This is a genomic window from Chloroflexota bacterium (genome assembly GCA_013152435.1).
Lineage (GTDB): Bacteria > Chloroflexota > Anaerolineae > DUEN01 > DUEN01 > DUEN01.
This window is the reverse complement of the sequence record JAADGJ010000039.1, coordinates 1-51,757: the sequence shown is the minus strand read 5'-3', so window position 1 is coordinate 51,757 and position 51,757 is coordinate 1. Positions and strand designations below refer to the sequence as shown.

Annotated in this window: 35 protein-coding genes and 1 rRNA gene; 29 read left to right on the top strand and 7 right to left on the bottom strand. The window is 64.7% G+C overall.

What is annotated here, in order from left to right:
• Window positions 1-6 precede the first annotated feature (6 nt).
• Together GXP39_05315 and GXP39_05310 are read left to right on the top strand one after the other, a co-directional pair.
• The gene (locus tag GXP39_05315) at window positions 7-819 is read left to right on the top strand and encodes a 2-oxo acid dehydrogenase subunit E2 (protein NOZ27458.1); all 813 of its coding nucleotides are present in this window, start codon (window positions 7-9) and stop codon (window positions 817-819) included.
• A gap of 826 nt (window positions 820-1,645) precedes the next feature.
• The gene (locus tag GXP39_05310; protein ID NOZ27457.1) at window positions 1,646-2,767 is read left to right on the top strand and encodes a CBS domain-containing protein; all 1,122 of its coding nucleotides are present in this window, start codon (window positions 1,646-1,648) and stop codon (window positions 2,765-2,767) included.
• Window positions 2,768-2,864: 97 nt separating this feature from the next.
• On the opposite strand, the gene GXP39_05305 is transcribed toward GXP39_05310, so the two are convergent.
• A complete protein-coding gene (locus tag GXP39_05305; GenBank protein ID NOZ27456.1) occupies window positions 2,865-5,027 on the bottom strand; it encodes a CBS domain-containing protein in 2,163 nt (720 codons plus the stop codon).
• Between the two features lie 724 nt (window positions 5,028-5,751).
• On the opposite strand from GXP39_05305, the gene secA reads away from it, so the two are divergent.
• The 19 genes from secA (at window position 5,752) to GXP39_05210 (ending at window position 33,793) form a co-directional block, all read left to right on the top strand.
• On the top strand, window positions 5,752-8,766 hold the full coding sequence (gene secA, locus GXP39_05300) for a preprotein translocase subunit SecA (protein NOZ27455.1): 3,015 nt from the start codon (window positions 5,752-5,754) through the stop codon (window positions 8,764-8,766).
• 458 nt (window positions 8,767-9,224) lie between these two features.
• Window positions 9,225-15,410, top strand: a complete 6,186-nt coding sequence (locus GXP39_05295) for a GAF domain-containing protein (protein NOZ27454.1) — start codon at window positions 9,225-9,227, stop codon at window positions 15,408-15,410.
• Window positions 15,411-15,518: 108 nt separating this feature from the next.
• Window positions 15,519-16,898, top strand: a complete 1,380-nt coding sequence (locus tag GXP39_05290) for a hypothetical protein (GenBank protein ID NOZ27453.1) — start codon at window positions 15,519-15,521, stop codon at window positions 16,896-16,898.
• A gap of 278 nt (window positions 16,899-17,176) precedes the next feature.
• The gene (locus GXP39_05285) at window positions 17,177-17,854 is read left to right on the top strand and encodes a hypothetical protein (protein NOZ27452.1); all 678 of its coding nucleotides are present in this window, start codon (window positions 17,177-17,179) and stop codon (window positions 17,852-17,854) included.
• Window positions 17,855-18,051: 197 nt separating this feature from the next.
• Window positions 18,052-19,296 (top strand): solute-binding protein, encoded by a 1,245-nt coding sequence (locus tag GXP39_05280; protein NOZ27451.1) that lies wholly within the window; start codon window positions 18,052-18,054, stop codon window positions 19,294-19,296.
• 4 nt (window positions 19,297-19,300) lie between these two features.
• On the top strand, window positions 19,301-21,046 hold the full coding sequence (locus GXP39_05275) for a VWA domain-containing protein (GenBank protein NOZ27450.1): 1,746 nt from the start codon (window positions 19,301-19,303) through the stop codon (window positions 21,044-21,046).
• Window positions 21,046-21,888, top strand: a complete 843-nt coding sequence (locus tag GXP39_05270) for a hypothetical protein (protein ID NOZ27449.1) — start codon at window positions 21,046-21,048, stop codon at window positions 21,886-21,888. Before GXP39_05275 ends, GXP39_05270 begins: the two co-directional genes overlap by 1 nt.
• 52 nt (window positions 21,889-21,940) lie before the next feature.
• A complete protein-coding gene (locus GXP39_05265) occupies window positions 21,941-23,092 on the top strand; it encodes a branched-chain amino acid ABC transporter substrate-binding protein (GenBank protein ID NOZ27448.1) in 1,152 nt (383 codons plus the stop codon).
• Window positions 23,093-23,108: 16 nt separating this feature from the next.
• Entirely contained in the window at window positions 23,109-23,498 is a 390-nt protein-coding gene (locus GXP39_05260) for a hypothetical protein (GenBank protein ID NOZ27447.1), read from the top strand.
• 13 nt (window positions 23,499-23,511) lie between these two features.
• Window positions 23,512-24,096 carry an O-methyltransferase gene (locus tag GXP39_05255; GenBank protein NOZ27446.1) on the top strand — a complete coding sequence of 195 codons (585 nt, stop codon included), beginning with the start codon at window positions 23,512-23,514 and terminating at the stop codon, window positions 24,094-24,096.
• A gap of 119 nt (window positions 24,097-24,215) precedes the next feature.
• Window positions 24,216-25,229: an ROK family protein gene (locus tag GXP39_05250; protein ID NOZ27445.1), complete on the top strand. Its 1,014-nt coding sequence runs from the start codon at window positions 24,216-24,218 to the stop codon at window positions 25,227-25,229.
• Window positions 25,230-25,607: 378 nt separating this feature from the next.
• Window positions 25,608-27,722, top strand: a complete 2,115-nt coding sequence (locus GXP39_05245) for an AAA family ATPase (protein NOZ27444.1) — start codon at window positions 25,608-25,610, stop codon at window positions 27,720-27,722.
• Between the two features lie 123 nt (window positions 27,723-27,845).
• Complete coding sequence (locus tag GXP39_05240; GenBank protein NOZ27443.1) at window positions 27,846-28,652, top strand: HAD family hydrolase; 807 nt, start codon at window positions 27,846-27,848, stop codon at window positions 28,650-28,652.
• Complete coding sequence (locus tag GXP39_05235) at window positions 28,624-29,106, top strand: NUDIX hydrolase (protein NOZ27442.1); 483 nt, start codon at window positions 28,624-28,626, stop codon at window positions 29,104-29,106. The genes GXP39_05240 and GXP39_05235 overlap by 29 nt, the downstream gene beginning before the upstream one ends.
• A gap of 290 nt (window positions 29,107-29,396) precedes the next feature.
• Window positions 29,397-30,809 carry an undecaprenyl-phosphate glucose phosphotransferase gene (locus GXP39_05230; GenBank protein ID NOZ27441.1) on the top strand — a complete coding sequence of 471 codons (1,413 nt, stop codon included), beginning with the start codon at window positions 29,397-29,399 and terminating at the stop codon, window positions 30,807-30,809.
• A gap of 12 nt (window positions 30,810-30,821) precedes the next feature.
• Window positions 30,822-31,544, top strand: coding sequence for a hypothetical protein (locus GXP39_05225; GenBank protein NOZ27440.1), 723 nt, complete (start codon window positions 30,822-30,824; stop codon window positions 31,542-31,544).
• A 107-nt stretch (window positions 31,545-31,651) separates the two neighbouring features.
• On the top strand, window positions 31,652-32,512 hold the full coding sequence (locus GXP39_05220; protein ID NOZ27439.1) for a DegV family protein: 861 nt from the start codon (window positions 31,652-31,654) through the stop codon (window positions 32,510-32,512).
• Window positions 32,513-32,749: 237 nt separating this feature from the next.
• On the top strand, window positions 32,750-33,301 hold the full coding sequence (locus GXP39_05215) for a sigma-70 family RNA polymerase sigma factor (GenBank protein NOZ27438.1): 552 nt from the start codon (window positions 32,750-32,752) through the stop codon (window positions 33,299-33,301).
• A gap of 93 nt (window positions 33,302-33,394) precedes the next feature.
• A complete protein-coding gene (locus tag GXP39_05210; protein NOZ27437.1) occupies window positions 33,395-33,793 on the top strand; it encodes a hypothetical protein in 399 nt (132 codons plus the stop codon).
• Window positions 33,794-33,884: 91 nt separating this feature from the next.
• Here the strand turns inward: GXP39_05210 and GXP39_05205 are convergent, their stop codons facing one another.
• Both GXP39_05205 and GXP39_05200 read right to left on the bottom strand, forming a co-directional pair.
• Window positions 33,885-35,387, bottom strand: a complete 1,503-nt coding sequence (locus tag GXP39_05205; GenBank protein NOZ27436.1) for a leucyl aminopeptidase — start codon at window positions 35,385-35,387, stop codon at window positions 33,885-33,887.
• A 26-nt stretch (window positions 35,388-35,413) separates the two neighbouring features.
• On the bottom strand, window positions 35,414-36,043 hold the full coding sequence (locus tag GXP39_05200) for a uracil-DNA glycosylase (protein ID NOZ27435.1): 630 nt from the start codon (window positions 36,041-36,043) through the stop codon (window positions 35,414-35,416).
• A gap of 116 nt (window positions 36,044-36,159) precedes the next feature.
• Between GXP39_05200 and GXP39_05195 the strand changes: the two genes are divergently transcribed.
• Window positions 36,160-37,122, top strand: coding sequence for a ribokinase (locus GXP39_05195; GenBank protein ID NOZ27434.1), 963 nt, complete (start codon window positions 36,160-36,162; stop codon window positions 37,120-37,122).
• Between the two features lie 72 nt (window positions 37,123-37,194).
• On the opposite strand, the gene htpG is transcribed toward GXP39_05195, so the two are convergent.
• Complete coding sequence (gene htpG / locus GXP39_05190; GenBank protein ID NOZ27433.1) at window positions 37,195-39,099, bottom strand: molecular chaperone HtpG; 1,905 nt, start codon at window positions 39,097-39,099, stop codon at window positions 37,195-37,197.
• A 410-nt stretch (window positions 39,100-39,509) separates the two neighbouring features.
• Between htpG and GXP39_05185 the strand changes: the two genes are divergently transcribed.
• Entirely contained in the window at window positions 39,510-39,989 is a 480-nt protein-coding gene (locus tag GXP39_05185) for an NUDIX domain-containing protein (protein ID NOZ27432.1), read from the top strand.
• 24 nt (window positions 39,990-40,013) lie between these two features.
• On the opposite strand, the gene GXP39_05180 is transcribed toward GXP39_05185, so the two are convergent.
• The 3 genes from GXP39_05180 to GXP39_05170 all read right to left on the bottom strand — a co-directional run bounded on the left by GXP39_05180 (window position 40,014) and on the right by GXP39_05170 (window position 45,284).
• Complete coding sequence (locus tag GXP39_05180) at window positions 40,014-42,713, bottom strand: hypothetical protein (GenBank protein ID NOZ27431.1); 2,700 nt, start codon at window positions 42,711-42,713, stop codon at window positions 40,014-40,016.
• Window positions 42,713-43,477, bottom strand: a complete 765-nt coding sequence (locus GXP39_05175; GenBank protein ID NOZ27430.1) for a PEP-CTERM sorting domain-containing protein — start codon at window positions 43,475-43,477, stop codon at window positions 42,713-42,715. Before GXP39_05175 ends, GXP39_05180 begins: the two co-directional genes overlap by 1 nt.
• 67 nt (window positions 43,478-43,544) lie before the next feature.
• Window positions 43,545-45,284, bottom strand: a complete 1,740-nt coding sequence (locus tag GXP39_05170; GenBank protein ID NOZ27429.1) for an ABC transporter ATP-binding protein — start codon at window positions 45,282-45,284, stop codon at window positions 43,545-43,547.
• A 372-nt stretch (window positions 45,285-45,656) separates the two neighbouring features.
• On the opposite strand from GXP39_05170, the gene GXP39_05165 reads away from it, so the two are divergent.
• The 6 genes from GXP39_05165 to GXP39_05140 form a co-directional block, all read left to right on the top strand.
• Window positions 45,657-46,793, top strand: a complete 1,137-nt coding sequence (locus GXP39_05165; GenBank protein ID NOZ27428.1) for a Gfo/Idh/MocA family oxidoreductase — start codon at window positions 45,657-45,659, stop codon at window positions 46,791-46,793.
• Between the two features lie 336 nt (window positions 46,794-47,129).
• Window positions 47,130-47,498 (top strand): hypothetical protein, encoded by a 369-nt coding sequence (locus GXP39_05160; GenBank protein NOZ27427.1) that lies wholly within the window; start codon window positions 47,130-47,132, stop codon window positions 47,496-47,498.
• Between the two features lie 760 nt (window positions 47,499-48,258).
• A complete protein-coding gene (dnaX, locus tag GXP39_05155) occupies window positions 48,259-49,902 on the top strand; it encodes a DNA polymerase III subunit gamma/tau (protein NOZ27426.1) in 1,644 nt (547 codons plus the stop codon).
• 64 nt (window positions 49,903-49,966) lie between these two features.
• Window positions 49,967-50,314, top strand: coding sequence for a YbaB/EbfC family nucleoid-associated protein (locus tag GXP39_05150; protein ID NOZ27425.1), 348 nt, complete (start codon window positions 49,967-49,969; stop codon window positions 50,312-50,314).
• A gap of 8 nt (window positions 50,315-50,322) precedes the next feature.
• Entirely contained in the window at window positions 50,323-50,922 is a 600-nt protein-coding gene (gene recR / locus GXP39_05145) for a recombination protein RecR (GenBank protein NOZ27424.1), read from the top strand.
• Between the two features lie 562 nt (window positions 50,923-51,484).
• A 16S ribosomal RNA gene (locus tag GXP39_05140) occupies window positions 51,485-51,757 on the top strand; the annotation flags it as partial.

The following is a 51,757-nucleotide window of genomic DNA, read 5'->3' as shown; positions in this document are numbered from 1 at the left end:
GCCGATCTGGGGGTGGATCTCAGCCGGGTCACCGGCACGGGGCCGGGCGGGCGGATCACCCGGGAGGATGTGGAGCGTGCCGCTCGGGAGGCCGCAGCGGCGGCCCCGGCTCCCGCGGCGCCCGCGGCCGTCACGCCAGAAGAGGTGCGTCAGGTGGTGCCCTTGCGTGGCATTCGCGCTCGCATCGCCGAACGCATGCAGCAATCCTATCAGACGGCCGTCCACGTCACCGAGTTCACGGAGGTGGACGCGACGGAATTTGTGGAGATACGGACCCGATTGAAGGAGGACGGCATCCCGGTCTCCTACAACGATCTGATGATGTACATCGTCGCCCGGGCGTTGCGCGAGCATCCCGCTCTCAACGCCACCCTGGTCGGCGATGAGATCCACTACTTGGAGCCCATCCACATCGCGGTGGCCGTCGATACGGAGAACGGGCTGCTGGTGCCGGTGATCCGGGATGTCGACAAGAAGAGCCTGTCTCAGATCGCTCAGGAGTCCGCCGAGAAGATCAAGGCGGCCCAGGAGGGGCGGAGCTCGCCCGAGGACCTGACCGGGGGCACGTTCACCATCACCAATTTGGGGATGTTCGAGATCGATGGGTTCACCCCCATCATCAATCCGCCTCAATGTGCCGTTCTCGGCATCGGCCGGATCGTTGAGAAGCCGGTGGTGCGGGAGGGCCAGATCGTCGTGCGAAAGATGATGATCCTGAGCCTGTCGTTCGATCATCGGATCGTGGATGGCGCGCCGGCTGCCCGATTCCTGCAACATGTCAAGCGCCTGATCGAGCGCCCGCATCTCCTGCTGGCCTGATTGGAGGTTGCTCGGGGGCGAGGGGGCTCTGGTTGCCCCGGGCGGGCACCGTAACGCTTGCATGCTCCATCGCGATGTTCTGGGGGCGACCGACAGGTCGCCCTCTTGCTTTCTCATCTGGGTTTGCCGACCGGTGAGCTTGGCGGATGCTCCGGTTTGGAGGGCCAGAGCTTTTCAAAGCTCGAACACCTGCCCCTGAAATCCTACCGTAGGGGCGCCCCTTGTGGGCGCCTGAGGCAGCCACAAGGGCTGCCTCTACAAGATCTAAAGTAGCGCCCGAGCCTTTGGAGTGTGTCTGAAAAACACACCACGAAGCCACGAAGACACCAAGAAGGATATGAAAAGAAGGATATCGAGGCTGCTTCTTACGCTGGTAAGCTCCCCATAGTGCACTTCCGCTTTCTCTATCTTGGGGTCTTAGTGCCTTAGTGGTTCCCATCGCCTTAGAGGCGTATTGGGTAGGAGCGCAACGCCGTTGCGCTCCTACAACGCCCTTTCCCAGGTGAAGCGAGGCTGGTTTGAGGTGCCCGGGGAGAGTCTCCGTCAGATTTTTGAAAAGCCCCGTTTGGAGAGCCAGGGTACTTGACATCCCCTCGTGCCTTCGCGAAGATGGGGTGGCGAGTCGATTCGGCGCGGAAACGTGGGATGTGGGAAAGGGCACTTCGGCCTGATTCCCCGCCGAAGTCGGGAATGGCAGACCGAAAGCGGGAAGAGAATCTTGAGCGGAGGGCCCTCCCTCCGCATCGCCCTGGGAACCGGGGCGAAGACCTCCCCCTGATGACCACGGTTGAGGTCTGAGCTGTCGTGTCCGTTATTGAGGGAGGAAATGCGAAATTCGATCAAGTTGTTTCGGGTGTTCGGCATCGAGGTCGGCCTGGACTATTCCTGGTTCCTGATCTTCGCCTTGCTCACATGGACCCTGGCCTCTGAGGTGTTTCCGAAGACGAACTGGCCCTCCGTCTTCGTGTGGATGCTGGCCGTCCTGACCAGCCTGCTCTTTTTCGCCTCGGTCCTGGCCCACGAGTTCGGCCACAGCGTCGTGGCCCTGCTGACCGGCGTGCCGGTGCGGCGTATCACGCTCTTCATCTTCGGAGGGCTGGCCCAGATCGCTCGGGAGCCCCGGCGGGCTCTTGACGAGTTCCTGATCGCCGCCGCGGGCCCTCTGGTCTCCCTGATCCTGGCCATGGGCTTCGGCATGATCTGGCTCTTCGGGCTGCTGCTGGACATACGCTCGCTCACGGTGCTGGGCGGGTGGCTGGGCGGCATCAACCTCTCCCTGGCGCTGTTCAACATCATCCCCGGATTCCCCTTGGATGGCGGGCGTATGCTGCGCGCGGTGCTCTGGGGGGCCACCGGCAGCCTGGACCGGGCCACCCGCATCACCGCCCGGCTGGGCCAGGGCATCGCCTACATCTTCATCTTCCTGGGCGTTCTGTGGGTCTTCCGCGGCAACTGGATGGGCGGTTTGTGGATCGCCTTCATCGGCTGGTTCCTGATGAGCGCGGCGACCCAAAGCGTCCAGCAGGTGGCGCTGCGAGAGCTATTGGAGGGGTTCACCGCGCGAGACGTCATGACGACGGATTGCCAGACGGTCCCTCCGCAGCTCACCCTGGATGTGCTGGTGGATCAGCTCATGATGCCGACGGGGCGACGCTGTTTCCCCGTCGTCGAGGGGGATAACCTGGTTGGGTTGGTCACCCTGCATCGCATCAAGGAGGTCGGGCGGGGAAAGTGGGAGGAGACCCATGTGCGTGACGTGATGATCCCGCGGGATGAGATGCTCGCGGCCCGCCCGGACGAGCCCTTGGGCGCGCTCTTTGAGCGCATGACCAGCGATGGCGTGAACCAGCTGCCGGTCATCGACGAGGAGGGACATCTGATCGGCCTGGTGGCTCGCGATAGCGTGATCTCCTTCCTGCGCACGCGCGCGGAGCTGGCCACGGGGTGATATCGGAGCGATTGGCGATCCGAGAGCGCGAAGACGGGGCCATACGCGTGCCTGCCAGGCGTGCGTATGGCCCCGTTCGCGTGGCGAAGCCGGATGCTCAGTGGTCTTCACATGGCTTGTGGCCCGTGCCGTCGCTGGAGATCACGGATTTAAACTCGTCGATGCACTTCAGATCCACCAATGCCGTCACCTGGTCACCTGGCTGGAGGACCGTATCCCCGTGCGGTATGATCAGCCCGCGGCCGCGACGCACACTGACGATCACGCAATCGTGGGGCAACGGGAGCTCTCGGATCTGCCGGCCGGCCGCCAGGCTCTCGGGCGTCACCTCGGCCTCCACGAATTCCGTCCCCGTGACCTTCCCCAGGCGCAGGCGATCCATGCGGTGTTGCAGTTCCAGCCGGCGGGTGATGGCGATGTTATACGCTCGCACGATGTCGCTGCGCCGGACCATGCCGAGCAGGCGCCGCGGGTCGTCCCGATCCACCACGGGAAGCCGCCCGATGTCTCGCACCCCCATCCGCTTCAGGACGACCCATACCGGCTCGTCCGGGTAGGCGACCACCACGTCCGTCGTGCAGATGTCCCGAACCCGCAGGTCGTCCTGCACCGCGCGCGCGGTGGCGCGTTCCAGATCCTGTAACGTGACCACGCCGTACAGCTTCCCCTCCTCGTCCAACACCGGGAAGCCGTGATGGTGGGTGCGGGCGAAGGCCTCGGCCAGCTCGCTGATGGTCATATCCGCCGAGACCGTGTCCGGATTGGTGGTCATGACCTCGGCGACGGTGATCCCCTGCATGATGTCGATATCCCGGCCGCGCACCCAGTGGATGCCGCGCCGCACCAGCTTCAGCGTGTAGATGGACTCCCGATGCCAGTGCTCCGCCAGCAGGGTGGAGATCCCGGTGCTGAACATGAGCGGCAGGATCAGCCGGTAGTCATTGGTCATCTCGAAGACGATCAGGATCGCCGTCAGGGGTGCCCGGGCCGCCCCGGCGAAGACGGCGGCCATGCCCACGACCGCGTAGGCTCCGCTTCCCGCCACCCATTGGGGCACCAGTTGCTCGGCGACGAGCCCGAAACCGCCTCCCAGCATCGCGCCCATGAAGAGGGCTGGCGCGAAGACGCCGCCCGAGTTCCCCGATCCCAGGGTGAGCGAGGTGGCCAGCACCTTCAGGAAGATCAGCACGATCAGCAGGGTGAGGGACCACCTGCCGTCTAGCGCTCCCTCGATGATCGGGAATCCGGCGCCGAAGACGTGCGGGAAGAAGGGGATGTTCTCGAGCCCGACGAAGGCCTCTTGCCGCGGCACCAGCCCCAACGCCAGCAGCCGGGGATAGATGAATCCCAGGATGCCGAGCAAAAGCCCGCCCACGGCCGGCTTCGCCCATTCGGGGAAGCGCCATTCATCGAACGCCTCCTCGAACCCGTACAGCATCTTGATGAACAGGATCCCGATCGCCGCCGCCAGGATGCCCAGAAGGGTGTAGAGGATCAGCTCCCAGGGGGAGTTCAGTCCGTATCGGGGCACCTGGAACGCGGCGACCTCGCCCAGGAAGGCCCGGCTCAGCACGCTGGCGGCGACGGCGGAGACCACGACGTTGGCGAAGGGCCCCAGGCTCACCTCGCCCAGGATGACCTCCACGGAGAAGAGCACGCCGGCGATGGGGGCGTTGAAGGTGGCGGCGATCCCGGCGGCCGCGCCGCAAGCCACCAGGTTGCGGATGCGCTCGTCCGACAGGCGGAAGAGCTGGCCCAGCGTAGATCCCAGCGCGGCCCCGATCTGAACGATGGGCCCCTCACGCCCGGCCGAGCCGCCGGAGCCGATACATACGGAGGAGGCCAGCGCCTTGGCCGCCACCACGCGAGGGCGAATGCGCCCCCCGTAGAGGGCGATGGCCATCATGACCTCCGGCACCCCGTGTCCTTTGGCCTCGGGGGCGAAGAAGGCGATGATGGGGCCGGCCAGGAGCCCGCCGATCATCGGGATTAAGATCAGCCAGTAGGGCCCCAATGCGGAGATCGCATGGGGGAGGCTCTCGAAGAAGAGGCTCTGGAAGAAAGCGATCATGCGAATGAAGATCACCGCGCCCATGGCCGTCCCCAGCCCCACCAGCATGGCCGTCGTGATCAGCACCAGATCCTCCGGCGGTTGGTGCCGATCCAGCCAGGAGGAGGCGAACTGGGCCAGGCGGGCCAGGCGCCCGGCCAGGGAGGGTGATGCGACCTTTGAGGCCTGAAGTTCGCTTGTCTGAGACATCTTGCTCTCCTGCGAACACGAGATTTGATTTCGGCCTGCTCTACAGAAGAAGCGCAAGTGACGAGCGGGATCCGCCGCGGCGAGATCTTCCAGACTTGCGCTCGCTTTTGTGGTTCATCCCGCGCATCTTTGCGGATGCAAGAAGGCGTAGGCGCCAGAGGGCGGAGCGTCTGACGCCAACCAGCAGGAAGGCCCTTGGAGAGGAAGGGCCTTCTGCAAGCGAATATGGTGATTTGCCTTACATTGCGATGTGGACATTCTAGCACCGGGTCGGCGGGAAAGCAAACGCAGGCGCAGAGCATGTGTCCAAGCCGTGGGGCTTTTTCGGGAGGAGCGCGGCGGGGAGCTTTGAGGGGCGCAGTACCTGCATCTTACGTCGAGTTTCGCCAGCGGTATCAGATGTGGTATAATGGCAAGCGATAAAGTTTTGGAGGGGACATAACCGTCCGTTCCAATTCGAGTGTTTGGGGTAGTGGGGAAATCTCGCGTCAAGCGAACAAGGCCGGCTGGACGTACAGCGGGCCAGGAGCGGTGCGATTCGCACTTGCCGCTTTCTCAGCCGATCCGAACTTGAAACCTATAGTGACGCCAAGAGGCAAGCACCGCACCCTGGGCTCGGCCTTCCTTACGAGCCGAGCCGTGATCTTATGGGTGCGGTGTCTCCGTCCTGGACCTCACGATCCCTGATCTTGTCGTGCATTTGCACAATGCGAGGAAGAAGAACATGTTTCGCACTTTGCTGCGTAAGGTCGTTGGAGACCCAAACGAACGCGAACTGAAGAAATATCAGCCGATCGTAGAGCAGATCAATGCTCTGGAATCGGAGATGGAGCGCCTGCCGGACGAGGCGTTCCCCGAATTGACGGAGCAATTCCGGGCGCAGATCCGCGAGCGGACGGCCGAGTTGCGCGCCCGGGTGGACGAGGCGCGGCTGGCGATGGAGACCGCGCGCGGTGGTGAGGCCTGGCAGCGCGCTCGGGAGGATTTTAAGAGGGAGGATGCCAGGCTGCGGGAGGCCGAGGAGAAGGTGCTGAACGAGATCCTGCCTCGCGCCTTCGCAGCGGTGCGCGAGGCGAGCCGTCGCACCATCGGCCTGCGCCACTTTGACGTCCAGTTGCTGGGCGGTATCGTCCTCCACCAGGGCAAGATCGCCGAGATGAAGACCGGCGAGGGCAAGACCCTGGTGGCGACGCTCCCTCTGTACCTCAACGCCCTGGTGGGGCGCGGGGCCCATCTGGTCACGCCGAACGACTATCTGTCCAAGGTCGGCGTGCAGTGGATGGGGCCGATCTACCACTTGCTTGGCCTGAGCGTGGGCGTGATCCAGTCCGCCGCCGCCGATCCGGAAAAGGGATCCTTCCTGTTCGATCCCGCGTATCCGGCCCAGGATGATCGCTATCAGTTCCTGCGCCCGTGCAGTCGGCGGGAGGCCTACGAGGCGGACATCACGTACGGCACCAACAACGAGTTCGGCTTTGACTACCTGCGCGACAACATGGTCATCGACCTGAGCCAGTGCGTCCAGCGCGAGCTCCACTACGCCATCGTGGACGAGGTGGACAACATCCTCATCGACGAGGCTCGCACGCCTCTGATCATCTCCGGCACGGCTCAGGAGTCCTCCGACTACTATCGGAAGTTCGCCGAATTGGTGCGACGACTACGCCCGGAGGAGGACTACACCGTCGACGAGAAATTGCGGGTAGTCACCCTGACGGAGTCCGGCATCTCCAAGATCGAGCAGTGGCTGGGCATCGACAATCTCTACGCCCCGGAGCATCTGGAGCTGACGCCCTACCTGGATAACGCGCTCCGGGCCCATGTGCTGTACAAGCGGGACCGGGATTACATCGTCCGCGATGGTGAAGTCATCATCGTGGACGAGTTCACCGGCCGGCTGATGCACGGCCGGCGGTATTCGGAGGGGCTGCATCAGGCCATCGAGGCCAAGGAGGGCGTGCGGGTGCGGCAGGAGTCCCTCACCCTGGCCACCATCACGTTCCAGAACTTCTTCCGCATGTACAACAAACTGGCGGGTATGACCGGTACGGCGGCCACGGAGGCGGAGGAGTTCGCCAAGATCTACGATCTCGACGTGGTGGTGATCCCGACCCACAGGCCCATGATCCGCATCGATCACCCGGATGTGGTCTACAAGACCCAGGAGGCCAAGTACAAGGCCGTGATCCAGGAGATCGAGGAGTGCTACAAGCGGGGGCAGCCCGTCCTGGTGGGCACGGTGGCCATCGAGACCTCGGAGATGCTGTCCAGGATGCTGAAGCGGCGAGGGATCCCCCACGAGGTCCTCAACGCCAAGCATCACGAGCGTGAGGCGGCCATCATCGCCCAGGCCGGTCGCTCCGGGGCGGTGACCATCGCGACCAACATGGCCGGCCGTGGTGTGGATATCCTGCTGGGCGGCAACCCGGAGAATCTGGCCCGGGAGCGGCTCCGCCGTGAGGGTGTGGACCTGACCACCATCCCGCAGGCGCAATGGAATGAGGCCGTGGAGATGCTTCGTCGCGGGGAGGATCCCACGAAGGTCTTCCCCGAGCGTTGGGCCGAGGTGTTGGCCGAGGCGACGCGCGAGTGCGCCGCCGACCGGGAGAAGGTGGTCGCCCTGGGCGGGCTGCACGTGATCGGCACGGAGCGCCACGAGGCGCGCCGGATCGACAACCAGCTGCGTGGGCGTTCCGGCCGACAGGGCGATCCCGGCTCGTCTCGCTTCTACGTGTCCCTGGAAGACGACCTGATGCGTCGGTTCGGCGGGCAGAGCATCGCCGGCCTCATGGAGCGTCTGGGCGTCGAGGACGATGTGCCCATCGAGCACAACATGATCTCCAAGGCCATCGAGAACGCCCAGATCAAGGTCGAGGGGTACAACTTCGACCTGCGTAAGCACGTGCTGGAGTATGACGACGTCGTCAATACGCAGCGTGAGATCATCTACGCGCAGCGGCGGCGCATCCTCTCCGAGCCGACGATGAAGCCCACCATCATGGGCATGATCGAGGACGAGATCCGGGCCCTGGTCAGCACGTATACCTCCGATCAGGTTCTGCCGGAGGAGTGGGATTTGAACGGGCTGCACAGGGCCGTGAACCGCATCTTCCCCCTGCCCGCGACGGAGACGGCCGCGCGATGGCGGGAGCTGACGCCACAGCAGCTCGAGGAGCGGCTGCTCGAGCTGGCGAGGGAGCGTTATGAGGAGAAGGAGCGCTCCCTGGGCCCGGAGACCATGCGCCAGATCGAGCGCCTGGTGATGTTACGGGCCGTCGATAACCGGTGGGTCCGGCATCTGACTGATCTGGACACGCTCCGGGAGGGTATCGGCCTACGAGCCTATGGACAAGTCGACCCTTTGGTGGCATTTAAGAAAGAGGCACATGAGATGTACCAGGGCCTCCTGGCGGCGATCCAGGAGGACATCGTCCATCAGATCTTTCACGTGGAGCCGGTGCGGGAGATGGCTCCTGCCCCCGTCTTCCGGGGTCGCATGGTGGCGCATCGGGGGAACGGAGCCGCGTCGGCTCCCCAGCCCATACGACGCACGCACACCCTGGGCCGAAATGATCCCTGCTGGTGCGGTAGCGGGAAGAAATACAAGCATTGTCATATGCGGCAGGACCAAGCCAGCGGGGATGGCAGGCCTCCCTCCCAAGGGGAGCCGAAGAGGGTACAGAAGGCCGCCTCAGGGCGCAAGTCGCGCGGATCACGTAAACGTAAGCGCAGGCGCTGAATGGGAATACCTCCTGATCACACCAACATCGAGACGCGGGGGGAGACGGCCGGGGAAGTCAAGACGAGATGGGCGGACAGGCAGGGTGTCCGCTCATCTACTATTCCCGTCCGGTCGGTGGACGTGACGCTGTGGTGAGAGTGTGTGTGAACGATTTCAGGGAGTGGCTTCGCGATCTGTTAAGGCGGGCTGTGCATCTATGGATACATCAAATCCGGGCCCTGGGGATGAGATTGGATAGGAGATCCGATCCGGATATGGCATGCGTCATCTGCCCCAGCGCACAGGGTGGTGCGTACTGTGGCCCGGTCGCGGAGATCATGGAGATCTATGCTAGGAGGTAATGCGCTGTGACAGCGGCCTCGACTCATTATCTCCCCCGGGAAAGCGATTCCAAGTCCCCATCCGCGCTCTCGTCGGTTGGTTTGCCTCCTCCGCCCCCGTGGGAGGACGTGGGCATGGCGATCCTGGAGCGGGTCCTGGAGGCCTTGAACGCCTCATCGGGCGCGGTCTACACATTGGAGGAGCGCCATGACCTGCTCCGGCTGATCGCTCAGCGCAATATGCCGGATCGTTTCACGCGCTGCCACGCGACCATCCCTCTCAATCGCTCGGTGTTGGGAGGGATCGTATCCCAGGGCCGGATAGGATGTGTCGTGGCGGGGCCGGACGGCTTGAAGGAGGTCGCTTTCTCCCCCACAATGGATCAAGATCAGGTGATCCTGGTCTGCCCATTGGCGGTGAATCAGGAGCTGGTGGGGGCTTTGCTGATCGCCAGCCGTGAGCCGGGGGAGCTTACCTCGGACGTGGTTCAGGACGTGCTGGCGGCCATACGCGGACAGGCGGCGATCGCCCTGAACCATCAGCGTCTCCTACAGTGGATCCATCAGCGCAACCAGGAGTTGGATCTCGTCCTGCAGGCCAGCCAGGCGCTGATGGCCTCCGCCACCGTGGAGGAGGCGCTGGCGAGCCTGGCCAGGGAGCTGACCGAACGGCTTCCCGTGACCGCCTGTCGCGTGCTCCTGCTGGACACCCACGGAAAAACCCTGGTTACCCGGGCCTCCTATACGCTGCGTGCCGTCGCGTGGAAGCCAGGGCTGTGGCAGCCGATCGCTCTGGACGATGCCCCGATCTGCCGGTCTGTGATCCAGGAGGCGCATCCCATCATCGTGGTGCGGGCATCTCGGCTGCCCAAGGCGGAAGGGGAGTTCCCGATCACTCATGCATCGGAACCTGAGATGTCGATCACCTTCTTCCCCGACGCCCAATCCGGTGCCCTGGTTCCGCTGATCGTGGAGGATCGCGTCGTCGGGATCATCGCCCTGGGCGAGGGGCGTTCCTGGGACCGCTCCGCGCTGTCGGAGGAGAAAGTCCGGGTCTGCCAGACGCTGGCGCGTCAGGTCGGCCTCATCATCGGACGCGCTCGAGAGGCGGAACGCGCCCACCGTCGCGCCAGCCGCCTCTCCACGTTGCACCGCCTGGGGACGGCGATCCGCTCCTCCCTCTCGTTGCCGGAGCTCTACGATCTGGTCGTCTCGGAGCTTGCCGGCGAGTTCCGTTATCCCCTGGTGGCCTTGTATACGTTGGAGGGAGAGACCCTGCATCTGCAGGCGCAGTATGGGCATAGCGAGGAGGACCTGAAGACGCTCGTGAGGGTGCCCCTGGGGCAGGGGATCGTGGGAACGGTAGCCCGCACCGGAAAGCCCATCCTGTTGCCGAACGTCCACCAGGCCCCGGAGTATGTCCCCACCTCTCTGCCCACTGACGCCGAGCTCTGTGTCCCGATACGTCTGGGGGATCGGATCCTGGGTGTGCTGGATGTGGAGAACTTCGGCGTGGGCTCGCTTACCCGGAGCGATCTGGAACTGCTCGGCACGTTGGCGGCGCAGGTCGCCGTGGCCATCGAGAACGCCCGGCTGTTCGAGGCCGAGCAGAAGCGCCGGCGCCAGGCGGAGGCTCTACGGGAGCTGAGCACCGCGATCACCAGTTCGCTGGACCTGCGCGAGGTCGCTCGGAAGGCCCTTCTGGGGTTGAAGGAGACGGTCCCCTATGACAGCGCGGCCATCTCGTTGATTGAGAGGGATGGGTTCCGCATCCTGTTCGCCACCGGCCGCGTGACGACCCAGGCTCTGAAAGAGATCTGGTCCCCCTTCGATAAGCGGCGCGCGGGCTACCATGTCACGCAAGCCAAGCGCCCCTTGCGCATCGCGGACGTGAGGACGAGCGAGTTGTGGGCTCCTGACGTCGGCTTCGAGTACATCCGAAGCTGGATGGGCGTGCCGTTGATGGTGGAGGATCGCGTCCTGGGCGTCCTCACGCTGGACAGCGCGAAGCGGGCGTTCTACACGGAGGAGGACGAAAAGGTCGCTCTGGCCTTCGCCCAGCAGATCTCCCTCGCGCTGGAAAACGCCCGGCTGTACGATCAGACCCGGCGGTGGGCGACTCAGATGGAGACCCTCCGCGAGCTGGGCATGCATGTGGCCGCTTCCTTGGATCTGAAGGCCGTGTTGCAGCGCATCGTGGATAGCGTGCTGATGCTCACCGATGCGACCGATTCCCACCTGTATCTTTACGACGCGGCCTCCGATCAGTTCTTCTTCGGCACCGCGAGCTGGGCGGATGGCATCCCCCGGCCGGTTACATACAAGCCGCGAAAGGATGGCATCACCGCACGCGCCATACGACAACGTCGCCCCATCGTCATCAGTGACGCCCCTTCCCATCCCCTGTTCAACACGCCGGAAGCCAAGCGGTGGGGGATACAGGCGATCGCGGCCTTTCCCCTGTTGCGCGCCGGGGAGCCCATCGGGGCGTTGACCCTGGCCTATCTTCACCCTCACACGTTCAGCGAGGAGGAGCTGACGCTGCTGGCGATGCTGGCGGACCAGGCCGCCGTGGCTGTGGATAACGCCCGGTTGTACGAGGATGTGGCCCGCCGGCTGCGGCGGGAGCAGCGTCTGAGCGAGCTCAGCGAGAGCCTGGTGGCCGAGCTGGATCTGCCCCGGGTTCTGCGTCTGGCCATCGAGATCGCTGAGGAGCTGGTGGGCGGCCAGGCGGGAGGGATCGCCCTCCTGGACGAGGCGCGGCAGATGATCACGTATCCGTATCTGCACAACCTGCCGGAGGAGCTATCCCAGATCACCATTCCGATCCACGAGGGTCTCATAGGCGAGGTCATTCAAACCCGGAAACCCCTCGCTATCCCCGATTACGCGGCCTACCCTCGCTCCGTGCCCGAGTTCGTCGCCGCCGGCATCAAAGCCGTGCTGGCGGTGCCGCTGATGGTGGGCGACCGCGTCATGGGGGCCCTGTCCGTCGTCGACCTGGAGAAAAATCGCACCTACAGCGAGGAGGACATCGCCATCCTCTCCAGCGTGGGACGCCAGGCGGCCATCGCGATCCAGAATGCCCGACTCTTCCAGGCGACGTTGCAGCATATCGCGGAGGTGGAAGAGCTACGGGATTTCAACGAGAACATCATTCAGACGATGGCCGAGGGGCTCCTGCTCACCTCTCCTGATGGGCGTATCGTCTTCGCGAACCGGAGACTGGAGGAGATGCTGGGGTACGCCCCCGGCAGCTTCGTCGGATGGTCGTATGAAAAGCTGTTGCCACCGGACTGGCGGGATCAAAACCCGCAATTGGACGAGAACTGCCCTCACGAGACGCAGCAGTATGAGATCTCGCTGCTCCGGGCCGATGGCACCCAACTGCCCGTGCTGGCCAGCACGACGCCCCTTCTGGAGGAGGACCAGTTACAGGGGTTCCTGACGGCGTTCACGGACATCAGCCAGCGGAAGCGATCGGAAGATTTGTTGCACACGCTCAGCAGCGCGGCTGTGGCGGTGCAGGCCGCTCTGACGCTGGAGGAGATCTTTGAGACCGTCGCCCGGGAGATGAAGAGGTTGGGCTTCTACGCCCTCATCGGCACCGTGACCCCTGACCGGTCGTCTTGGCAGGTTCGCCACACCTCCCTGCCGGAGTACGTCATACAGGCCCTGGATCGGGTGTTGGGGCAACCCTTCCTGAAGTTCTCCTTCGTGCCGAAGCGGGACGAGAAATATCCCGTGCATTTGGATGGGGAGACCCCTCTCTTTATAGACGACCTGGTGGACTTTCTCTGGCGGGTTCTGGAGCTGGATCCGGCGACGCTGCGGGCGCATCTTCCCAGCGATTTCGCTTCCTGGCGCATGATCCTGGTGCCGCTCAGGATCGAGAATCGAACGGAAGGGAGTCTGATCGTCTTTGGGGAGTTGCAACCCTCTGACATGCCGGCGATCACTCTATTCGCGAACCAGATCGCCGTCGCCCTGGAGAAGGCGCAGCGGCTGGAGGCCGAGCGGCGAGCTCGGGAGCTGGCGGAGGCGCTGCGCGATATGGCCGGCGCGCTGAACGCGGTGCAGGACCTGGACACCGTGCTCGCGCTCGTCCTGACCCATCTGCAGCGGGTGGTGGCCTATGACTCGGCCTGTGTGATGCTACAGGAGCGAGGCCCCGCGGGTCACGAGGTGTTGAAGGTCAGGGCGGCGCACGGGTTCCCCGAGGAGACGAACGTGCTCGGGTTCCGCATCGAGGCAGGGGATTATCTGACGCGTTTCGATCCCACCTCTCCGCTTCCACACGTGATCTCGGATACGCGAGACGAGCCCATGTGGGTAAAGCTCCCCGGCACGGAGCATGTGCGGTCCTGGATGGGGGCTCCTCTGCTGGTGGGGGGGCGGGAGGCGCCAAAGTTAATCGGCATCCTGGCGGTGGACAGCGAACAGCCGCACGCCTTCTCGCAGAGGGATGCGGAGGTGGTGCAGGCGTTCGCCAACCAAGCCGCCGTGGCGATCGAGCGCGCCCGGCTGCATGCCGAGACGGCGCAGCGTGTCCGCGAGCTCTCCGCCCTGATGCGCATCAGCGAGGCGCTCAACGAGGCCATCGAGCTCAAGCAGGTCCTGGAGATCGTGCTGGATAGCGCCTTTGAGCTGGCTGGCCGTCAGGAGGCCGCCATCATTCTGGTCGATCGGCGCACGAACGCGCTACGCGTGGTGGCCTGGCGGGGGTTGCCGGATGACTTCGTGGCCTCGTTCAACGCTCGGAACATCCCGCCTGAGGTCGGCCTGGTCGGGGAGGCCATACGTACGGGCAAGATCATCATCTCGGAGGACACCAGCCGAGATCCCCGGGTGGTGGACTTCGGGTGGCCGATCACGCCTCAGGTGATCCAGGTCCCCCTCATCACCGATGCGGGGGCGATCGGCATCATCTCCCTCGACACCATACCGGACGAGGCTACCCAGAGGCTGCTGCACGCCATGGCGGACCTGGCGGCGACCGCCATTGAGAAGGCGCGCCTCTTCGAGGGGGAGCACCGACGCGCGGTGCAGTTGCAGGCGATTCGGGAGGTCACGGAGCGCGTGACGGCCATTCTCGATTTGCGGACCCTCCTCATAGAGGTGGCGCGCTTGCTTCAGGCGCGCTTCCGCTACTCCCAGGTCAGCTTGTGGACGCTGGATGATACGGGGCAATACGTCGTGTTGCAGGCCGGGGCGGGCGTTTACGAGGTGACCGAGCCCGTCCTCCGCCTCCCGTTGACCAAACAGAGCATCGTGAGCTGGGTAGCCTCCACCGGGAAGCCATTGCTCGCCAACGATGTGTCTCAGGAGCCACGCTACTATTTCTTCCAGCCTCTGGCGGACACCCGGGCGGAGTTGGCGGTGCCTATGCGCCTGTCCGGCAGGGTGGTCGGCGTGCTGGACGTGCAATCGGATCAGGTCAATGCCTTTGATAGCGATGACCTCTTCGTGTTGCAGGCGCTGGCGGACCAGGTATCCATCGCTTTAGAGAACGCCCGCCTATATGCCGCCGAGCGCGCCCGCGCGGAGGAGCTGGATCGAGCATATCGGGAGCTGAAACAGCTGGATCGCATGAAGGACGAGTTCGTGCAGAACGTCTCCCACGAGCTGCGCACGCCGTTGACCTACATCAAGGGATACGTGGAATTGCTGCTGGATGGGGTGTTGGGCCCGTTGACCGAGGAGCAGGAGGAGGCTCTCCGCGTCATGGCCAACCGGGGGGATGCCATCATTCACCTGGTGAACGATATCATCTCCTTGAAGAAGGCGGAGACGGAGGTCATAGAGCGGCAGCGGACGTCCCTGGTGGAGGTGGCGGAGGCCTGCGTCCGGGGCGCCGAGGTTGTGGCACAGCAGAACGGGCTGCAGCTGGTGTTAGACGCGGAGGAGGACCTGCCAGATGTGTGGGGGGATCCCGGCCGATTGGGCGAGGTGTTCGACAATCTGATCGGCAACGCCATCAAGTTCAGCCCGCAAGGGGGGACGATCACGATTCGAATGCGACGGGAGGGTACGTTCATACGCGTCGAGGTGGAGGATCAGGGGATCGGGATCCCGGCGGATCAGATCGACAAGATCTGGGATCGCTTCTACCAGGTGGACAGCTCCTCCACGCGACGATTCAGCGGCACGGGATTGGGCCTGGCGATCGCTCGACGGATCGTAGAGGCGCACGGCGGCAAGATCTGGGTGGAAAGCGAGGAGGGCAAAGGGAGCACCTTTATCTTCACCGTGCCCATCTATCTCCCGAATATCGGGCAGGAGCGGGCCGAAGGGCGAAACGCCCGGGAGAATGGTGCGTAGATACAATCAGGAATATCCCCGACGAGGGCGGAGGTTTGTGAGGCGATCATCCCCCTTCTCGCCTCGATGGATGGCGGACAAACGGCTTACAGGGAAGGCAATGACGTCATGGTAGGACTCGTTCACGAAAGGACTGCCACGCGCCCGCGATGGCAGGAGACAGAGCACATTTTCGGCTATATCCGTCGATTGGACCCCTGTTCCATCATCGGCATCAGCAACATCGGCAAGTCCGCGTTGATGCGCCAGCTTCGCGATCCGGAGGTGCAGCGGGATCATCTGGGGGCGGACGCCGATCAACTGGCGCTGGTGTATATCGATTGCAACCGCATGCTGGAGATGAGCGACCAGGGATTCTACGAGCTGGTGCTGCGTTGCATCCTGGATCAATTGCGCGATCTGGTTCAGGAGCGCGGCATTGACGGGGATCTGCGCACCGCCTATGAGGCCGTGGTCAGCCCTCCCAGCCCCTTCCACGTGCCGCTCAGCTTCAACCAGGCCATCACGATCCTGGTCAAGCAACTGGGTCGCGAGCTGGTGTTGTTATTCGACGAGTTCGACGCCCCCCTGGCCCGTATCGATGGCCGGGTGTTCCTCAACCTGCGGGCCCTGCGAGATCAATATCTGCGCCAGCTCACGTACGTCACGGCCACCGATCGCCGGCTCAGCGAGATTCGCGGCGGCGAGGACGTGGGCGAGTTCAACGAGCTGTTCGCTCACTATCGCTATTACCTGGGGCCACTGAACGAGGAGGACGCGCGGCGCTTCATCGCCGCCTTCACGGAGCGAGAGCCGGTCACCTTTGGCGATGCCGATGTGCAGTTCATCCTGGAGTGGGCCGGGGGACATCCGGGCCTTCTAGAGGCGGTGAGCCGGGAGCTGGGTCTGGTTACCGGCCAGCCCGTGCGGGATGCCATCCAGGATCGCATTATCCATCGACAGGTGGCGGAGCGCCTGGCCTCCAGCCTGAACGTGCGCTCGGAGTGTGCCAAGGTGTGGCGTCACCTGACGGAGGTGGAGCAGCAGGCCTTGCTCGCGCTGTTCGATCCTGGCAGGCGCCCCGATCCCATCGGGCTGACCTCCCTCCAGCAGAAGCGGGTGCTCGTCAGCAACGGCGATGACCCGCGCCTCTTCTGCCGGGCGTTCACCGAGTACGTGCAGCGCCAGCATCTGGTGCAGCGGCCGGAGGCGCGGGGGATCGTGGTTGATGTGGACTCGGGCGAGGTGTACGTGGACGGGAAGCCGACGCCCGCCCTGACCAATCTGGAATACCGATTGCTGTTGCTCCTGTATGGACGCATGGGGAAGATCTGCGACAAGTACACCGTCGTGGAGTCGGTATGGGGTGAGGCGTACATCGACGAGGTGGACGACGCGCGGATCGAGAAGCTGGTGAGCCGGCTGCGTCAGAAGATCGAGCCCGACCCGTCTAACCCTCGCTATTTGATTACCGTGCGCGGCCGCGGGTACAAGCTAGTCGGCGGGTGACCTCCGCCCGCCTTGTCTCTCCCCCCGTGGGTGTCAGCTGGAAGTCTGTCGCCAGTCATGTGTGACATAGGGGCGGGCGCGAGGATGGGGCTGGCCGACGGAAGCCTCATCTCCTGAGGGGAATCGAGCGTCTTCCCCGGCGAGTTGTCTTCTCAGGGCTCCTGCCTCCCTGGAGGGGGTGGGAGGCCCTTCAGAATCTCCCGTATCTCCTTCACGGACGCCAGCCTGCCGGTGCGCTCCGAAGGGGATGCCGATAAACTCTTGAGGAGGAAATGACGATGGCTTCTCTGCTGGAAAAGGTGGACACGTTGATCCGGGCGAACCTACACGCGCTGGTCGATCGGGCTTTGAAAGCGAACTCGCTGGCGGTCGTCGATCAGTACATCCGCCAGATCGAGGACAACCTGGAGGATCTGGGGGATGCGGCGGCCACCGTCGGGGGGCAGGTCAAGACGCTGAAGCGCAAGACCGAGGAGTACGAGAAGAAGGTCGCGGAGCTGGATCGCAACATCGATCTGTTCCTCCAGGAGGGGCGCGACGAGCTGGCTATGGCGGCTCAGAGCAAGCTCAACTCCACACAGCGGCTGCTGGAGAGCTATCGCGATCAGCTGGCCCGCCAGGAGGCGGAGTACCAGAAGCTGCTGGATGCGAAGCTGAAGCTGGAGGCCCGGCTGACCACCGTGAAGCAGGAGCGAGAGGAGCTCAGGGCACTGCTGGACCTGGCCAAGTCCAAGGAGATCACGGTACGGGCCATTCAGTCGCTGGATGATCTGGTAGGGGCCGGCGATTCGGATATCGCACGGGTGGCGGAGAGCATTCGCGCCCGATTGGATAAGGCGCAGGCCCAGTCCGAGATGTACGCACAGCGGTTGGACGCCCAGATGGACGAGGTTCTGGAGCGACACACCCTGGAGGCGCAGCTGAAGGAGCGCAAGAAGCGGCTTGGGTTGGCGTAGCCCGCACGGACGGAAAGCCCGGAGAGGGGCGCAGATCAGGCCCGAGGCGGCCCTTGTCGAGACGGCTCCCACAGGCCAAGTGTGGGAGCCCGGCTCGTGATCGGATCGTCTCGGATCCCGATGGCCCCTCCCGGTGATAGACCGCGCAGCCGAAAAGCTTCGCTCGTCATCGAGTTCGCAGAACGAAAGGCTTGTCCATGAGCCGGACTCGCATCATCTTCTTCGCTGTCATTCTGGCGGCGCTGGCCATCGTGGCCGCGTCGCTGATCTGGCGGGCTCTCAGCCGGCCGGAGCCGCTGACCATCACCCCGCGCGGCCCCATCCAGGTGCGCATCCTCACCGCGCTTCCCGTGGAGCCGTGGGTGCGGGCAGCCGCTCGACAGTTCAACGAGGAGAAACATAAACTGGAGGGCGAACCCATCTCCGTGGAAGTGATCGCCATGGATGGGCTCGCCGCGCTGGGGAAATGGGATCGGGACGAATTCGGCATCCTGGGGGATCGCTCGCCTGACGAGCTCTCCTCGGAAGAGCGGGAGCGGCTGGAGCGCTTCCCCACCGTGTGGATCCCGGACTCCCGCTATCTGGTGGAGCTGGCCAACGCCACGTACAAAGAGCGGCTGGGACGGGATGTGTTCCTGACCGATGGCGAATACCGGGCCCGCCCCATCGTCGTGTCCCTGTTCGCCTGGGGCATCTATGAGAGCCGCGCCCGGGTGTTGCAGGCGCATTTCGGCGAGATCAACTGGCGGACGATCCACGACGCGGCGATCGCTAAAGGGGGATGGCCGGAGTTGGGGGGCGACCCGGAGTGGGGGTTCTTTAAGCTGGTGGTGCCGAATCCCCGCAAGAACGTGGGGGGGCTGGCGGCCATGATCGCTGCGGCTGGGGAGTACTACGATCGCCCCGATATCTCCACCGCCGATGTCACGGACCCCGACTTCCAGCGCTGGCTGGGAGAGCTCATGGGGGCGGTAACGGATGTCAGCGGCGGCAGCGCGTATACGGCCGAGGACTTCGCCCTCTTTGGGTACTCCGTGGGCGATGGCGGCCAGCTCCTGGAGAGCGACCTGCTGACGAACATGGCCGGGATCGAGACGCGCTGGGCGGACCCGCTGCGCATCTACTATCCCAAGTACGTCACCTGGTTCGACTTCCCCTTCACCGTCTGGATGGGGCCGGAGACCACAGCTCTGGAGAAGAACGCGGCGCTGGAATTCGAGCGCTTCCTGCTCTCCCCGGAGGTGCAGCGTCAGGCCATTGAGTATGGCCTGCGGCCGGCCAACCCGGAGGTGCCCGTAACCGACGGCGAGAGCCTGTTCGTGCGCTATCAGGATCGGGGGGTACGCCCCGTGGTGCCGCGCACCGAGGCCATGCGCTCCCCGGATCGGGACGTGCTGCTGGCGCTCTTGCGATGGTTCGACCTGAATGTCGCGCAGAGGTAGAGCGATGACCCGCCATGAGCGCACACGCAGAAAGCGTCCCTCCCGCAGCTTGCTGATCGGCGGCGCACTGGCCGTAGTCGGCTTCCTGCTCGCGTGCTGTGTCTTCCTTCTCGCCCTCGCCTGGGGAGGGAGGGATTCCCTCACGACGGCCGAGAAGCCCTCTCGCGATCCCTACAGCGCTACCCTGGCCGTCGCCGTCTCTCCGGAGAAGGAAGCGCTGCTGCAGGAGCTGGCCGATGACTTTAACGGGCAGAAGCAGCGCACCCCGGACGGGAAGAAGATGGTCGTGCAGATCCATGCCATGGACTCGGAGACGATGATCGAGGCCGCCTTGCAGCAGGCGCTCCCGGAGTACCAGGTTCCCGTCTCGGTGCAAGCGCTCAATCCGGACTCGTCCCTCTGGCTGGATCAACTGGATCGTGCCTATGCGGAACGAGTCGGCGCGACGGAGGGGATCGCCCCGCGTATCATCGCCGATACCACCCGGTACGCGGTCAGCCCCATCGTCATCGCCGCGTGGGAGTCGGTGGCCCGGGATCTGGGATGGCCGGACCGGCCGATCGGGTGGCGCGATATCCAGCAGAAGGCCCAGCAAGATCCGGACTTCAAATGGAATCACGCCTCCACCAGTCATGCTAGCGGCCTGCTGGCCACCCTGGCCGAGTTCTACGCGGCCGTGGGCAAGGTGCGCGACCTGACGATCGAGGACGCGCAGGCCCAGAGCACCCTCGACTATGTGACGGCCATCGAGCGGACGGTGCGGTACTACGGCGAGGGCGAGCTGGCCGTCCTGGAGCGGGCGCGAAAAGAGGGCCGACGTTACCTGGATGCTTTCGTGGTCCAGGAGCAGTTGGTGATCCAATTCAACCTGGAAGGGCCGTCCGAGCGCCTGGTGGCCATTTACCCCGTCGAGGGGACGCTGTGGGCCGATCACCCGCTGGCCCTCCTGGAGCGACCGGAGCCCACTGCCAACCAGCGGCGCACGTTTCAGGCGTTCCGGGAGTTCCTGTTGTCGCCCGCTGTGCAGGAGCGGATCCTGGCGGCCGGATATCGCCCGGCTGATCTGAGCATCCCCCTGGATGGGGCCGGGTCTCCTCTCACCCAGGAGAACGGCGTCGATCCGACGCAGCCGCAGACCACCCTCCAGATCCCTGGGCCCAAAGTCGTGGAGGTTGTGCGCAACGTCTGGTGGTACACGAAGCGCCACACCAACGTCTTCCTGGTGGTGGATACATCGGGGAGCATGGAGGGGGAGAAGCTGGAGGCCGCGCAGCAGGCGCTGCGCATCTTCCTGGACCAGATCAAAGGGGACCTGGAACGTGTGGGGATGGTGGAGTTCTCCGACCAGGTCAACCATATCGAGCCCCTCGCGGAGCTAGGTGAGAGCCGGGGGCGGCTCATGCAGAGGATCGACCAGCTGGAGGCGGGTGGGGGAACGGCCCTGTTAGACGCCGTGCGCACCGCCTACATGCGTCTGTGGCGTCTGAACGACGCCGAACGGATCAACGCCATCGTCGTGATGACCGATGGGCGCGAGAACTCATCGAACGTCGAGCTGAAGGCGCTGGTCCGGGAGATCCAGGAGAGTAACCAGAAGGGGCCGCCGGTGGTGATCTTCGCCATCGCCTATGGGAACGATGCGGATTATGATGTGCTGAAGGCGCTGGCCGAGGCGTCAGGGGGGCAGGTCCGCCAGGGGGATCTGCAAACCATTCGAGAACTCTATAAGATCCTGTCCAGTTACTTCTGATGACTCGCGAACGAACCCGAGACCAACTCGAACGACGCGCCCGTGGGGCGATGATCCAGTACGCGCTGTTCCGCTGGGAGAGCGCGGTGGTGATCGCGGGGGCGATCCTGCTCACCTATTTCCTTCCGCGGCCGTTTCCGGCCTGGCCGATCTGGGGATGGGGGGCGTTGGCCTGCGCGGCCGTGCTGCTCATCGTGTACACCAGCCTGACCGATCCGGAGACCAACGCCCGCGTGGTGGCGGAGCTCTTTCGCCAGCGGTTCAACCCGCGTCGTATCCGGGATGAGACGCTGCGGTCCCAGGTGGAGCAGGCGTTGCGCTATCACGAACGTATGGAGCGGCTGGTTCATCGGCAGCGCTCCGGGGTGTTGCGCGATCATCTGATGGAGACCGTCCGACAGCTGGAGGATTGGCTGGAGAGCGTCTATCGGCTGGCGGAGAAGGTGGACGCGTACCTGTCGGACCCGATCATCCATCGCGATCGGGCCAAGGTGCCGGAGGATATCCGACGGCTGCGCGCTCAGCTCCAGCGGGAGGACGACCCCAGCGTGCGGGCGCAGCTGGAGGCTGCCCTGAAAAGCCGGGAGGCGCAATGGCGCAGCCTGGAGGCGCTGGATAACACCATGGACCGAGCGCGCTATCAGCTGGAGGCCACCATCTCGGCGTTGGGGACGGTGTACTCCCAGATCCAGTTGATCGGCGCCCGTGATGTGGATAGCGATCGGGCTCGACGGCTGCGAAAGGACATCTCGGATCAGGTGGCCGCCCTCCAGGACATCGTGCAGGCCATCGACGAGGTGTACGAAACCTCCTTCGAGGAGGGGGCCTCCGTCGAATCGTAAGACCGTGCTTTCCAAATCGTGGTGGGATCCCCTCTCACGGGGATCTTCACCGATGGATATCTCTTTGATCGTGGGGAAGGGCATGCGCCGAATCGTTGTGTGGCTGTTGCTGTTGGGATGGCTGGTCACGGGGTGCTCCTCTGCTCCCAAGGGGGAGGTCACCGTTTACGTCGCCGCGCCGTTGTCCGGATTCCAGGCCAATGGAGGACAGACGGTGGTCGGCGGAGTGCGCCTGGCCGCCGAGGAGATCAATCGCTCCGGTGGGCTGCTCGGGTATCAGATCCGGGTGGTCGCCCTGGACGACGAATCGGATTCCGATGTCGCCGTGCAGGTGGCCGAGCAGATACGCCAGGCGGTCCAAAGCGGCGAGCGTGTGCTGGGGGTGGTCGGGCATTATAATAGCGGTCAGACGCTGGCGGCCATGGAGATCTATAAGGATCTCCCCATCGTCGTCATCACCCCTACCGCCTCGGAGCTTTCGCTAACCCAGCGTGGATATCGCAACTTCTTCCGGGTGAACGCGAACGACGCGGTGCAGGCCCGGGTGGACGCTGCCTTCCTCGTGGAGAAATTGAACGCGCGGCGGGTTGCCGTCATCCACAACGACACGGAGTACGGGATCGGCCTGCGCGATCTCATCACGCAGGAGCTGAAGCGCCTGGGGGCGGATGTGGTGCTCACCCTTCAGGTGGCCGAGGGGCAATCGCAATACGCGAAGGAGGTGGCCCGCGTCCAGGAGGCCGCCCCGGACGCGATCTTCTACGCGGGTTACGAGATCGAGGCGCCCTATCTGCGGTCGGCCCTGGTGCGGGCGGGGATCTCCGTGCCCATGCTGGCCAGCGATGGTGCCTTCCTGTCGGCCACGATCGACGAATCGGATGGGACGGCGGAGGGAATGTACGTGAGCGCCTTCGCTCCAAGTCCGGCGCTGGCCGTGGATGAGGATTGGATCAAGGCTTACCAGGCGGTGGAATATCGCAATCCGGATACGTATTCCATCAACGGATATGTGGCGATGACCGTTCTGGCGGAGGGCGCTCGCAAGGCGGGGAAGGTGGATGGGCCGCAGATCGCTGCTGCCCTCCGGGAGGCGCGCATCGACACCCTGATCGGCCCGATCCGTTATGAGGAGAATGGGGACCTGCAGGATCCCAAGGTGTTCATCTTCCAGGTGAGGGAGGATGCCTTCGTCCAGATTCAGTGAGTGAGGAGGGGAGATCATGGAGCCTCGCCCTGGTGGCGTTTTGGTGATCGCGTTGTATCATCTGGTGGTTGGGGTGGTGACCGGGCTGGGCATATGCGCTCTGCTGACGATCCCGTTCATCGTGGGGGTGGCGGCGAGCGGGGATCCGGATGCGCGTATCGCCGTCCCCATCGTCGGGGGGATCATGGTGTTGGCGGCCGGGTTCCTGTTTCTGCTGGCCTTGGCGAATCTCCTCGTGGGATGGGGGCTTTGGCACATGAGGGAATGGGCCCGCATTGCGGCGATAGGACTGTCCGTTCTGCGACTTTTGAACTTCCCCATTGGCACGATCATCGGCGGGCTGATCATCTGGTATCTGCTGCAGCCCCAGATCGTTGCCGCCTTCCAGACACAGCAAACCGGGTAAGGGAGACGTGAGTATGGAGCCAAGGATCGCGAAGATCATCGCCGAGCTGGAGGAGCGGGCTCGTCGGGAGCGGGAGCGGCCGCAAGAGGTTACATCACGCATGTGGGCTCTGCATCCGGACTCGGCTCGTTTCCTGCACGTGCTGATCCAGGCCACGCGGGCGACGCGTCTGTTGGAGGTGGGCACCTCGTTCGCATATTCCACGTTGTGGCTGGCGGATGCCACGCGGCCGAACGGCGGCCGCGTCATCACCTGCGAGATCACGCCCGAGCGGGCCGCGGCGGCGCGAGAGACGTTGGCCCGCGCCGGGCTGGAAGATGTCGTGGAGATCATCGTGGGGGACGCCCGGGAAACCCTGAAAGAGCTGCCGGGTCCCTTCGATTTCGTCTTCCTGGACGCGGATAAGCGGGACTACTCCCTGTACCTGGACCTGGTGCTGCCCAAGCTGTTGCCCGGCAGCATCGTCGTTGCCGACAACATCCTCTCCCATGCGGATGCCGTGACGGCTTACCTGGAGCGCGTGCGACAAGATCCCGCTCTGGAGAGCGTGCTGGTCCCCATCGGCAGCGGCCTGGAGGTCACGCTCAAGATCGGCTAATCCAACCGTATCATGACGCGCGCTGGCCCGGGGCGGTGGGCATCCCCTGCCTTGAGCCAGCGTATTCGCGCCCAAAAGCAAGCGGTGTTTAGTGGTTGACAGCCCCGTGTTTTTCCACTATGCTGGATCTGTACGGAGAGGGGAGGCGCCCGGTGGATACTCCCATCTATATCCTGGGACTCGACATCGGCGGAACGAAGACGGCCGTCATCCTGGGGGATCGCGGCGGCCGGGTTTACGATCGCGTTTCATTCCCCACCCGGCCGGAGCGGGGATTCCAGGCCACGTTCGAGGAGTTGTGCCGGCACATCGCGCAGGTGAGGGCCCGTGCGGAGTCTCAGGGGCGTTCACCGCGCGCGGTTTCCGTGTCCGTCGGGGGGCCGTTGGATATCGAGCGCGGCATCATCTATTCCCCGCCGAACCTGCCCGGGTGGGACGCCGTACCTCTGAAGCCGTTGCTCCAGGATCGCACCGATCTGCCCGTATTCGTGGAGCACGATGGCAACGCCGGCGCCTTAGCCGAGTGGTACTTTGGGGCGGCGCGGGGGGCTCGCAACGTGATCTTTCTGACCATGGGGACGGGACTGGGCGGCGGCCTGATCCTGAACGGCCAGCTATATCGGGGCACCTCCGATCTGGCCGGAGAGGTGGGGCATATCCGCATTGCGGAGACGGGGCCCATCGCGTACGGGAAGGAGGGCTCCTGGGAGGCGTTCTGCTCTGGGACCGGGATCGCGCGGCTGGCCGCCCTGCGGTTTCCGAATCGGTGGGGGGACGGCCGGGTGACCGTGCGTGATCTGGCCGATTTGGCCAGGTCTGGCGACCCGGACGCGCTGGCCGTGCTGGCGGAGGCCGGGCGATATCTGGGGCGTGGGCTGGCGATCCTGCTGGATATCCTGAACCCGGAGATCATCGTGATCGGGTCCCTCGCCGTGCGTCTGGGGGAATGGGTGTTGGGCCCCGCCCGGGAGGAGATGCAACGGGAGGCGTTGCCGGGCGCGGTGAGCGCCTGCCGCGTGGTCCCTGCCGCCCTTGGCGAGCGCATCGGGGACATCGCGGCGCTGTGTGCCGCCATCATGAGGATGGGAGGGCCCACAGGTCACGAGGGCGATCACCCGCCTGAGCCCTCTTGATCGGTCAGGGAAATCCCTTATTTTTCGTCCCTCTCACCCTCTCCGGAGCGATCGCGTCAAGGAAATCAGCTTACTTTTCCAAAAAATCGCGCGTCCAAGAACGATCAAGAACGTCATCCATAGATGCAGGCAGTTACAAGAGGGCTTGAACCTCACGATCCGTACGACGAGATCCTTTGCCCACACGTCGGGACGTGTTCTGGAGGGCCCCACATCTCCCCGGTGGGGTGATTGGGAGATAAAGGCCAAAGGTGCGTTGCGGTCCCGGTTGCACGTGTTTCTGGCGGATACCATCCCTAGCACCGTAGGATGTCAATGACCATGCCTGCCAGCCTGCCTCATCCGGATCACGTGTGTAATCGTTCCCCGGACAGGATCATGATGGGGACTCCGCAGTTTCCATATCAGACCGGTCGGCCGCTCATAGGGCGGGAGAGAGAGCTTGCCTTCCTGCAGGAGCATTACGCCGCGGCGTTGAGAGGCCATGCCTCCGTGATCCTGGTGGAGGGGGAGGCGGGGCTTGGCAAAACGCACCTGCTGCGGTCGTTCCAGTCCTGGGTGGAAAGCCAGGGGGCAATGGTCCTGTATGCGGCCTGTCAAGAGGCCGAGGCCGGCGTCCCCTATGGGGTGGTCCTGCGCGTGCTTCGCATGCTCCTGAACACGCTGGGGACCGCGGAGATCACGGCCATCTGCGAGTTCCTGCGGGCACAGCCCTGGTTCCCCGTGCTGCTCCGGCTCGTTCCGGAGTTGGCGGATTACGTCGAGAAGCCGTCCTTGCGCATGCCGTCCAGCGGGGTCTTCACGCCTGGGCAGATCCATGAAGGTGTTGTGCAGAGCCTGCAGATCATCGCCCGGAATACTCCTGTGGTTCTGATCTTCGATGATCTGCATTGGGCCGACACGGCCACACTGGAGCTGCGCCTGGCGGCGTACAGGCGGTTGCGATCATGGCCTGTGCTGTTGGTGGGGAGTTATCGCCCGGAGGAGGTGGACCAGGCCCATCCCTTGCGCCGCCTTCGCGTCCACCTGCTGCGGCTGGGAGGGTTGCGTCGGCTCAAACTGCAGCCGCTGGAGATCCAGACCGCTCAGCAGCTGATGAAGACGATGTGGCCTGATCTGGAGATCTCCCCCGAGACGTGGGGAGCCCAGACGGTGGGAGTTCCCGCGTTTCTGGCCGCCCTGGCGCGGCTGCACACGAGCGGCGGCATCCCGGAGGCCGTCCCTCGAAGCCTGCGGGAGAGCAATGAGCTGCTCCTTTCCCGCATGGAGGGGGATGCGCGGCGCGTGTTGGAGGCGATCGCGGTCCTGGGGATCGAGGCGGATGAGGATCTGCTGGCCACCGTCTCCCAGATGGATCGGGGGCGGGTTGCGGAGATGGCCCGGTGGCTGGTGGAGCAGGAGATCCTCCTCAACAACGCGAATCGGTACGTGGTCGTGGATAAGTCCCTGGTTCGCGTCGCCTACGAGATGTTGGAGGAGGAGCGCCGAAAAGCCCTGCACGCGAGAGCGGGGAAGTGCCTGGAGGATCGGCATCAGGGCTTTCTGGAGGCGATGGCTGCTATGCTGGCCCGGCATTATGAGATGAGCGAGCAGCCCGAGCAGGCCCTGAGCTACAAGATGATGGCGGGGGCGTGGGCCCGGCGCCTCTTCGCCCTGCGGGAGGCTCGTGATCTCTACTGGAGCGCCCTCTCACTGGCGGTGGTTGTCGGGGACCCGCGGGCCCAGACGACGGTTCACGAGTCGTTGGGGGAGGTGAACGCCCGGTTGGGTGATCATCGGGCGGCCCTGGAACATCTTCACGCCGCCCTGGGGAGCGCCCGCTCTCCCTCCCGGCGGGCCTTGATCCGGGTGCACATCGCGCGCAGCCTGAGCGCCCTCGGCGAGTACGAGCAAGCTATGGCCGCGCTGCGGCAGGCTCTGAGATCGATCGCGGAAACCTCGGACACCCGCGTGGAGGGGGTGATCGGGCTTCACATGGCGTGGGTGGAGGAGCACCTGGGGAACCGCGAGGAGGCCCTGGAGATCGCCGGGCGGGCTTTGACGGCGGCTCGAGAGGCACAGGAGCCTTTGTTGGAGGCGGACATCGCCTTCCTGCTTGCCCTGCTACACTGGCGGGAGCGGGATCTGGATCAGGCGCGTGCCCTGTGCCAGTGCAGCCTGCGGATACGGGAACAGCTGGCGGACATCGCGGGCTGCGCCCTGATGTGGAAAATCCTCGGGCTGATCGAGCGGGACCGCCAGGACCTTGCGGCGGCTCGCCATTGCTTCACTCAGAGCGCTGAGGTGTTCCACCGCATCGGTGATCTTCAGTCCGAGGCCGTCGTTCGCTCCTACCTGGGCGATGTATACGCCGCAGATGGCGCCCTGACGGAATCCGTCGAACAGTTCCGGATCGCCTTCGCCCTCTATCAGGGGCTTCAAGGGGCCGAGGGAGATCTGGAAGCTCCCCTGTGGACGCTCTCCAGCTTTGACGGAACGTTGAACCCCCTTTAGAATAGCCGCGAACCTTTCATCCCATCCGTTTGTCGCTCGTTATCTCCTCACCGATGGGCTTCGGGCCGCGAAGAGAACGGCCCGATTGTCGCGTGTGAGCGGGTTGGAGCGGGGAGGCTTTTCGTGCCAAAGGAACGCCGCGCCGTGCAGGTCGTGTTCTTCGACTTTGGAGACACGCTCACGACGGTAGAACGCCCATGGGAGGAGCTTGCCGCAGAGGGGGCGGACCGCATGGCCGCATGGCTGCGCGCCCAGGGTTTCTCCTTGCCCACGGATTTCTCCGAGCATTGGCTGGCAGCTCGGCGTTTTGCCTGGCAGAAAGCGATCCAGGAGCAGGAGGAATACACGGCCGAGGATACGTTGGCCTTTCTTCTGCAGATCCACGGGTATCGCGATGTGCCCCGAGAGCTGATCCAACGGGCGATCGACGTGTTCTTCGAGCCCGAGAGGGAGAGCCGGAGGCTGATCCCTGGGGCCCGGGAGACGTTGGCCGCCCTGCATCGCAGCGGATATCGATTGGGGGTCATTTCCAACGCCACGAGCGATCGGCTGATCCAGGGGGAGATCGACCGGTTTGGCCTGCGGCCCTATCTCACCCTGGCGCTCACGTCCGCCGCGGCGAAATGGCGTAAGCCCCGGGCGGAGATCTTTCAGATGGCGTTGGACCGCCTGGACGTCTTGGGCTATGAGGCGGTGATGGTGGGGGACGATCTGGAGGCGGACATCGCCGGGGCGCAGGGCGCCCAGATGTGGGCTGTGTGGGCCGATCTGGTTGCCAGGACGGGGACGGGGCCCAAAACCGGTTCGGTTGTCCCGGACGCTGTCATTCGAGAGCTGCCGGAGGTGATCCCCATCATCGAGCGGTGGGCGAATGAGTGGAGCTGGCCGTATGCCAGCGGCGATGAGGAGGACCAGACCCTTGAGGCGTGAGTACCCGGAGCATCCGCTGGTGGGGGTGGGGGCCGTGGTCGTGCGGGACGACCGGCATGTGCTCCTGGTGCGTCGCAGCCATCCGCCCCGTCGGGGCGAATGGTCGCTGCCCGGTGGCCTGGTGGAACTCGGCGAGCCGCTGGTGGACGCCGTGCGCCGGGAGGTGCTCGAGGAGTGCGGCATTCAGGTCCGGGTGGGCCCCCTGCTGGGGGTTTTCGAGCCGGTCGTGCGCGATGAGGCCGGACGGGTGCGCTTTCACTACGTGGTGCTCGATTACCTGGCGTACGTTATAGGTGGCATCGTCCGCCCGGCCTCGGATATCGAGGCGGCGGAGTGGGTCGCCCCGGGGCGGTTGGGCGAGTATGCCCTGCGATCGGACACCCTGGCCGTGGTGCGCCGGGCGCTCGCCATGGCCGAAAGGCGAGAGCTTGGGGAGTTTTCCCCTCATGAGTAGGCACTCAATTTCGGTGGAGATGCGGCGGGGAGCTTTGAGGGGCGTATCCTCCCAATGGAACCCTCTTGGTGTTCGCCCTCCACCCGCCTGGCTCGCCTTTCATTTTGGATATCCCCATGCCGTTACCCGTTTAACCTGGGCAGTGACATATGGTATAATGGAAAGCGATGTGTTCTTTCATGTTATGCTGCTTCGGGCGCCGCGAGCGGCTGGCGCTTGTAGATGTTTACAATCCCGCGGTGTGTAAGGGCCGCGGCACAGCAGCTATCCTGAAAGAAGAGTGAGGGCCCATGCGCAGACAATACAGCACCAATTACCTTCTCTTCCTTCTGTGCTCGGATGTTCTGCTCTCCCTGGTGGCTCTCCTCCTCGCCTCCCAGGCACGCTACCACATCCCCTGGGGGGTGCGATTGTCCCCCATTCACGTCCGCATTCCCGTGCCTATCTACCTGGTCGTCGCCATCCTGTGGCCCATCCTGTTGAGTCTGGTGGGCCTGTACGACGCCCGGCGCACCTGGCGCGTGGTAGGGGAGCTCCAGGCCATCGTCACAGGGGTGGGGTTGGCCTCTCTGGTGCTGGCCGGTGTCCTCTACCTCTCCTATCGGGATGTCCCCCGGCGGCTTTTCCTCTACTTCGCCACGTTCGATCTGCTCCTCCTGGTCGCGTTCCATCTGATCCTCCGGGTGATCCTCCGGCGGACCAATGGGCACCGACGGGTGCCTCGCGTCCTGATCGTGGGGGCGGGGAAGGTGGGGCGGGAGGTGGCCGCGCGCCTGAGGGAGACCAGCTGGCACGGGTGTCATCTGATCGGCTATGTGGACGACGACCCGGCCAAGCAGGGGCGGGAGCTCGCCGGCGCCACCGTCTTGGGCACGGTGCGAGATGTGCCCCGCCTGGTCCAGGAGCAACAGGTCGATGAGGTGATCTTTGCCCTCCCGCTGCGCGCCCACCGTTTCATCGAGCAACTGGTGCTGGAACTGCAATCGCTGCCGGTGCAGGTGCGGGTCGTGCCTGATCTGATGGACCTGGCCTTCTATCGGGCGACCATCGAGGACCTGAACGGCATTCCCCTCATCGGCCTGCGAGACCCGGCTATCAGCGGGTTTAATCGCCTGGTCAAGCGGGCATTGGATCTGGCCATCGCCAGCGTCGTGCTCGTGTTGTGTAGCCCGCTGATGCTGGCCATCGCCATCGCGATCCGGATCGACTCCCCCGGGCCGGCCATCTTCAAGCAGCAGCGTGTGGGAGAGAACGGCCGGCTGTTCTGGATCTACAAGTTCCGTTCCATGTACGTCGACGCCGAGCGGCGTCTGCATGAGGTGATCCAGCGCGATGAGGAGGGGAGGATCCTGTACAAGCGCCGCGATGATCCGCGGGTGACCCGGGTGGGCCGGTTCCTGCGTCGCACCAGCCTGGACGAACTGCCCCAGCTTTTCAACGTGGTGAAGGGAGAGATGAGCCTGGTGGGGCCACGCCCGGAATTGCCCTGGCTGGTTCACCAGTATGAGTCCTGGCAGCATAAGCGGTTTGCGGTGCCTCCTGGCATCACCGGATGGTGGCAGGTGAATGGTCGCAGCGATCGCGCTATGCATCTGCACACCGAAGACGATCTCTACTATATCCAACACTACTCCCCCTTGCTCGATCTGCGTATCCTCTGGAAGACCATCGGCGTCGTCCTGCGCGGCCGCGGCGCGTATTGATGGGTGACGGCGATGTCCCAGCTGACGCCTCGCCAGCGTGCGTTTCTGGCCGAGCTGGAGCATCTGGCCCGCGAGCGAGGCGGCCCGGTACACTATACCGAGGTGGCCGCCAGCCTGGGGGTCAGCCCCTTCTCCGCGTACGATATGCTCAAGGTATTGGAGGAGAAGGGCATGGCCCGCTCCCTATATGTGCTGGAGGCGCGCGGCGGCGGCCCCGGCCGTCCTCGCGTGCTGTTCCTCCCCGCCCGCCGGGACGTCGCGTTCCAAGAGGATTCTGAGGGGTACAACGCCGCTCCGGAGGAATGGTCCTCCTTCACCGAGCGGATTCTGGAGCGGCTCCGGGAGACGAGTCAGTCCGGATACGGGGATTTGCTGCGGGATCTCCTGCGGCACCTGCCTGAACGTCGTCGTCCGCTCCTGTTCTGCGCGGAGATGACCGCGGCTCTGCTGATCAATCTGGCTCGCGTGCGCTCCCGGATCGCCGACACTAGCTTGGTCGACGTGCTGTCCGGGCTTCTGGTGGCGGACGAGATCGGGCTTGGCACGCTGGCGGGACTCAGCCTGGGCTCCACGTTGAACATGACCTCTGATCGTCATCTGCTGGAGACGCTGTACGCGAACGTTCAGCGCTATCAGAAAGCCATCCACGGGCTGAACGAAGAGAGTCAACGGCGCCTCTCCGAATTCCTGCAGGAAGCGATCCACATCCTGGCCGGCCGCCAACGACCGGCCTAAACCCGCACGATCATTCCAACGGTGTTATGTAGTGCGCGTCCATCCTGGGGGCTCTCCGCGCGCGTGCCCGGAATGTCCCCGCGACTTACAGATACGGAGGAGAGATCATGGTTCGGATCGTTACGGATTCTACCAGTGACATACCCCGGGATGTCGCTGAAGAACTCGGCATCCAAATCGTGCCCCTGCGGGTGATCTTCGACCAGGATGTCTTGCTGGACGGCATCGACATCACCTCGGATGAGTTCTTCGAGCGGCTGGTGTCCAGCCCGACGCTGCCGACGACCTCACAGCCCCCTCCCAGCGATTTCCAGAAGGTCTTCGAGGCGGCCGTCCAGGCTGGCGATGAGGTCGTTTGCATCGTGATCTCATCTGATCTGAGCGGTACCTACACTTCCGCCATCATGGCCAAGGAAGCCATGCCTGATGCCCCTATCACGGTGATCGACTCGCGCACCACCTCCCTGGCCCTGGGCCTGGTCGCTGAGGAGGCGGCCCGCATGGCGTTGGCCGGGGCGACGCGCGAGCAGATCACGCGCCGGGTGGAGCGGTTGCTTCCGCTGACTTCCATCCTGTTCATCGTGGACACGCTGAAGTACCTGCAGATGGGCGGGCGGATCGGGGGCGCACAGGCCCTCGTGGGAACCCTGCTGAATATCAAGCCGCTGCTGACCGTGGAGGGCGGACGTGTGGAACCGGTGGAGCGTGTGCGTACCCGCCGGAAGGCGTTGGATCGCCTGGTCGAGATCGCCGTGGAGCGATCGAAGCAGACGGAGTACGCCTATCATGTGGGGGTGCTCCATAGCAGCGCCCCCCAGGACGCGGAGCGTGTGGCGAAGCAGGTTCAGGAGCGGATCAACTGCGCCCGCATCTACGTGGGCCAGTTGGGGCCGGTGTTGGGCACACACGTGGGCCCCAAGGTGGTGGGGGTCGCGATGACGCCCGCTCTTCCGGAGGAGGAGGGTTGACCCTGGCCTCCGGACATCGGGATCCGGGGCGTTCGGGGAATGAATCCGACTTCCACATGAAAAGCGTGCATCTCTAGAGGGCTGGCGCGATTGACCGGGCCAGCCTTCTGCGTTATACTCCCCCCGCAATGGGTGATCGCTTCCCACTGCACGGTACCCCACGCAACTTCCTTGGCCCTTCGGTGTTGTATGATGTGTGATCGTCGACACGCCAGGGGGCCGGATCAGGACCCAATCGTGTCACGAGACGAGAGCGAATCCCGGCTGGTGGAGCGCGCCAAGGTCGATCCAGAGGCCTTTGGACAGCTCTACGAGCGGTATGTGGATCGAATCTATAATTACATATACTACCGAATCGGCAATCACCACGACGCCGAGGATCTGACGGCGCGCACGTTCTTCCGGGCGCTGGATCACATCGATCGGTACGTGGATCGTGGTTTGCCCTTTTCGGCCTGGCTGTATCGCATCGCTCATAACCTGGTAGCCAACTGGCACCGTGATCGAAGTCGACATCGGATGATCTCGCTGGATGGATTGTTACGGCTCTCGGCGCCCGGTAGCAGCCCGGAACATGAGGTAGAGCGGAACGAGGCGCAGGAGGCTCTGCTGGAGGCGATTCGGCGCCTCCCTCCCGATCGACAGCAGCTCCTGATCTTGAAGTTCGGGGAACGGCTGTCCAATGCCGAGATCGGACGCATCATGGGGAGGACGGAGGGCGCGATCAAATCCCTGTATCATCGAACGCTGATTGCGCTGCGTGATGATTTACGGTCACGCGGCTTTTGAGGGGCGGGGCTCGATGCCAGTCGGGGGACACCCCCCGAGGATGCGGCAGGTTCGGCTCGTTGGGAGGGCGAGCGAGACTGGCAGGAGTAGGTTATGCGTGGAAGGAGCGCACAAGTGTTGGTCGATTGGTTGAATAAGTACGCCGACGGCCTGGTTCGCGGCGAATCTCAGGCGATCTCACCGTCGGCCCTGCCCCCCGAACTGGCAGACGAAGCACGGTCTCTGATGGAGTTGACCGATGTCCTCGCGGCCACCCTCAAACCGGTCCGTCCGCGGCCGAGTTATCGGGAACATTTGCATCAGGGCCTGATTCAGGCCGCTCAGCGGAAGCAGACACAGCGGGCCCTTGCCCGACGTCACGTCCGGGTGTCACGGCGACAATGGATGCTTGGCGCGGCGGCGGTGGGCTCGGCCGTCTCCGTGCTAGGAGTCGTCGCCTACCTCCTTCGGAACCGCCATAACGATCAGGCCGGCCAGGCGATCCCCGGCTGAGAACGACGAGAAGCGGCTTTATTGGGACCGCGCTCGCGCAGGCGGGAGGCTTTGCAAAGCCTCCCGCCTTTTTATGAGGAGATGGATTGACTCAGGAGCCCGCCCAACCCCTCAGGAATTGCGCGAGGAGACGGACCCCATAGCCGGTGGCCCCCTTGGGCCCCAGCGGGGATGCCTCATCGGTCATCGTCATCGAGGCGATGTCCAGGTGCGCCCAGGGATAGCCGGTGGTGAAGTGCTCGAGGAACTTCGCACTGGCTCCCACGCCCCCGAACCGGCCGCCGGAGTTCTTGACCTCGGCCACCTCGCTCTTGATGACCTCTTTGTACTCCTCGTACAACGGCATGCGCCACAGGCGCTCGCCGCTGAGATCCGCCGCCCGCAACAGACGCTCGGCTAGGCCATCGTCGTTGGCGAATAACCCGGCCGCCTGTTTTCCCAAGGCCACACCGATGGCCCCCGTCAGCGTGGCGAGATCCACCACGGCCTGGGGCCTATATCGGTCCGCGTAGGCCAGCGCGTCGGCCAGGATCAGCCGTCCCTCCGCATCCGTGCTGATGATCTCCACCGTCCTGCCCGTCATCCCGGTGAGCACGTCGCCCGGCCTGATGGCGTGCCCGCTGGGCAGGTTCTCCGTGCACGGTGCCAGCCCGATCACGCGCAGCGGAAGATCGAGCTGGGCGACGGCCTGCATGGCGCCGATTACGGCCGCGGCGCCTCCCATGTCCCCCTTCATGCGCCACATGTCCTCGCTTCGCTTCAGGCTGATCCCGCCCGAGTCGAAGGTGATCCCTTTGCCTGCCAACACGATGGTGGGGAGGTCCGTGCGCTCGGCGTTGTGCTCCAGGATGATGAACCGAGGCGGCTCATCGGAACCGGCGGCCACCCCTAGCAGCAATCCCATCCCCAGGTCGCGCATCTGGTCCTCGTCCAGGATCGTGCAGCGCAGCCCGACGGAGCGGGCCATCTCGTCCGCCCGCTCGGCCATGATGGTGGGCGTCAGATAGTTGGCGGGCTCGTTCACCAGGTCGCGGGCGAGACACGTCGCCTCGGCGATGATCCGGCCGCGCTCGGCCCCAGCCTCCACATCGGGCACCTTGCTTGCGTCGAACTCCACCAGCGTGATCCGCTGGGGACCCTCGTCCTCGCCCGGATCGGGCGCGTGCCTGCGGAAGCGATACAGAGCCAGGACGCTGCCCTCCGCCACCGCCTGAGCGGCCTCATCCAGCGCCAGCCCGCCGATCCCGCCGCCGTGCACGATGGTGGCGATCTCCTTCACCCCCAGGTCGCGAGCTCGTTTGGCCGCCACCGCGGCCGCCCGGCGCGCCTCGTTCAGGTCGAATTTCTCGGCGGGGCCCAGGCCTACCACCAGCACTCGCGGTGCCGGGATCGCGCCGCGGGTATACAGCACGACGCTGCTATCTCGCTCGCCCTTGAAATCCCCGGCGGCGATCACCTCGCTGATGGCGCCCTCGAGGGCCTTGTCCACCGCCCCGGTGGCTCCGCCGGGCTGTGTGACCCCCTCGAACAAATTGACGACCAGCAGGTCGGCCGCCTGCTGAGCGATGTTCCCCTGTTGCACCCGAATCTCCATGTTCGCCTCCCGATCCTGCAGTTGCTTCAGATCAAAGCTTGGCGTAATTCGGCGATCTTCGTGATCGCTTGATCCACCAGCCGCCGGTGCTCAGGCCGGTTCAACCACAGGCTGGCCCCCGATGGGTGGGGCAACGGCACGATCCACGCGTCCGGGGCCAGCGACTCCGCGCCCGCCTGGAAACTCCGCCCGACGACGTCTGCCAGGACGAAACGGCCGGGCACGAACTGCTCGATGGCCAGCCGCCCTACGGGCAGTACCAGATGAGGACGCAAAATGCGAAATTCGGCCTCCAGGAACGGCCGGCACAGTTCCTGCTCTCGCCGGGAGGGGGCCCGGTCCCCTTTGCCGTTCGCTCCCGGCCCCGGATAGCACTTGGTGACCGCCGTGAAGTAGGCAAGGGACCGGAAGGTCGCCTCATCCCATCCGGCGCGCTGTAGCCAGGTGAAGAGGCGCCGTCCGGCCGCGCCGGAGAAGGGGAGCCCGTCCACCGTGTTGGCGGCCTTCGCGGGCGCCTGGCCTATGACGACGATCCGGGCCGAGGCGGGGCCGGCGACCACCGGCGCGCGCTCGACAAAGTAGCCGGCCGTCCGGCAGCGATCGCAGGCGGCGATCTGGGCGTGCAGGGCGGGCAGATCGGTAGCGAGATCTTCCACAGTGGGCTTCCCCCTCGCGAATGTGCCGTGATTATACATCGGCCGTTCGTGCCGGGAAAGCGAGCGGAGCGGCGTCCCGTAGACGGGTCAACCGCCGTGTTGTATAATTCGGCAGGATGGCGCGCTCGAACACGATCAGGAGGGGACCCATGCCAACGATCGCCGTTGTGGGCAGCATCATCACGGATCTGGCCGTCTTTACGCCGCGCCTGCCTCGGCGTGGCGAGAACATCCTGGCCCATCGCCTGCAGATCGGCCCCGGCGGCAAGGGGGCCAACGCGGCCGTGGCCGCCGCCCGGCTGGGGGCGCAAACCATCCTCGTCGGCCGCGTGGGAGATGACGACTTCGGCCACAACGAGCTGGCCGCGCTGCGCGCCGAGGGGGTGGACACCGACGCCGTGGGGATCGATCCAGAGGCGCAGACCGGCGTGGCCTTCATCATGGTGGACGACGAGGGCGAGAACACGATCCTGGTCGTCATCGGGGCCAATAATCGGCTGTTGCCCGAACATGTGGAGGCCGGGCTGGCGCCTCACTGGGATCGCCTGGATGCCATGCTGGTCAACTTCGAGGTGCCGGAGGCGACCGTGGCCGCCGCCATCCGCGCTGCCCACGCACATGGGGTGCCCGTCGTCGTGGATGCAGGACCGCCGCGCCCTTATGGGCCGGACGTGTGGGGGCAGGCGACGGTGATCTCGCCCAACGCGTTGGAGGCTGCCACTCTGGTGGGCCATCCGGTGGAGGATGACGCGGGGGCGGAGGCTGCCGCTCGCGAGCTGTTGGCCGCCGGCCCTCAGGCGGTGGTGCTCAAGCGAGGGGCGGCCGGAGCGCTACTGGCCACGCGAGAGGGAATCGAACGGATCCCCAGCTTCCCGGTGGATGTGGTGGACACCACCGGCGCGGGGGATGCCTTCAGCGGGGCCCTGGTGGTGGCGATGGCGGAGGGAAGGCCTCTCCCGGAGGCGGTGCGCTTCGCCAACGCGGCCGGGGCACTGGCCGTCACCCGGGCGGGGACGATGCCCGCCATGCCCACGCGAGCGGACGTGGAGGCCTTCCTGGCTCGCCAGCGCCCCGGCTAAAGCGAGAGGTCATTGCCCTCGTCCCTCGCGGGCGGGCGCCCATGTCCCATCTGTGGGAGCGAGGGGCGGTGCTCATGCTGATGTGTCGCCGTCACCGACGCGGGCGTGGGCCGCGGCCGCCATCAGCGCCTCGATGCGGGGCAGCATGTCGGCCGGATTGGGATGGATCCCCTCGGCCAGCAGCTGCCCCTCGTATAACTGCTCCGCACATTGGGCGATGAGTGGATCGTCCGGTGCTTCCATCACCAGCCGACCCAGGTCCCGGATCAGGGGATGCGTCCGGTTGAGCTCCAGGATCAGGCGCGGCACCTCATAGTCCCGCTCCAGCATGCGATAGACCCGTTGCAGATCGGTGCCGGGCGTGTCCTCGGGTGTCACCAGCCGGCAGGGGCTATCCCGCAGCAATTTGGACTCCCGCACCTCAGCTACCCGATCGCCCAGCACCTCCGCGAACCGCTGACGCAGTCGCTCGAACGCCTCGGCCGACAGCGCCTCCGCCTCCTCTTCCTCCGATTCCGTCTTGGGCAGATCCAGCCCGGCGTCGGCGATGTTGCGCAACGGCTTGCCGTCGAACTCACGGAGGGTCACCATCAGGAAGCTATCGATGGGCTCGGTCAGATAGAGTACCTCGATGTCGTTGGCCCGGAAGTAATCCATGTGCGGGCTGCGGGCCACGGAACGCAGGTCCTCGCCCAGGACGTAGTAGATGGCCGGCTGGTCCTCCTTCATCCGCTCCTTGTACTGCGCCAGGGAGATCCATTCGTCCTCGCCCGTCTTCGAGGAGTGGAAGCGCAGCAGGGGGATCAGCGCCACACGATTGGCCGCGTCGGTGGCCACCCCCTCTTTGATGAAGGGGCCGAACTCTCGCCAGAACCGCAGATAGCGCTCGGCATCCTCCTCGGCCAGGCGCTGTAGCTCGCTCAGGAGCTTGCGCACCAGGTTGGAGCGGATGCGGGCCATCACCTGGTTGGCCTGCACCGTCTCCCGGGAGATGTTGAGCGGGATGTCGTCGGAGTCCACCACCCCTTCCACGAAGCGCAGGTAGGGCGGCAACAGGTCGCTGGCGCGCTCCTGGATGAGGATCTTGCGCGAATAGAGCCGGGGGCCGTGTTCCATGCGCGCGGTGAGCAGGCCGCGCTCCGCCTTGGAGGGCACGTAGAGAATGCTCTGGATATGCACGGGAGCATCGGCGGAGAAGTGCACATACAACAGTGGGTCTTCCGTGTCCAGCGTCAACTGCCGATAGAACTCGTGGTATTGCTCCGCGGTGAGCTCCTGCGGCCGCTGGCGCCATGGGGCCGTCTGTCGATTCGCCTTCTCACCCTTCACGTAGATGGGGAACGGCACGAAGTCGGAGTAACGGCGGACGATCTGCTTCAGCCGGTAGGCGTCGAGGAACTCGCGGGCGTCCTCTTTCAATTTGAGCTCCACTGTGGTCCCACGTGTGTCCTTCTCGGCTGGTCGGATGGTGTACTGATTCTCCCCGCGGGATGTCCAGGCGATCGGCTGAGCATCCGGCCGGAAGGAGCGGGTGGTGACCGTCACCTCGTCCGCCACCATGAAGGCCGAGTAGAAGCCCACACCGAACTGGCCGATGATGTCCGCGGCGGATTTGCCGCTCTCCTGCAATTTCCTCAGGAATTCCATGGCCCCCGAATGCGCGATGGTGCCCAGGTTCTCGATCAGCTCCTCGCGCGTCATGCCCACGCCGGTATCGCTCACGGTGAGCGTGCCCGCCTCCTCGTCGAAGTCGATGTGGATGGCCAGCTCCGCCTCCGGGTCCACGATGTCTTGTCGGGTCAGCATCTCGAACTGCAGGCGGTGTAGAGCGTCGGAGGCGTTGGAGATCAACTCTCGCAGAAAGATCTCTCGTTCGGTATAGAGGGAGTGCACCAGGATGTTTAACAGCTGTTGTACTTCGGCCTTGAATTCGAAGGATTCCGCCTCTGCATGCGTCTGCGCAGCAGCTTGAGCCATAGGCATCTCCTCCTCTATGTCCCATTGGGTGTCTCCGAGCTCAGCAATCCGGTCGCTTTGGTCCCACAACTCATTTATTGTATACTCCGGCGCGTTGGATCGGCGCGAGCGAAACGTTAGTCTTGCGTTAGAGCGTGTCTGAGAAATGTCGTTGCTTCTGCTATGGGGAGGCCCGGAGGGGCGAAACTTCCCCGGGAGAAGCCCTTCTTCCGCCTTTGACCTGCCCTGCCCCGGCCCAGATCCCTGCGGAAAGGGCCGAGAAAGGCAGGTGCAGGTCGGAAAGGTAGGTTTTCCGTGGAGGGGACCTCCCCTCCACACCTCCCCTTGTGGAGATGGTGGCTGAAGGTGTCCATCAGACACCTTACCAGCAAATTCCTTAGAGATCATCAACGGCCTCTGGAGGTTGCTACATGGCGGAGCAGCGCGTGGAGGAGCGGAACGCCGAGGGACGGGAGCCACGTCCTCAGGTGGGCATGGGGGTATTGGTCCTGCGTGATGGGAAGGTGTTGCTGGGAAAGCGTAAGGGCGGTCACGGCGCGGGATACTACGCCTCCCCCGGCGGACACATTGAGCTTGGGGAGAGCCTGGCCGAGGCCGCGCGCCGCGAGGTGAAGGAGGAGACGGGGCTAGACGTCCAGGACGTCCGCTTCCTGGCGGTGGGCAGTTACATGTGGGGAGAGGACAAGCACTACATCGACGTGGACATGGTCTGCCAGGCCCCATGCGGTGACCCGGTGCTCATGGAGCCTCACAGGTGCGAGGGATGGGCATGGTACGATCTGGACGACCTCCCCGAGCCGCTGTTCATCGTCACCCGGCGGATGATCGAGGCGTACCTGTCTGGTGATCCCCTTCCCGATCCCGAGCGCATCGAGCGCCAGGAGATATAATCATCGCCCATACGGGCGTGTTGCTCACCATCGTAACTGCACGGGGCCGAACAGCCCGGACGGCAGCCGTTCCGTCACCGGATCGATCAGCCTCTGCTCCATGACGGCCTCCCACTCGTTGGGCTTGAGTCCGGGGATCGGCCGCACGCCCCCTTCCCGCTCGCGCCGCCCCTGCACGGCGTTGTAGAGCAGATTGCTCACACGCACCTCGATCTCGTTGCGGCCGCGGCGCAGATGGCGACCCACCTGCACCCGGTAGGGCGCCCACAGCCGCACGCCCGCCATCTCGCCGTTCACATGCACCTCGGCGACCACCTCCACCCTCCCCAGGTCAAGGAAGATGGGGCCGGGAGGCACCCCGTCCGGGAGATCGATCGTCGCGCGGTACGAGATCGTGCCGGAGAAGTCTCGCAGCCGAGGATCATTCCGCCAGTCACGCAGGTCGGGCCACGTCTCGGTCGTGCCGTCGGGCGGCGTGACCTGCCACGGGCCGACGATGGGAAGCGTATGCGTGCCGGGCGTCGGATACGTCTCCTCGGGCGCGGGCGAACCCGCGGGCGGGAACACGATCACGTGCGCCTGGTTAGGCGCGAACGTCAGTCGCACGCGTGTGTAGGTGCCGTCGTCATGCGCGGGGAGCGCATACATCGCTCCCATCTCCGCGTCCCACAATTGCGGCGCCCGCCCGGATACGCGAAAGCGCACATCCAACGTGATCGGATCGCCCGGACGTCGGCTGCCGTCCCGATAGGGCAGCGGATAGCGCAGCCGGGTCACATCCGGGTGTGGGAGGAAGTAGAGGTGCGTGCCTTCCACAAGGCGATGGGCCCACCAGATCTCGACGTCGCCAGTCCCATTGAGGATCACGTCGGGAGGCAGGCCGCCAGCCGCCCGGTAAGCATCCACGCTGCGATACACAGGTACATCTTCCTCCTCCAGCAACTCGGCGAACATGGCCCGCAACCGAGCGCTGGCCTCCGGGCCATCGGACAGTCCGGGGACGCGTTCGGGGAGATCGCCCAGGATCACGAGTGGCACCCCGGCTCGGGCCAGCGCGCACAGCCGCTCCGCCGTCGCCAGCGGCAGGCAGCGCACGCGATCCAGCACGATCGCGTGGTAGGTCTGCTCGCCCAGCCGCAGTTGCCCCTCGAGGGCCGCCGCCCGGGCTAGCGCCTCATCGTTGACCCAGTCGAAGGTATAGCCGGTGATCTCCGACGGCGGTTGAGGGGCCTCTCGCGCCTCGGGCCATTGAAACATATCCGCCTCGTCGCCCGTGGGCCCCAGGGCGGCCGTTGAGCCGCGCCAGCGGTCATGTACCGACTCATACAACGCGAGATCGGTCACGGCGACGCCCCGCTGCATCAGGAAGCTGATCCGGGCCAGGTAGTCGTTGAGGTGAGAGAGGTGATCCCGCCAGGGGATGGTGTGGTTGATGTGGCTGCTGGCGTAGAAGTACCAGCCGGGCGTCTCGCCCGCCTCGGGGGGCGAGTAGGCGTAGCCGTGGTAGAAGATCTGCTGGAGACCGCAGGCGAACTGGCCGTCGGCGATGGCCTTGAGGTCATCCGGGCGCTCGGCGAACATCTTGACCGCCGGCCAGCCGTAGAGACAGGTGAAGCTCTCGCTGGTCACCCGCTGGTGACCGTACAGGCGCGCCGCGGCCGCGGCCAGGCGCGTCGCCTCGATCGGGATGAGGATTGCCTCGGTCTCCGGGATGTCCGCCGCGCCGTAGGCTTGAATCCAATCCGCCGGGGCCCCGTGCGCCTGCACCCGGGATAGCAGCCCTTGCTCCCGACACCAGTTGGCGAAGGGCCGATAGAATCCATCCATCGCCAGCTCGGCGACCGTGCGACGATAGTCGTAGCGTACGTCCGCCAGCAGGGCAGGGTCCAGGTCGGGGTCTTGCCACTCTCCCAGCAGGAGCGGCAGGTAGGCGCGCAGGTCATAGCCACGGCGACGCTGGAACTCGGCCAGGAACTCCGCCGTCCAATACGGCCCCTGCACCTCCCAGCTATCGCAGAACAGCGCTCGTATCCCCCGTCCAAAGCGATGGCCGAGATGCTCCCGCAGCGGCTCCCCCCACCCGGCGATGTGGGCGTTCAGCCCGCGCGGGCTGAGGTGGTCGTGCACGAACCCCTCGCCGCCCGGCGCGGCCCGCTTGACCTGCTGCCCGGTGAACGTCTGGAGGACGGCCGTCACCGCCCAGGTGCCATCGGGCGCCTCCCATTCAGGCGGGTCCAGCTCGACGGCCTCCTGCCATCGCACCGACGGCGGGAAGCGATCCGAGCGAGCGGGCGCGGCCAGCCAGGAGATCACCGGCTCGCCCGGCGTCGGCGGCATGTCGAGGGCGATCCGCTCCGGTCCTCGCACGATCCGGGTCGTGGCGCGCAGGGTGGTCACCCGGGCCTCCGGGGGGATATGCGGCCCGCCGAACGGCCACCCGCTGCCGAAGGTGAGGTCGAAGCCCAGGCCGTGCGCGGCGGCTCGGGAGACGGCGTAGTCGACCCGTTCGAACCAGGCGTCGCTGAGCGTGTCCGGACCGGGCGGCACATCCGGCCAGGCGTACACACACTGCAATTCCACGCCGCCCCAGCCAGATTGGGCGATGAAGCGCAGCTCGCGATCGATTTCCTCGCGAGTCACCGCGTTGCCGAACCACCACCAGCGCACCCACGGCCGGGCGTCGGCGGGTGGGCTGCGGAATCCGTCCTGGAGTTCAGAGAACATCAGGGCTTCCTTTGATGAAGCCGGATCCATGAGGCCAGTGCTCCCAGTCCGCCGCCCACGAGCAGAATCGTGCCGGGCTCGGGGATCTGCGGTGGAGCCGGTGACACGGCCAGGGTGTCCCAGACAAACACCCCTCGTGGCCCCTTGGCACACTCGGCATAGATGGTGATGAGCTCTCCCTCTCGCAGGGACCGGCTCAGGTACACTCGGAAGCTCCCATCAACTTCGACCGTACTGGTTCCCAAGCGGGTACCCGATGGTTTTGCGCCGAGGGATACCGAAACCAGCGCATCTGCGCATATCGAGGGAGTTAGTCGGCCCCGTATCATCGTGTCGCCTTCTATAGGCTGGTCGTACATGCCGGGGACCATGTGCCAATCGAGAGGCCTGGGCCAGGATTGGAACGGCAATACGACAAATGTGTCCTGTACGACCTGATTCTCCGCACACTCCGCATAGACCGTGATCGTCTCGCCTTCACGCAGAGGACGATCTAGATAGATGGCGAAATACCAGTTGACTCTGTCGTAACTGAAAAATGCTTTCCCGCTGCCCAACAACTCTCCGTTTGGGCCATCTCCCGTGTAAATATAGAAACTTGAGTCAAGGCAAGGATGATTGAAAGAATACTCTAGCTTGCCTCCGAACCATGTCCATTGCGCCTGTGGCTGCTGTGGGTACGAGACCAGGGGATCGTCATCTCCGGCTGTTTGGTAGAAAGGGGCGAGAAGCAGAACTACAAGCAAGATCATCTTGTGGAGCATATCTCCCCCTTTCCCGGCTGGAGGGCTCCAGGAACGGCGACAGGTGTGTTGATGCCTTCTGGGACACCTATTCGTGCTCGGCCGCTGCCAGTGTGAGCTGGCGTTGGTAGAGCTGGCTGTACAGCCCGCCGCGGGCCAGCAAATCCTCGTGGCGGCCGACCTCCCGGATGCGCCCGTTCTCCAAAGCGATGATCTTATCCGCGTTGCGGATGGTGCTCAGTCGGTGGGCGATCACCAGCGCCGTGCGCCCCTTCAACACCTCCTCCAGTGCCTTCTGAATGAGGTATTCCGCCTCAGCGTCCACCGATGAGGTGGCCTCGTCTAGGATCAGAATGCGGGGGTTGGCCAGGATGGCCCGCGCCAGCGCCAATCGCTGTCGCTGACCGCCGCTCAGCTTCACCCCGCGCTCACCGATCTCCGTGTCGTATCCCTGGGGCAGCTGGAGGATGAAATCGTGTGCATAGGCCGCCTTGGCGGCCGCGATCATCTCCTCCTCCGTGGCCTCCGGGTTGCCGTAGAGCAGGTTCTCCCGCACGGACGTGTTGAAGAGGAACGTGTCCTGCAGCACCACGGCGATGTGTCGGCGCAGCGATCGGATCTGGATCTCCCGCAGGTCGTGGCCGTCCAGCAGGATGCGGCCATGGTCGGGATCGTAGAAACGGCACAGCAGGTTGGCGATGCTGGTCTTGCCCGCTCCGCTGGGGCCGACCAGCGCCACGACCTCGCCGGGGGCGATGTGGAACGAGATGTCGTGAAGCACCTCGTCACCATCGCCGTAGCGGAAGTGGACGTCGTCGAACACCACATCCCCTCGGACCTCGTCCAGTGCGATGGCGTTCGGCGCATCCCGGATCTCCGGGTCCTCATCCAGTAGCTCGAAGATGCGCTCGGCGGCGGCGATGGCCTGCTGGAAGGTGTTGTCCACCTCCGTCAGCCGACGGAGCGGCTCGTAGAAGGACAGGATGTAAGCCAGGAAGGCGATCAGCGTACCCAGGGAGATCTGCCCCTGGACGACCATGCGGGCGCCCACGCCGAGCACCAGGATGCCGCCCATGGCGGATACGAAGTGCATGGCGGGGAAGAAGGTCGACCAGGCGCGAATGCCGCGCACGCGCTCGTGGTAGTAGCGCTGGCTGGTGCTGCGAAACCGCTCCAGCTCCACGTCCTCGCGGCCGAAGGACTGGATCACCCGAATGCCGGCCAGATTGTCCTGCAGCTTCGCGTTGATGTCGCCCAGGCGGTCGCGGGCGCGGCGGTAGATGGGCCGCGCGTGCTGGTTGAACCACCGCAGCCCGGCGGCGATGATGGGGGCCGGGATCAGCGCGATCAGCGCCAGCCGCCAGTCCAGCGTCAGCAGGATGGCCGACGCGCCCAGCAGCCTGAGCAGGTCCACGACGGTGAGGATAACCCCATGCGTGACGAATTGCTCCAGGGCGTTCACGTCGTTGGTCGCCCGCGACATCAGCTCCCCGGTGGAGGTGCGCTCGAAGAAGGAAAGGGACAGGCGCTGCAGGTGGTCGTAGATGCGCACCCGCAGGTCGAAGAGAAAGCGCTCGCCCAGCGCGTGGCGCATATACTGCTCGCCGAAATCGACGAACGCCAGCAGCGCGTAAATGCCCGCCAGGGTGGCGATCATCCGCCCCAGCCCGGACAGATCCCGGGCGCCGATCACGTCGTCCACGATCTGGCGCTGGACGAGCGGGGGAAGGAGGCTCAGCCCGGTGCTGAGGATCAGCAGCACGCAAGTGAGGACGAGAGCCTTCCAGTACGGACGTAGAAAGCCGAAGAGGCGGCCAAGCACGTGCATCGGAAGCTCCTCCATCTCTCCGTCACGATCTCTCACACAACGATCACAATCCACGTCGGGTGTCACGATCACGCGTCACCGCCATTATACCATGCCGACCTCTCGCTTCCTGTAGCGGCCGTTCCGGAGGATGGCGTATGCAGCTCTTCTATCGTGAGCGAACGGCGTGGACGAGATCTCCCCTCGTCGCCTTCTCCCCCGAGGGGTGATCACGCCGGAAAGGGGAGCGCGAGAGGATATGCCCGCGCGGCAACCCCGGCGAGGAAGGCTCTGCGGCGATGACACATTTCATTGACCGGCCCGGATGACTGTGCTAAGATAGCGCCATCTTCATGGGGAAGGGCACGATGGTATCCCCAAAGGAGGTATTTCATGGGTGACAAGGTGCGCGTGGGAGTCATCGGGGTTGGGCAGATCGGCAAGGCCCATCTGCAGACGTACATGGAGATCCCCGAGGCGGAGATCGTGGCCATCGCCGACATTCGTGAGGATGAGGCCCGGCGGGTGGCCCAGGAGTTCGGCATCCCACATGTGTACACCGACTACCAGGAGCTGTTGCAGCGAGACGATATTCAGTCAGTGGATGTGTGCTTGCACAATCGCTTGCACGCGCCGGTGACCATCGCCGCGCTGAAGGCGGGGAAGAACGTTTACTGCGAGAAGCCGATGGCGTGGACCTATCGGGAGGCGCGGGAGATGTATGAGACGGCCCAGGAGTTGGGGCGCATGCTCCATATCCAGCTATCCACCCTGTACACCCCGAGCGCTCGGGCTGCCAAGCGGCTGATCGACGAGGGATATTTGGGCGACATATATTACGCCAAGTCCAGCTACTATCGGCGGCGCGGCCGCCCCTTCGTCGACGGCTACGGCACCGCTCAGTTCGTGCAGCGCGCCGTGGCCGGGGGAGGCGCCATGTTGGACATGGCCGTCTATCACATCGCCCGCGTGATGTGGCTGCTGGGCAATCCGGCGGTGAAGACCGTATCCGGCGTCACCTATCAGAAGCTGGAGAACATGTACCCGGACCGACGCGAGAGCAGCGGCTACGACGTGGAGGAACTGGGTTTGGGGTTGATCCGGTTGGAGGGAGGGATCACCTACTTCATGGAGGAGGCGTGGGCTATCCACTCCGATCCTCCTGATGGGGATCATATTTTTGGCTCTAAAGCGGGCATCCGGGTGGAGCCCCTGGCCTACTTCACCACGCTGGCCGACATGGAGATGGATGCCACCTTTGACGTGGATGCGGCGGATTGGCGGTGGCATCAGTGCGATCCCAACCTGGCCGGATGGCGTCAGGGCCACACCAACCTGTACAACAGGAGCCGTTACGATTCCCAGAAGCACTGGATGTGGGCCCAATTGGGGCGCATCCCGCTGCTGGACACGGCGGGCCTGGCCCTCAAGACGGCTGAGATCACGGAAGGCATCTACCTGTCCAACCATCTGGGGCGTGAGGTGACCGCGGAGGAGATCGCGCAGGCGAACCCGGAGGACTATCGATAGTTGACATATGGGCGGCGGTCGATTCATGGGGAGGAACAGCCCCGCGCGTCAACGGCGCGCGGGGCTGAGCGCGTCCCGCGGGCGGGTCGATCGTCTATAAGAATTGCATCGCTCATTCGATGCTGAGAGTCACACGGCCGCAGTTCTGGCCTCATGGAGGAACGTGTATTGACGAAGCTACCGATTACCTTGTTGACCGGGTTTTTCGTGCTCTTTGGCCACCTGGTGGGCCCATTGCCCGGACAGGGGGGAGCACAGGATATTTCCCCGCCTCGTCCGATTCCTCGCATTGAGGAACCTTCCCCCTCGAGTGGCCAGGGGGGGCGCTGGGTACACGTGGGCGTGTATCCCATTCGGTTTTATGGCCCCCGTTTTCGTCCTGGGATGGCGACGGCCAGCACGATCGCGTACCGGCCGAACGCGCGCATCGCCAGCGTGGGGTGGATCATCCTGGCGCGCCTGCGGCTCCTGCAGGGCGAGGCCTTCGGGGTTCGGCGGGTTTGTGTGGAACGCTATGGCCCCTGTCACACCTGGGGATACCGCCTGCGCATCCTCGATCCGGCCACAGGGCGGTACGTGGAGGTGGCCGTGGAGGATACGGGGGCGGGCGATGGCATCGACCTCCCCGATGAGACCTGGCGCCTCTTTGGCTATCCCCCCTCCAAAGGGCGTTTCTGGGGGGATGTGTGGGTCCGGCTGGAGTGACCGCCTGCGGCCCGTCGCGTTCGGCGATGGGCCCTTTGCTGCCTGGTGGGCGCGCTTCGTCCGCCTTGGATTGAATCGTCCTCATCGTTCTCCCCCTATCCTCGGTCGGATTCCCCCTCGTATTTCGTGCATTTCCCGGCGCGAATGGTCAAGGGACGCGTTGAGGGGCGGCTCGTTGTGCCTTCTCTGGACGGGTCAGCTCCCATGTCCCGCTTGCGGCAGCGTGGGAGCTGCCGCTGCTGATTCCCGTTTGTTCGCGTGCTCTGAGCTCAGAGCGTGTCTGAAAATTTACCGGCAAGATGTCTGAGGAGGTCTCCTTCAACGACCAGCTCCACAGGGGAAGGTGTGGAGGGGACCTCCCCTCCACGGAGATCTCACTTTTCCGGCCTGCACCTGCCTTTCTCGGCCCTTCCCGAAGGACTCAGGCCGAGGCCAGGCAGGTCGAGGGCAAAAGAAAGGCTTTTTCCGGAGGGGCTCCGCCCCTCCGAGCCTCCCCATAGCAGAAGCAATGGCATTTTTCAGACACACTCTCACGGCTCGTTGTGCCCTCTCTGGACGGGGCAGCTCCCATGTCCCGCTTGCGGCAGCGTGGGAGCTGCCGCTGCTGATTAGCGTGATGGAGCGCGAGGCCCATCTTCTGGCATGCGCTTGATCCCTCCGCCAGGCCGCGCACGGAAAATCACTTGCCAGAAGCCCGCAGCGGTGATACACTTGGCTCATCCGCATCCTGAAAAGGCCGTATCACCTGTGGGAGGCACCCATGGCCGCGCAGGCCCTTTACCGAAAGTGGCGCTCGCAAACCTTCGAGGAGGTCATCGGACAGGAGCATGTGACCCGCACGCTGCGCAACGCGTTGCGGGAGGGGCGTCTCGCCCATGCGTATCTCTTCGCCGGCCCGCGCGGCACCGGCAAGACGAGCACGGCGCGCATCCTGGCGAAGACTGTCAACTGCTTGGCGGAGCCGGACGAGCGGCCGTGTAACCAATGTCGCATCTGTCAGGCCATCACGGAGGGTCGGCTCCTCGACCTGGTTGAGATCGATGCCGCCTCCAACACCTCCGTCGATGATGTGCGCGATCTGCGCGATAAGGTGGGCTTTCGCCCCAACGAAGCCCGCATGAAGTTTTACATCATCGACGAGGTGCACATGCTCTCCAACAGCGCCTTCAACGCGCTCCTGAAGACCCTGGAGGAGCCCCCGCCTCACGTCGTCTTCGTCCTGTGCACGACGGAGCCCCACCGCATCCCGGCGACGGTCCTGTCCCGCTGTCAGCGCTTCGACTTCCATCGCATCAGCACGGCGGACATTGCCGCACACCTGGCGCGCATCGTCGCCGCGGAGGGGTATGAGGCGGAACCGGAGGCTCTCGATCTGATCGCCCGCACGGCCACCGGCAGCATGCGTGATGCCGTCAGCCTGCTCGATCAGATCATCGCCTATGGGGAGAAGCTCATCACCGTTGCCCAGGTGCGCGATGTGCTCGGGACGGTGCACGAGCAGACCATCGGTGAGTGGATAGACACCCTGGCCCGACGGGATGTCCCCGCCGGCCTGGCGCTGTTGAATCGCTTCATCGTGGAGGGGGCAGAGCCGCGCGAGCTCACGCGACAGGTGCTGTCCTACCTGCGGGGCTTGTTGTTGCTCAAGGTGGGAGGGGATACATCGCTGCTGGACATAGACGCGGATACGCTAAAGCAGATGCGGGAGATCGCCGGCCGGTTCTCCACGCCGGATCTCGTGCGGGCGCTGCGGCAGTTCAGCCAGGCGGCCGTGGAGCTCCGTTCCAGCCTCCAGCCGCAACTCTCCCTGGAGCTGGCGTTCGTCGAGGCCGCGATGCCCGCCTCGGACGGGAAGGACGCGACGGCCGACGCTCGGGAGGGGGCAGCCGCCGAGGCCGCGGAGCCATCGGTACCCGCGGAGGCGCCCCCGGCGCCGGCGATCACTCCCGAGTCCTCGCCCGCCCAGCCGCAGGAGGCGGATCAGGTTCCTGCGGGCGCCGACGAGGCCGCTCCGGGAGAGGACAAACTGGCCCTGCTGCGCCGTTCCTGGGGGGCCATCCGTCGCGAGTTGCAGGCGAAGAGCCCGGCCGCCCTGGGGGTGCTTTCGTCCCGGCGCGGCGTGCGATTCCTGGCCGTGGAGGGGCAGGAGGTGATCATCGGATATCAGGACCGCGCCCGGTACTCCGTCGAGCAGGTGTTGCAGCGCCCGGAGGTGAAGGAGGCGCTCGAACAGGCCTTGAGCCAGGTCTTCGGGAGCCCTCATACCGTGAGGTATGTGCCCGAGGAGAGCTACCAGGCCGGCGGCGGATCCGGTGGCTCGTCAGGGGAGGCGTCCGATGCCGAGATCGACCCGCTGGTGAAGACGGCGATCCAGGAGTATGGGGCGCAGGCGGAGCAGATCTGAAACGGGGATAGAGGCGGAATCCAGGGGCTGTATCGGCCTCGAGTTATCTGTCGGAGGTTGAGTCATGGCAAAGGGGAAACGACGAGGTGGCATGCCCGGGCGGGCGCGCGGCGGCAATATGATGGGACAGATCCAGAAGTTGCAGGAGGAGATGCTGCGCGTCCAGGAGGCGCTAGGCGAGGAGACGGTGGAGGTCTCCGTGGGTGGGGGAGCTGTGGTCATCGTGATGACGGGCCATCAGCGCGTTCAGTCGGTCCAGATCGATCCGGCGGTCGTCGATCCCGAGGATGTGGAGATGTTGCAGGATCTGATCATGGCCGCGGTGAACGAGGCCATTGAGAAGTCCCAAAGCCTGGCGGCCGATCGCTTGGGAGCCCTTACGGGCGGGTTGGGGCTGCCGGGGTTGATGTAGGAGACGCGATGGATCCGTTGGCTGGCCCTGTCTCCCGGTTGATCGACGCCTTCACCCGTCTGCCGGGGATTGGCCCGAAGACCGCCGCGCGCCTGACCTTCTTCCTGCTGCGGGCGCCCGAGGAGCATGCCCTGGAGCTGGCGGACGCGCTGCGGGATCTGAAGACGCGCATCACGTTTTGCGAGCGTTGTCATAACATCGCCGAGGGCAGCCCATGTCCCATCTGCGCGGATGAGAGTCGCGATCAGGGCCTGATCTGCGTGGTCGAGGAGCCGCTGGACGTCCTGGCGATCGAGCGCACGCGCGAGTATCGGGGGCTTTATCACGTGTTGCATGGCGTGATCTCCCCGGTGGATGGCGTGGGCCCGGACGATCTCAAGATCGCCGAGCTGCTGGATCGGGTGAAGGTGGAGCCGATACGGGAGGTGATCCTGGCCACCAACCCCAATCTGGAGGGGGAGGCCACGGCCATGTATATCGCTCGGCTCCTGGCACCGTTCGATGTTCGCGTGACCCGCCTTGCGCGCGGCTTGCCGGTGGGGGGAGATCTGGAGTACGCGGACGAGGTCACCCTGACCCGGGCGTTGGAGGGGCGTCGCGAGATGTAGGGCGCGCGCGGCCCCTCCCGGATTTGACGCGAGGGGCCAGGTTGTGGTAATATCGCCGCCGTTGTCTCGGAGGGCTAACGGGTACCTGAGAAAGGCCGGGAAAAGTCCTCCTCGCCCGATTTGACCATCGGGCCGGACTGTGGTAATATCGCCGCCGCTGCCCCGACCGTGGGCGGCGGGAGAGACCTTAAGAAGGCAAACGCGATCCCCGCACGCTCGATTTGACGATATCGAGGGCGTGTGGTAGGATAGGCGGCGTCGAGTTCGCCGGCTCCTTACATCGCCGAATGTCGCAGAAAGTTGTAACTGGGGCTTGACAGAAAGGCACCTCTTGTGTTAGAATAGGGGTGCCGCTGGAGCGGCGAGCTTTACCAAGACGTGAAGTGATAGGAGGGACAAGCGGAAGAACACTGAACGGCCTAGACAGTGCGTATAGGTGTGTTCTTCCGCCGACGTGAGTCGGCGGTTTTGTTCCTCCGGAGAGTGGCACCTTAACAGTTGAAGAGTGGCAGGAAGGAACTAGCGTTCGGGCCCTTGATCAATGAGCAAATAAATTCTCTGGATGGAGAGTTTGATCCTGGCTCAGGATGAACGCTGGCGGCGTGCCTAACACATGCAAGTCGTGCGGTGAACCCTGTCATTCGACGGGGGGATCAGCGGCGGACGGGTGAGTAACACGTGGGTGACCTGCCCCGAAGTGGGGGATAACCACTCGAAAGGGTGGCTAATACCGCATGTGCTCGGCGATTCGGTTCGTCGAGTAAAGCCTTCGGGCGCTTCGGGAGGGGCCCGCGGCCTATCAGGTAGTTGGTGGGGTAATGGCCTACCAAGCCTA

Bases quoted from the DNA above. Each gene is read 5' to 3' on its own strand.
- recR (NOZ27424.1), top strand. From the start codon at position 50,323: ATGGATCCGTTGGCTGGCCCTGTCTCCCGGTTGATCGACGCCTTCACC.
- GXP39_05285 (NOZ27452.1), top strand. From the start codon at position 17,177: ATGGCTTCTCTGCTGGAAAAGGTGGACACGTTGATCCGGGCGAACCTA.
- GXP39_05250 (NOZ27445.1), top strand. From the start codon at position 24,216: ATGCTGGATCTGTACGGAGAGGGGAGGCGCCCGGTGGATACTCCCATC.
- GXP39_05230 (NOZ27441.1), top strand. From the start codon at position 29,397: ATGCGCAGACAATACAGCACCAATTACCTTCTCTTCCTTCTGTGCTCG.
- GXP39_05180 (NOZ27431.1), bottom strand. From the start codon at position 42,713: ATGTTCTCTGAACTCCAGGACGGATTCCGCAGCCCACCCGCCGACGCC.
- GXP39_05310 (NOZ27457.1), top strand. From the start codon at position 1,646: ATGCGAAATTCGATCAAGTTGTTTCGGGTGTTCGGCATCGAGGTCGGC.
- secA (NOZ27455.1), top strand. From the start codon at position 5,752: ATGTTTCGCACTTTGCTGCGTAAGGTCGTTGGAGACCCAAACGAACGC.
- GXP39_05210 (NOZ27437.1), top strand. From the start codon at position 33,395: ATGCGTGGAAGGAGCGCACAAGTGTTGGTCGATTGGTTGAATAAGTAC.
- GXP39_05195 (NOZ27434.1), top strand. From the start codon at position 36,160: ATGGCGCGCTCGAACACGATCAGGAGGGGACCCATGCCAACGATCGCC.
- GXP39_05260 (NOZ27447.1), top strand. From the start codon at position 23,109: ATGGAGCCTCGCCCTGGTGGCGTTTTGGTGATCGCGTTGTATCATCTG.
- GXP39_05270 (NOZ27449.1), top strand. From the start codon at position 21,046: ATGACTCGCGAACGAACCCGAGACCAACTCGAACGACGCGCCCGTGGG.
- GXP39_05185 (NOZ27432.1), top strand. From the start codon at position 39,510: ATGGCGGAGCAGCGCGTGGAGGAGCGGAACGCCGAGGGACGGGAGCCA.
- GXP39_05170 (NOZ27429.1), bottom strand. From the start codon at position 45,284: ATGCACGTGCTTGGCCGCCTCTTCGGCTTTCTACGTCCGTACTGGAAG.
- GXP39_05280 (NOZ27451.1), top strand. From the start codon at position 18,052: ATGAGCCGGACTCGCATCATCTTCTTCGCTGTCATTCTGGCGGCGCTG.
- GXP39_05295 (NOZ27454.1), top strand. From the start codon at position 9,225: ATGGCGATCCTGGAGCGGGTCCTGGAGGCCTTGAACGCCTCATCGGGC.
- GXP39_05225 (NOZ27440.1), top strand. From the start codon at position 30,822: ATGTCCCAGCTGACGCCTCGCCAGCGTGCGTTTCTGGCCGAGCTGGAG.
- GXP39_05265 (NOZ27448.1), top strand. From the start codon at position 21,941: ATGGATATCTCTTTGATCGTGGGGAAGGGCATGCGCCGAATCGTTGTG.
- GXP39_05150 (NOZ27425.1), top strand. From the start codon at position 49,967: ATGGCAAAGGGGAAACGACGAGGTGGCATGCCCGGGCGGGCGCGCGGC.
- GXP39_05245 (NOZ27444.1), top strand. From the start codon at position 25,608: ATGATGGGGACTCCGCAGTTTCCATATCAGACCGGTCGGCCGCTCATA.
- GXP39_05235 (NOZ27442.1), top strand. From the start codon at position 28,624: ATGAGGAGGACCAGACCCTTGAGGCGTGAGTACCCGGAGCATCCGCTG.
- GXP39_05165 (NOZ27428.1), top strand. From the start codon at position 45,657: ATGGGTGACAAGGTGCGCGTGGGAGTCATCGGGGTTGGGCAGATCGGC.
- GXP39_05305 (NOZ27456.1), bottom strand. From the start codon at position 5,027: ATGTCTCAGACAAGCGAACTTCAGGCCTCAAAGGTCGCATCACCCTCC.
- GXP39_05275 (NOZ27450.1), top strand. From the start codon at position 19,301: ATGACCCGCCATGAGCGCACACGCAGAAAGCGTCCCTCCCGCAGCTTG.
- GXP39_05175 (NOZ27430.1), bottom strand. From the start codon at position 43,477: ATGCTCCACAAGATGATCTTGCTTGTAGTTCTGCTTCTCGCCCCTTTC.
- GXP39_05255 (NOZ27446.1), top strand. From the start codon at position 23,512: ATGGAGCCAAGGATCGCGAAGATCATCGCCGAGCTGGAGGAGCGGGCT.
- GXP39_05220 (NOZ27439.1), top strand. From the start codon at position 31,652: ATGGTTCGGATCGTTACGGATTCTACCAGTGACATACCCCGGGATGTC.
- htpG (NOZ27433.1), bottom strand. From the start codon at position 39,099: ATGGCTCAAGCTGCTGCGCAGACGCATGCAGAGGCGGAATCCTTCGAA.
- dnaX (NOZ27426.1), top strand. From the start codon at position 48,259: ATGGCCGCGCAGGCCCTTTACCGAAAGTGGCGCTCGCAAACCTTCGAG.
- GXP39_05205 (NOZ27436.1), bottom strand. From the start codon at position 35,387: ATGGAGATTCGGGTGCAACAGGGGAACATCGCTCAGCAGGCGGCCGAC.
- GXP39_05290 (NOZ27453.1), top strand. From the start codon at position 15,519: ATGGTAGGACTCGTTCACGAAAGGACTGCCACGCGCCCGCGATGGCAG.